The organism is Phosphitispora fastidiosa, from assembly GCF_019008365.1.
GTDB lineage: Bacteria > Bacillota > Thermincolia > Thermincolales > UBA2595 > Phosphitispora > Phosphitispora fastidiosa.
Window position 1 is genome coordinate 57,672 of sequence record NZ_JAHHUL010000004.1, and the last position, 57,671, is coordinate 115,342.

At 45.7% G+C, this 57,671-nt stretch carries 51 protein-coding genes, 1 other RNA gene, 1 pseudogene and 1 riboswitch (2 of these 54 cut by a window edge); of the genes and pseudogenes, 9 read left to right on the forward strand and 44 right to left on the reverse strand.

Going from position 1 to position 57,671, the window contains the following annotated elements; genetic code table 11:
* Nucleotides 1-859 carry the 3' portion of a hydroxylamine reductase gene (hcp, locus tag Ga0451573_RS05615; protein ID WP_231683098.1) on the forward strand. It extends 434 nt beyond the left edge of the window, so only the last 859 of its 1,293 coding nucleotides appear in the window; its start codon lies beyond the left edge, outside the window; it ends in the stop codon at nt 857-859.
* A gap of 93 nt (nt 860-952) precedes the next feature.
* Here hcp (Ga0451573_RS05615) and Ga0451573_RS05620 read toward each other — a convergent pair whose 3' ends face one another.
* Nucleotides 953-1,774, reverse strand: coding sequence for a ZIP family metal transporter (locus Ga0451573_RS05620; RefSeq protein ID WP_231682911.1), 822 nt, complete (start codon nt 1,772-1,774; stop codon nt 953-955).
* 229 nt (nt 1,775-2,003) lie between these two features.
* Complete coding sequence (locus Ga0451573_RS05625; RefSeq protein ID WP_231682912.1) at nt 2,004-2,207, reverse strand: DUF378 domain-containing protein; 204 nt, start codon at nt 2,205-2,207, stop codon at nt 2,004-2,006.
* A gap of 221 nt (nt 2,208-2,428) precedes the next feature.
* Here Ga0451573_RS05625 and Ga0451573_RS05630 point away from each other — a divergent pair, with 221 nt between their 5' ends.
* A complete protein-coding gene (locus Ga0451573_RS05630; protein WP_231682913.1) occupies nt 2,429-2,998 on the forward strand; it encodes a cache domain-containing protein in 570 nt (189 codons plus the stop codon).
* 576 nt (nt 2,999-3,574) lie between these two features.
* Here the strand turns inward: Ga0451573_RS05630 and Ga0451573_RS05635 are convergent.
* Both Ga0451573_RS05635 and Ga0451573_RS05640 read right to left on the reverse strand, forming a co-directional pair.
* Nucleotides 3,575-3,979, reverse strand: a pseudogene (locus tag Ga0451573_RS05635) (ATP-binding cassette domain-containing protein); the annotation flags it as partial.
* Nucleotides 3,980-4,024: 45 nt separating this feature from the next.
* A complete protein-coding gene (locus tag Ga0451573_RS05640) occupies nt 4,025-5,002 on the reverse strand; it encodes a zinc-dependent alcohol dehydrogenase family protein (protein WP_231683099.1) in 978 nt (325 codons plus the stop codon).
* 145 nt (nt 5,003-5,147) lie between these two features.
* On the opposite strand from Ga0451573_RS05640, the gene Ga0451573_RS05645 reads away from it, so the two are divergent.
* Nucleotides 5,148-5,669 carry a peptidylprolyl isomerase gene (locus Ga0451573_RS05645; protein ID WP_337833073.1) on the forward strand — a complete coding sequence of 174 codons (522 nt, stop codon included), beginning with the start codon at nt 5,148-5,150 and terminating at the stop codon, nt 5,667-5,669.
* Nucleotides 5,670-5,928: 259 nt separating this feature from the next.
* Here the strand turns inward: Ga0451573_RS05645 and aguB are convergent, their stop codons facing one another.
* Both aguB and Ga0451573_RS05655 read right to left on the reverse strand, forming a co-directional pair.
* Entirely contained in the window at nt 5,929-6,804 is an 876-nt protein-coding gene (gene aguB, locus Ga0451573_RS05650; protein WP_231682915.1) for an N-carbamoylputrescine amidase, read from the reverse strand.
* Between the two features lie 28 nt (nt 6,805-6,832).
* A complete protein-coding gene (locus tag Ga0451573_RS05655; RefSeq protein ID WP_231682916.1) occupies nt 6,833-7,900 on the reverse strand; it encodes an agmatine deiminase family protein in 1,068 nt (355 codons plus the stop codon).
* 182 nt (nt 7,901-8,082) lie between these two features.
* On the opposite strand from Ga0451573_RS05655, the gene Ga0451573_RS05660 reads away from it, so the two are divergent.
* Nucleotides 8,083-9,441: a YheC/YheD family endospore coat-associated protein gene (locus tag Ga0451573_RS05660; RefSeq protein ID WP_231682917.1), complete on the forward strand. Its 1,359-nt coding sequence runs from the start codon at nt 8,083-8,085 to the stop codon at nt 9,439-9,441.
* A gap of 66 nt (nt 9,442-9,507) precedes the next feature.
* Here Ga0451573_RS05660 and Ga0451573_RS05665 read toward each other — a convergent pair whose 3' ends face one another.
* On the reverse strand, nt 9,508-9,708 hold the full coding sequence (locus Ga0451573_RS05665) for a cold-shock protein (protein WP_231682918.1): 201 nt from the start codon (nt 9,706-9,708) through the stop codon (nt 9,508-9,510).
* A 216-nt stretch (nt 9,709-9,924) separates the two neighbouring features.
* Here Ga0451573_RS05665 and Ga0451573_RS05670 point away from each other — a divergent pair, with 216 nt between their 5' ends.
* Nucleotides 9,925-10,506, forward strand: a complete 582-nt coding sequence (locus Ga0451573_RS05670; RefSeq protein WP_231682919.1) for a hypothetical protein — start codon at nt 9,925-9,927, stop codon at nt 10,504-10,506.
* A gap of 78 nt (nt 10,507-10,584) precedes the next feature.
* On the opposite strand, the gene hcp (Ga0451573_RS05675) is transcribed toward Ga0451573_RS05670, so the two are convergent.
* The 8 genes from hcp (Ga0451573_RS05675) to Ga0451573_RS05715 form a co-directional block, all read right to left on the reverse strand.
* The gene (gene hcp, locus Ga0451573_RS05675) at nt 10,585-11,883 is read right to left on the reverse strand and encodes a hydroxylamine reductase (protein WP_231683100.1); all 1,299 of its coding nucleotides are present in this window, start codon (nt 11,881-11,883) and stop codon (nt 10,585-10,587) included.
* 150 nt (nt 11,884-12,033) lie between these two features.
* Nucleotides 12,034-13,185, reverse strand: a complete 1,152-nt coding sequence (locus Ga0451573_RS05680) for an ABC transporter substrate-binding protein (RefSeq protein WP_231682920.1) — start codon at nt 13,183-13,185, stop codon at nt 12,034-12,036.
* A gap of 173 nt (nt 13,186-13,358) precedes the next feature.
* A complete protein-coding gene (locus Ga0451573_RS05685) occupies nt 13,359-14,486 on the reverse strand; it encodes an IS630 family transposase (protein WP_231682921.1) in 1,128 nt (375 codons plus the stop codon).
* 208 nt (nt 14,487-14,694) lie between these two features.
* Nucleotides 14,695-15,192 carry a metallophosphoesterase gene (locus tag Ga0451573_RS05695; RefSeq protein ID WP_331459383.1) on the reverse strand — a complete coding sequence of 166 codons (498 nt, stop codon included), beginning with the start codon at nt 15,190-15,192 and terminating at the stop codon, nt 14,695-14,697.
* Nucleotides 15,179-15,823: an HD-GYP domain-containing protein gene (locus Ga0451573_RS05700; RefSeq protein ID WP_231682922.1), complete on the reverse strand. Its 645-nt coding sequence runs from the start codon at nt 15,821-15,823 to the stop codon at nt 15,179-15,181. Before Ga0451573_RS05700 ends, Ga0451573_RS05695 begins: the two co-directional genes overlap by 14 nt.
* Before the next feature lie 86 nt (nt 15,824-15,909).
* Complete coding sequence (locus tag Ga0451573_RS05705) at nt 15,910-18,159, reverse strand: MEDS domain-containing protein (protein WP_231682923.1); 2,250 nt, start codon at nt 18,157-18,159, stop codon at nt 15,910-15,912.
* Nucleotides 18,160-18,298: 139 nt separating this feature from the next.
* Nucleotides 18,299-18,883, reverse strand: coding sequence for a 3'-5' exonuclease (locus Ga0451573_RS05710; RefSeq protein WP_231682924.1), 585 nt, complete (start codon nt 18,881-18,883; stop codon nt 18,299-18,301).
* Entirely contained in the window at nt 18,813-21,209 is a 2,397-nt protein-coding gene (locus Ga0451573_RS05715; protein ID WP_231682925.1) for a RecQ family ATP-dependent DNA helicase, read from the reverse strand. The genes Ga0451573_RS05710 and Ga0451573_RS05715 overlap by 71 nt, the downstream gene beginning before the upstream one ends.
* A 281-nt stretch (nt 21,210-21,490) precedes the next feature.
* Between Ga0451573_RS05715 and Ga0451573_RS05720 the strand changes: the two genes are divergently transcribed.
* The 3 genes from Ga0451573_RS05720 (at nt 21,491) to Ga0451573_RS05730 (ending at nt 24,361) form a co-directional block, all read left to right on the forward strand.
* Nucleotides 21,491-22,909, forward strand: coding sequence for an AAA family ATPase (locus Ga0451573_RS05720; RefSeq protein WP_231682926.1), 1,419 nt, complete (start codon nt 21,491-21,493; stop codon nt 22,907-22,909).
* Complete coding sequence (locus tag Ga0451573_RS05725; protein WP_231682927.1) at nt 22,899-23,348, forward strand: hypothetical protein; 450 nt, start codon at nt 22,899-22,901, stop codon at nt 23,346-23,348. Before Ga0451573_RS05720 ends, Ga0451573_RS05725 begins: the two co-directional genes overlap by 11 nt.
* Nucleotides 23,349-23,458: 110 nt before the next feature.
* A complete protein-coding gene (locus tag Ga0451573_RS05730; RefSeq protein WP_231682928.1) occupies nt 23,459-24,361 on the forward strand; it encodes an RluA family pseudouridine synthase in 903 nt (300 codons plus the stop codon).
* 31 nt (nt 24,362-24,392) lie between these two features.
* Here the strand turns inward: Ga0451573_RS05730 and Ga0451573_RS05735 are convergent, their stop codons facing one another.
* Nucleotides 24,393-24,728, reverse strand: coding sequence for a YggT family protein (locus Ga0451573_RS05735; RefSeq protein WP_231682929.1), 336 nt, complete (start codon nt 24,726-24,728; stop codon nt 24,393-24,395).
* 131 nt (nt 24,729-24,859) lie between these two features.
* Between Ga0451573_RS05735 and Ga0451573_RS05740 the strand changes: the two genes are divergently transcribed.
* Nucleotides 24,860-25,936, forward strand: a complete 1,077-nt coding sequence (locus tag Ga0451573_RS05740) for an NAD(P)/FAD-dependent oxidoreductase (protein WP_231682930.1) — start codon at nt 24,860-24,862, stop codon at nt 25,934-25,936.
* Between the two features lie 25 nt (nt 25,937-25,961).
* Here the strand turns inward: Ga0451573_RS05740 and ssrA are convergent.
* The 28 genes from ssrA to Ga0451573_RS05880 all read right to left on the reverse strand — a co-directional run.
* Nucleotides 25,962-26,312: a transfer-messenger RNA gene (gene ssrA / locus Ga0451573_RS05745) on the reverse strand.
* A 118-nt stretch (nt 26,313-26,430) separates the two neighbouring features.
* On the reverse strand, nt 26,431-26,895 hold the full coding sequence (smpB, locus tag Ga0451573_RS05750; RefSeq protein ID WP_269438132.1) for an SsrA-binding protein SmpB: 465 nt from the start codon (nt 26,893-26,895) through the stop codon (nt 26,431-26,433).
* Between the two features lie 183 nt (nt 26,896-27,078).
* Nucleotides 27,079-29,304, reverse strand: a complete 2,226-nt coding sequence (gene rnr / locus Ga0451573_RS05755) for a ribonuclease R (protein WP_231682931.1) — start codon at nt 29,302-29,304, stop codon at nt 27,079-27,081.
* Between the two features lie 182 nt (nt 29,305-29,486).
* Nucleotides 29,487-30,038, reverse strand: a complete 552-nt coding sequence (locus tag Ga0451573_RS05760) for an HDIG domain-containing metalloprotein (RefSeq protein ID WP_231682932.1) — start codon at nt 30,036-30,038, stop codon at nt 29,487-29,489.
* Nucleotides 30,039-30,076: 38 nt separating this feature from the next.
* A complete protein-coding gene (locus tag Ga0451573_RS05765) occupies nt 30,077-31,591 on the reverse strand; it encodes a long-chain-fatty-acid--CoA ligase (protein ID WP_231682933.1) in 1,515 nt (504 codons plus the stop codon).
* A 188-nt stretch (nt 31,592-31,779) separates the two neighbouring features.
* The gene (gene secG / locus Ga0451573_RS05770) at nt 31,780-32,013 is read right to left on the reverse strand and encodes a preprotein translocase subunit SecG (RefSeq protein ID WP_231683103.1); all 234 of its coding nucleotides are present in this window, start codon (nt 32,011-32,013) and stop codon (nt 31,780-31,782) included.
* Nucleotides 32,014-32,133: 120 nt separating this feature from the next.
* Nucleotides 32,134-34,248 carry a sodium-translocating pyrophosphatase gene (locus Ga0451573_RS05775; RefSeq protein ID WP_231682934.1) on the reverse strand — a complete coding sequence of 705 codons (2,115 nt, stop codon included), beginning with the start codon at nt 34,246-34,248 and terminating at the stop codon, nt 32,134-32,136.
* A 316-nt stretch (nt 34,249-34,564) separates the two neighbouring features.
* Nucleotides 34,565-35,851 carry a phosphopyruvate hydratase gene (gene eno / locus Ga0451573_RS05780; protein ID WP_231682935.1) on the reverse strand — a complete coding sequence of 429 codons (1,287 nt, stop codon included), beginning with the start codon at nt 35,849-35,851 and terminating at the stop codon, nt 34,565-34,567.
* 52 nt (nt 35,852-35,903) lie between these two features.
* Nucleotides 35,904-37,451, reverse strand: coding sequence for a 2,3-bisphosphoglycerate-independent phosphoglycerate mutase (gpmI, locus tag Ga0451573_RS05785; RefSeq protein WP_231682936.1), 1,548 nt, complete (start codon nt 37,449-37,451; stop codon nt 35,904-35,906).
* A gap of 62 nt (nt 37,452-37,513) precedes the next feature.
* Entirely contained in the window at nt 37,514-38,269 is a 756-nt protein-coding gene (tpiA, locus tag Ga0451573_RS05790; protein WP_231682937.1) for a triose-phosphate isomerase, read from the reverse strand.
* A gap of 24 nt (nt 38,270-38,293) precedes the next feature.
* Nucleotides 38,294-39,487 carry a phosphoglycerate kinase gene (locus tag Ga0451573_RS05795; RefSeq protein ID WP_231682938.1) on the reverse strand — a complete coding sequence of 398 codons (1,194 nt, stop codon included), beginning with the start codon at nt 39,485-39,487 and terminating at the stop codon, nt 38,294-38,296.
* 62 nt (nt 39,488-39,549) lie between these two features.
* Entirely contained in the window at nt 39,550-40,557 is a 1,008-nt protein-coding gene (locus Ga0451573_RS05800; protein ID WP_231682939.1) for an ArsJ-associated glyceraldehyde-3-phosphate dehydrogenase, read from the reverse strand.
* Between the two features lie 39 nt (nt 40,558-40,596).
* Nucleotides 40,597-41,655 carry a sugar-binding transcriptional regulator gene (locus Ga0451573_RS05805; RefSeq protein ID WP_231682940.1) on the reverse strand — a complete coding sequence of 353 codons (1,059 nt, stop codon included), beginning with the start codon at nt 41,653-41,655 and terminating at the stop codon, nt 40,597-40,599.
* 216 nt (nt 41,656-41,871) lie between these two features.
* Nucleotides 41,872-43,308 carry an RNA polymerase factor sigma-54 gene (gene rpoN, locus Ga0451573_RS05810; protein WP_231682941.1) on the reverse strand — a complete coding sequence of 479 codons (1,437 nt, stop codon included), beginning with the start codon at nt 43,306-43,308 and terminating at the stop codon, nt 41,872-41,874.
* A gap of 100 nt (nt 43,309-43,408) precedes the next feature.
* The gene (gene whiA / locus Ga0451573_RS05815) at nt 43,409-44,359 is read right to left on the reverse strand and encodes a DNA-binding protein WhiA (RefSeq protein WP_231682942.1); all 951 of its coding nucleotides are present in this window, start codon (nt 44,357-44,359) and stop codon (nt 43,409-43,411) included.
* A gap of 116 nt (nt 44,360-44,475) precedes the next feature.
* On the reverse strand, nt 44,476-44,973 hold the full coding sequence (locus Ga0451573_RS05820; protein ID WP_231682943.1) for a YhcN/YlaJ family sporulation lipoprotein: 498 nt from the start codon (nt 44,971-44,973) through the stop codon (nt 44,476-44,478).
* Nucleotides 44,974-45,057: 84 nt separating this feature from the next.
* A complete protein-coding gene (locus tag Ga0451573_RS05825; RefSeq protein ID WP_231682944.1) occupies nt 45,058-45,399 on the reverse strand; it encodes a Na-translocating system protein MpsC family protein in 342 nt (113 codons plus the stop codon).
* A gap of 237 nt (nt 45,400-45,636) precedes the next feature.
* Complete coding sequence (locus tag Ga0451573_RS05830; RefSeq protein ID WP_231682945.1) at nt 45,637-46,122, reverse strand: chemotaxis protein CheW; 486 nt, start codon at nt 46,120-46,122, stop codon at nt 45,637-45,639.
* Nucleotides 46,123-46,172: 50 nt separating this feature from the next.
* Nucleotides 46,173-48,026 carry a methyl-accepting chemotaxis protein gene (locus Ga0451573_RS05835; protein WP_231682946.1) on the reverse strand — a complete coding sequence of 618 codons (1,854 nt, stop codon included), beginning with the start codon at nt 48,024-48,026 and terminating at the stop codon, nt 46,173-46,175.
* Nucleotides 48,027-48,566: 540 nt separating this feature from the next.
* Nucleotides 48,567-49,016, reverse strand: coding sequence for a chemotaxis protein CheW (locus tag Ga0451573_RS05840; RefSeq protein ID WP_231682947.1), 450 nt, complete (start codon nt 49,014-49,016; stop codon nt 48,567-48,569).
* 24 nt (nt 49,017-49,040) lie between these two features.
* Nucleotides 49,041-51,164, reverse strand: a complete 2,124-nt coding sequence (locus Ga0451573_RS05845; protein ID WP_231682948.1) for a methyl-accepting chemotaxis protein — start codon at nt 51,162-51,164, stop codon at nt 49,041-49,043.
* Nucleotides 51,157-51,243: riboswitch (cyclic di-GMP riboswitch) on the reverse strand. It overlaps the preceding gene by 8 nt.
* Before the next feature lie 13 nt (nt 51,244-51,256).
* Nucleotides 51,257-51,616, reverse strand: a complete 360-nt coding sequence (locus Ga0451573_RS05850) for a Na-translocating system protein MpsC family protein (protein ID WP_231682949.1) — start codon at nt 51,614-51,616, stop codon at nt 51,257-51,259.
* A gap of 244 nt (nt 51,617-51,860) precedes the next feature.
* Entirely contained in the window at nt 51,861-53,159 is a 1,299-nt protein-coding gene (locus Ga0451573_RS05855) for a gluconeogenesis factor YvcK family protein (RefSeq protein WP_231682950.1), read from the reverse strand.
* A 3-nt stretch (nt 53,160-53,162) separates the two neighbouring features.
* Entirely contained in the window at nt 53,163-54,041 is an 879-nt protein-coding gene (gene rapZ, locus Ga0451573_RS05860; protein ID WP_231682951.1) for an RNase adapter RapZ, read from the reverse strand.
* A gap of 56 nt (nt 54,042-54,097) precedes the next feature.
* Nucleotides 54,098-54,829 carry a PHP domain-containing protein gene (locus Ga0451573_RS05865; RefSeq protein ID WP_231682952.1) on the reverse strand — a complete coding sequence of 244 codons (732 nt, stop codon included), beginning with the start codon at nt 54,827-54,829 and terminating at the stop codon, nt 54,098-54,100.
* 102 nt (nt 54,830-54,931) lie between these two features.
* Nucleotides 54,932-55,897 (reverse strand): ROK family protein, encoded by a 966-nt coding sequence (locus Ga0451573_RS05870; protein WP_231682953.1) that lies wholly within the window; start codon nt 55,895-55,897, stop codon nt 54,932-54,934.
* Complete coding sequence (locus Ga0451573_RS05875) at nt 55,890-56,630, reverse strand: phosphatase (protein WP_231683104.1); 741 nt, start codon at nt 56,628-56,630, stop codon at nt 55,890-55,892. The genes Ga0451573_RS05870 and Ga0451573_RS05875 overlap by 8 nt, the downstream gene beginning before the upstream one ends.
* Before the next feature lie 24 nt (nt 56,631-56,654).
* Nucleotides 56,655-57,671, reverse strand: the 3' portion of a protein-coding gene (locus Ga0451573_RS05880; RefSeq protein WP_231682954.1) for a bifunctional phosphoglucose/phosphomannose isomerase. The gene runs 57 nt beyond the window's last position; only the last 1,017 of its 1,074 coding nucleotides appear in the window; its start codon lies beyond the right edge, outside the window — the gene reads right to left on this strand; its stop codon occupies nt 56,655-56,657.

A 57,671-nucleotide genomic window follows, 5' to 3' on the forward strand; every position in this document is an offset into this window, starting at 1 on the left:
AAATATTTATACCCACTCAGAAATGCTCCCGGCCCATGGTTATCCGGAACTGAAAAAATACGCTCACCTGAAGGGCAATGTCGGTAAAGCCTGGTATGACCAGCGGACACTTTTTGAAGACTTCCCCGGAGTTATGCTGGTTACCACCAACTGTGTCATGCCGGTAAGGAACAAAACTTATGCTGACCGGATGTGGACCTATGGAGTCACAGGGGTCCAGGAATCCCAAAAAATTGTCAATGACGACTTTACACCACTTATTGAAAAAGCCCTGTCACTGCCGCCGGCAAATATCCAGTCAGACAAGACACTGACCACAGGTTTCCATCATGAAAACGTACTGCCCCTGGCGCCGGCTATCATAGATGCGGTCAAATCCGGAAAAATCAAGAGGTTCTTCTGTATTGCAGGCTGTGATGCCCCCACCAAGGGACGTGAATATTATCGCGAACTGGCATCTGCCGTTCCCAAAGACTGTGTAATCCTGACAACCTCCTGCGGCAAATTCAGGTTCAATGATATTGACTTCGGTGTCATCGAAGGAACAGGGATACCCCGCTTCATAGACCTCGGCCAGTGCAACAACTCTGTTTCAGCAGTTGTCATCGCTCAGGCGCTTGCAGACGCATTTAACTGTACTGTAAACGATCTGCCTCTGACAATTGTGCTCTCCTGGTTTGAGCAGAAGGCAGTCGCCATCCTGCTTGGCCTGTTCAGCATCGGGGTAAAAAACATGTGGGTCGGGCCAAGCGCCCCCGAATTCCTTACCCCGAACGTTGTTGATGTGCTCGTGAAAAACTTCAACCTTCAGCTCTCCACCGGTGATGCCAAGGCTGACCTGACCAAAATGATGGGTTAAGAGCTCTGTTAGTTATTCTAATATAACGGACTCCAAACTAATATAAAGGGGGCAGTCATTCCCTGTGTGAAAACACGAGAATGGCTGTCCCCTTTACCCGAGACTGACATCCAGAATCATCATGACAACAAAACCAACCATAGTACACATGGTTGCCCAATCGGCATTATTGCTTCTTTGGGACTCAGGTATAATTTCCTCAACTATAACAAACAGCATCGCACCGGCGGCAAACCCGAGGGCATATGGCATGACAGCCTGGGAAGCGGATACAATCAAAGCCCCGATTACCCCGGCAATAGGCTCAACAAGTCCTGAAAACTGACCATAGGCAAAACTTTTAAAACGCGATAACCCTTCCCGGCGCAGCGACAGGGAGACTGCCAAGCCTTCCGGGATATTCTGAATCCCCACGCCAATAGCCAGGGCGACCGCTCCACTTAAGCCGGCTGAACCAAAATCAGAACTGACGGAACCAAATGCGATTCCCACAGCAAGCCCCTCGGGGATATGGTGCAGGGTAATAGCAAGAATCAACAGGGTACTGCGGCGCCATGATGTCTTTATTCCTTCAGCTTTGTTTACCGGCATACCCAGGTGCAGGTGTGGCAGAATCTTGTCAATACCGAGGAGAAATAACCCTCCGGCAAGAAAGCCTGCCGAAACAGGGAACCAGTCCGGAACCTCCAGGTCTAGTGACATCTCTATGGCAGGAGCCAGCAGAGACCAATAGCTGGCCGCAATCATGACTCCGGCTGCGAATCCCAGCATTCCGTCAAGTACCTTTCTACTGATGTCTTTAGCCACAAACACAGCAGCTGCTCCCAGCATTACCATAGCCCAGGTAAAACAAGTTGCAGCCAGCGCCTGAAACACCGGATTAAGGCCCTGAATAAATTCTAATATATCTGCCATTATGACCCCCATAGCAGCCTCACGGCTGATAACCATTCTCATAATTGTCATCTAACAATATATAACATTATCACGACTGCGCTAAATTTTCAACAATTTATGTGAAAAATAGCCGGTAAAATAGAAGAACAGGATAAGCTTTTCCAGAGTATCCGGTACTCAATGGAACTCACCTATCCCGTCTTATTACCAGCATTAGCCTTGTCGGTCTCTACAATGCTTCGCCATTTTACTTTGTCTTTTCCCGAGGTCTGACCAGCAGGCTGATGCACCAAATTCCGGCCAAACCAACAAGAACATAGATGATTCTGCTTATTAGAGAGTCCGTTCCGCCGAAAAGGCCGGCCACCAGATCATACCGAAACAACCCGACAAGCAGCCAGTTTAAAGCTCCGATGATTACCAGTACAAGTGATATCCTGTCCAATGCCATTAATAAAACACCTCACCTTTATAGATTATTTCGAGGCTTATTATATCCCGTTTTTCGAAAATTCATCCTTAAAATGAAGGAGACTTCTTCACCGTTTTCCTTAAATTGGAGTGGCATTCCGGTCAATTAACGCTGGCTGAAGGTTCGGGACTGCGTTATAATAAATAGGGTATCCCGGGCTCATCGTGAGATTTAAATAACAGCAGGAGAAGGAGGAACTTATGAAAAAACTTTTAATTGCAATCATTGCAGGCTTACTCGTAATTACAGCTCTGGGCTGCTCAGGTAATGAAAGTCAGACTCCCGAAACCGGGACATCTCAGACAGAACTGCCTCCAGGCCACCCGTCTTTGGATGAAACAGATAACGGTCAACAACCTGCCGGTCAGGTAACCGTTGATGCAGATGAAGTTATGAACAAGATCAATACAGCCCTCGATAAAAAGTTCCCTGGGGAATGGAAGGCTGAGGACACTACCCTGCAAAAAGGGTCTTATACCGAAAACGGCAGTTACGGCATAGTAGATGAAGTAACCAACATATATCCGGGAAGCATGGTCTCACTGTTTGTAGGCCAGGAAAGAATTTCAGGAACAATCAAAGGCGAGGACGGTAAACGGGTACTGGAGGGCTACCCAACTCCCGAAGCAGTCGGCCAAACCATGGAATCAGGAAAGGCTGTGGTAATTTCCGCCGGCAGCATTGGTTCAACCAGTTACCAAAAGGTTTACATGCCTCTTAAGTCAGGCGAAAAAACAGTTGCCGTATTAACAGTTTCAATTGCACAATAGTATTGCTCTTGATACTAAATTTTGATACTGCGCTTTTTGATAAGGGGACTGGTCCGGACAGGGCAGTCCCCTTTACTGTAGCACCGAACTGCCGCCTGAAACATGTAGTGTTAAAAATACAAACTTTTTATGTAAAGGTGGTAGTTATGCACGATCGATACAAAATTATCCGCAAAGGGCATCAGGAAAACATCTGGCTGCTCCCGGAAGATTTAATGAATAATTTCAAACTAAAGGAAAACTCCAAGGTAGAAGGAATATCCCCTGTGGCCTGTCCAGCTTTATAAATATCCGGTGGATTACGCCACTCACCTGGCTGGGTTCTAGCTCCCTCTCAATCGCTATAGCATGTTGGCCAAGTCGGCGAAGGCTGCATTATTTTCGACCTTTAATGCTGCACTATTTTCAACCTTTGATATTGTTGTTAAAATAGGGGTGGATGTGTTCCGCAAGGCGGTGACTGTCGTCCGCCCGGCCGGCAACCCGCGCAGCGGGAGCCGATGCCGGCGGAGACGTTGCCCGCCGGAGGAATACATCTACCCCTATTCAAAAAATAATAATGCAGCCTTCACTCATCTATGCCAACAACATTTTATCATTTACCAGGTGCTTGCCGCTGGCTTTGCCGAACATTTCCAAAAGGCCTTCAATACTCATCCCGGCACGCTCATCTCCGCTGATATCCAGGATAATCCGGCCTTCATGCATCATTATGGTCCGGTTCCCTATATTCAGGGCATGCTCCAGGTTATGTGTGACCATGAAAGTAGTCAGGTGTGATGCCTCAGCCACACTGCGGGTCAGTTCCAGAACCTTATCTGCTGTTTTGGGGTCAAGAGCCGCAGTATGTTCATCCAACAGCAGCAGCTTCGGTGTCTGCAGTGTAGCCATTAGCAGAGTCAGCGCCTGCCTCTGGCCTCCTGACAGCAGACTGACACGGTTTGTCAACCGTGCTTCCAGTCCCAGACCAAGCTTTTTTAAGGTTATTCATCAAAACTGTCAACCTGCAAAATAAGGACATTATCCCTAGTCTGCCACCAATACAGCCGCACCCCTGATTTTGCCGTTTCTTAAGGCCTCCAGGGCCTCATTTGCTGCACTCAGGGGGTAAGGTTGAATTTCTGTCCGGATTGGAATCCTGGGGGCTATTGCCAAAAACTCTTCCCCATCGCGGCGGGTCAAATTGGCTACAGACTTGATAACTCGTTCGCCCCACATTAGTTCATATGGAAATGATGGAATATCACTCATATGAATACCGCCACAGACCACCATACCTCCTTTTCCGACAGCCCGCAAAGCCGCCGGCAGACAGGAGCCGTCAGGAGCAAAAATTATTGCGGCATCAAGTTCTTCAGGAGGAGCCTCACCTGTTTCGCCTGCCCAGACAGCCCCCATGTCAAAGGCAAACTGCTGAGCCTCAAGGTCACCGGAACGGGTAAAGGCATAAACTCTGCGCCCCTGGTAATGGGCCACCTGGGCTACTATATGGGCAGCTGCCCCAAAACCGTAGATGCCAATTTTCTCGGCATCACCAGCCATTGCCAGGGACCGGTAGCCTATCAACCCGGCACATAAGAGCGGGGCGGCCTGCAAATCCGGATAACCGTTCGGAACCGTGAAACAAAACCGGTAATCTGCTGCCGTATATTCTGCAAAACCTCCATTAAGCTGGTAACCGGTGAACCTGGCATCATCACAGAGGTTTTCACGCCCTGAACGGCAGTAGCGACACTGATTGCAGCTTGAGCCAAGCCACGGTATTCCCACGCGCTGGCCTTTCTTAAGAGTTCCTGCATTTTTGCCGGTCTCCACAACAGTTCCTATAATTTGGTGGCCGGGGATAAGAGGCAGCACAGGCTGTTTCAGCTCACCGTCAACTATATGCAGATCAGTTCTGCATATCCCGCAGGCATGAACCCTGATAAGCGCCTGATCCGGGCCCGGCACAGGAACTTCAACCTCCGCAGCCCGTAAAGGCCTGCCCGGAGCATCAAGAATCATCGCAAACACTTGTCATCCTCCAAACATTATTTTGCATCCATACTCTAGCTTTCTACATCAATATATTAATTCCTGTTTGTCTTGCATATGAATGCCGAATTTTGGTAAAATAGTGATATCTGATAGTTTAGAGGAGGTGTTAATGATGGCAGCAAACCCAGTAGTGTCCCTTGAAACAGCAAATGATAAAACAATAAAAATAGAGCTGTTTCCGGAAATAGCCCCTAACACGGTAAAAAACTTTGTTTCACTGGTGAAAAAAGGATTTTATGACGGGCTTTCGTTCCATCGGGTTATTCCCGGTTTCATGGTTCAAGGCGGCTGTCCCCAGGGAACCGGAGGGGGCGGTCCCGGTTATTCTATCAAAGGGGAATTTAACTCCAATAAACATGTTAATAATTTAATTCATGAAAGAGGGGTAATTTCCATGGCCAGGACCATGGACCCAAACTCTGCAGGTTCACAATTTTTTATCATGGTCCAGGACTCTCCACACCTGGACGGAGAATATGCCGCTTTTGGCAAAGTCACTGAAGGAATGGATGAAGTTGACAGGGTTGTCAACGCTGATAGGGATTTCCGGGATAAGCCCGTTGCCGACCAACTGATTAAAAAAGCAACTGTGGATACCTTTGGCGTGGATTACGGAGAACCGGAAAAGGCATAACAAAAGTGGCAGGAACATACCTGCCACTCAGGTTATTGACAAACCCTATATTTTTTGATTATTAAAATGTAACATGGACAGGGGTAGATGAATTCCTCGGGCGGGCTACATCTCCGCCGGCATCCGCTCCCGCTTTGCGGTCGCGGGCCGGACGGACGACAGACTCCGCCCTCCGGAACACATCTACCCCTGTCTACAACATTTTTATAGTTCAAAATTTTTGACTTTGTCGTGGCAGGAACATACCTGCCACCTTTTTTTAACAGGAAGGATCGCCGTCAAAAGTAGTAAGCCGCTTATACAGCTCCGGCCTGCGGTCCCGGAAGACACCCCATTCTGTTCTTTCCGCCTCTAGCCGGTCAAGGTCAAATTCCACTGTTAATACCGTCTCCTCTTCCCGTCCTGCCTCTGCCAGCTTCTGTCCCTGGGGCCCGGCTATAAATGAAGACCCGTAAAAGGTTATTTCAGAATCCTCCATAATCTCTATCCCCACCCGGTTTGCCGCAGCTACCGGAATCAGGTTGGCTGCCGCGTGACCCAACATACAGGCCTGCCAATGGTCCTTTGAATCTATGGACCGGTCCATAGGTTCCGAACCAATGGCCGTGGGGTACAACAGGATCTCCGCACCCATAAGAGCCATAACCCGAGCCGCTTCCGGAAACCACTGGTCCCAGCATATGCCCACACCTATTCGGCCATAGCGGGTCTGCCATACCCGGAAACCGGTATCTCCCGGGCTAAAGTAAAATTTCTCCTGATAGCCTGGTCCGTCAGGAATATGGCTTTTCCGGTAAATGCACAGGACTGTGCCGTCAGCATCAATTACCGCAACTGAGTTGAACAGGGCAGTATGCTTCTTTTCATAGAAACTGACCGGTATCACTGCGCCCAGTTCCCGGGCAACCTCCCGAAACCTTTGCACCGCCTGGTTTTTTTCAGGTTCTGCAGCAAATTTATAGTACTCCGGCTTTTGTTTTTGGCAAAAATAAGGTGTTTCCAACAGCTCGGGCAGCAGGATAATCTGAGCTCCCCGGGCTGCCCCCTCCCTGGCTAGCTGCTCTGCCCTGGCGATATTTTCCCCGGGATTTTCATTACATCTCATCTGTACAGCGGCTACTTTAACATGGCGCATTTCTATCCCCTCCAATCAGGATATCCCTTCAGGATGTCGCAGTCGGCTGCCCAGCCGGGCTTCTGGCCAGACTTCCCGCCAGGGGCATCTGCTGGGTAATACAATGGATATTTCCGCCCTCTTTCACCAACGGCATACCATCTATAGTGACAAGCTTCCGGCCCGGGAATAAGTCTTTAAAGGTCTGTCGGGCAATTTCATCAGTCTCCCGGGATTGCCCGCCAAACAGTGGTAAAATAATCCCACCATTGACAAAATAAAAATTAATATAACTCAAGGTCAGCCGTTTTCCCATATAATATTCCGGAAACGGTTGGGGTATCTGAACTATTTCAAGCTTTCGCCCCCGGGCATCAACAGCCTTTTGCATAATCCCGAGGTTTTCCCTTGTTATCTCATAATTGGGGTCATTAGGGTCATTACACACCTGTAAGAGCACCACCCCGGGCCGCACAAAGCAGGCGGCATTATCTATATGGCCGTCAGTCTCATCACCGTCAAGACCCCTATTCAGCCATATAACGGTTTCAATACCCATGTACTGTTTAAGTACATCAGTAATCTCCTCCCTGGTCATTCCCGGGTTCCTGTTAGGGTTTAAGAGACACTCCTGCGTAGTCAGCAGGGAACCTTCCCCATCAACATGAACCGAACCCCCTTCAAGGACAATAGGTGCATTAAAAGTCTGGATTTGCTCCCTCTCCAGAAGTCTGGGCGGCACAGCGTCATCCATGTCACAGGGCAGATACCTGCCCCCCCAGGCATTGAATCTCCAATTAATACCGGCAATCTGCCCACTGTTGCTGATTACAAAAGTCGGACCGTTATCCCTTGCCCAGGAATCATTGTGAGGGATTTCAGCCAGTTCTACCTCTGGCCCGCAAAGCCGTGCAGCCTGGTTCAGATCTTCCGGGTTTACCAGCATGGTAACCGGCTCAAACCGGGCAACAGCCCTGGCAGCGTGGGCATATCCCCGACATAATTCATCATAATTATCGGGCCAACACATTGAGGCCCTAACAGGCCATTCTATAAAAGTTCGACTATGCGCAGCCCACTCCGGAGGCATCCTGAATTGCATTTTTGCCGGGTACATTTTACACCTCATTTAATTATTTTGACATTGTTATGTTACCCCCTTGTACAGCCTGTGTCAAGTATGGCAAAAGAGGCAAAAGAGCCCGGGATAGAACGTCCCATTTTTACACACCCCAACAAATACCGTCATATAGTATTATTGAAAAATATTGCAGCACGTTCTGTGTAAAGGTGGTTCATATGGATACAAAATATAAACTGTTCCGAACAGTGGGAACTGAAAAAGTCCTCTACCTGCCCTCAAAATTAATAGCTCTTTACAGGCTCATTGAAGGTGATACTATAACACTGCGATGCGGTTCCGCATCTGTAACGGCTAAAGCCAGTGTCCTGGACTCCCCGAAGTCATCAGAAGTCTCGGAAATCGGACTGTCAGATGCGGTTCTGAGAGCGCTGAATATCCCACACGGCATTTTCATAACTGTTCAGTCTGACGGATCCCACGAACTGCGGCTAGGTCCCCTTATTGGGGTTCTTACCTTTACCCAACATATACCCTCGCGCCTGGACTATTACTTTAAATATGTCTTTGCTAAAAAGAATAAAGGGCTGATTTACGTGTTTTCCGGTCAGGATATTGATGTGAGCCGCAGCGCCATCAGAGGTTGTTATTACGACTTCTCTGCAAAAGCATGGCAACAACGGCTATTCCCATTTCCTGATGCAGTAATGGACCGCTGTTACCCAAGTTCGAAAAAAACCCATGACCTCCTGGCTGCAGTTATGGGCCCCGGCAAAATATTTAATAATACAACCCGAATCAGTAAAATTAATTTTTTCAAAACCGTCAATAATGACATTTTCCTTAAAAAATATCTGCCGGCAACTCAATTATTAAGATATCCCTCAGACCTGAATATTTTCCTTTTAAAATATGGCAGTATTTTCCTGAAACCGGTTGACTCTATGAAGGGTAAAGGAATTGTGGTGGCAACGCAGCACAAGAATGGCATTGAGTGCAGGTTTAACTCAGCCGGAACAGATACCATCCGAACCGTAGCCTCTTTTGCGGATATCCCGGAAATACTTCTGACTGCCGCCGGACGCAAAAGAAAGTATATCATGCAGCAGGCTGTAAAATGTATGGAATACGGTGGCGGCCCGTTTTCCTTCCGCACCTGTCCCATGAAGGATGAAAGTAACAGATGGCTTCTGCCGGGAATGGTTGTCATAGGAACAATGGGGAACGGCCATGTAACCAATTATGCCTCAGGTGGGCGGCGCATCCCTCTTAAGGATCTTTTCAAAATCATCCTGCCCCAGCTTCCCAACTCTAAAGATGAGTTTCTTCAACTGTTGGAAGACATAACCCTGAAAACCGCATCACTGCTTGACGATAAATTCGGCCCTTTCGGTGAATTGGGGGTGGATATAATCCTTGACAAACAAGGGCAGCCATGGCTTCTGGAAGCAAACGCCAATCCTGCCCGAACCCCAGCATTTATCCAGACGGAATACCCTTTATGGCGGAAGCAGGTATATGAATATATCGTGGGTTATGCCAATCACCTGGCCGGTTTTGGCTCCCGTGACATGTAAACCGGAATACAAACAAAATCAGGGGCATTTGCACACTAATGCAAATGCCCCTGCTGATTTTTGGCATTATCTTACGAGGACAACATTGGCTGCCTGGGGACCGCGGTTGCCTTCGACAATATCAAATTCAACATCCTGCCCCTCTTCCAGTGTTTTAAAACCTTCGGTCTGGATAGCAGAGAAGTGAACGAAAACGTCTCCTCCTTCGTTGCTCTCAATAAAACCAAACCCTTTCTCCGGATTGAACCACTTTACTTTTCCTTGCATTAATACAGGCCTCCCTTTACCTTTCAGTTTTTCCTATGCTTATAACTGCTTATAACATCATATAGTATTAACCTAAATGCGCTGAATAATTCTATTTTTTTCTGAAGAAATAAAACTTCTTCAATGAAGTTTTATTTATTAATATTACGGCATCCAGGGAATTAATATTATAAAAGGGTGCGCAATACAAATTAATGGTTTAACGGAGGTTGTCATATGATTAAGGACAAAGTAATCCGAGGGATTCTGGTGGGTCTATTGGCAGATACGGTCAAGCTGGCAGTCAATTATAGTTTATACCTTTTTGGTTTTACCTCAGTTATCTTTTGGCAAATTACCGCTGCACGTTTCCTGGTGAAAGAAGATCTGTTTACCCCGTGGGCATATTTGATCGGCGGTGCTGCTGACATCACTGTTTCAGCCGGACTGGGCATAGTGTTTATTTATATCATCCATTTACTGGGAAACAAGTTCCTGTTCATAAAAGGTATCGGCTTTGGCCTGGCAGTTTGGGTGAGCCTTTTTGGAACACTGCTGGGACAGTCGGTACAGGGCAAAATTCCGCACAATGCCTCAGCTATCATGGTAACAATGGTTGCCCACTTCTTCTTTGGTCTGGCTCTGGCGGTTTTCACTCGCCTGTTGGGTTACTCCAAAGAGATAGCCACAGAAAACAGAGAGATGAAAAACAGGGATAACCCAGAACTAAGACGCGGCCTAAATTTCCGGCTGGCTTCACTACCGGCAAAGAAACTCCAAAAGAACAGCAGAAAGCTGCGTAAACCGGACAAACCGTAGCAAAATAAAAAAACGGCGGTATTATCTGACATTTCAGCAGATACCGCCGTTCTTTGCAGAATAGTTTAAACTCTGCTTTTATTTGTCACCCAGCATCCGGGCCAGATCAGCTTTGGCATCACCACTGATCAACTGCAGCCCAAAAGTTTTCTGAAGAACTTCAACTACTCCCGGTGATAAAAACTCAGGGGCTTTAGGCCCGATAGTAATGTTTTGGACATTCAAACTCAGAAGGCCAAGCAGAATAGCTACAGCCTTTTGTTCAAACCATGAAAGTACAATACTTAAGGGCAAGTCATTTACCGTACAGTCAAAGGCTTCTGCCAGAGCCAAAGCAATCTTGGTGGCTGACCCGGAATTATTACACTGGCCCAGGTCTATATAACGGGGGATTTCTGTCCCTTCAATGTTACCATAGTCAATATCATTAAACCTGAACTTGCCGCAGGAGGTGGTTATAATTATACAATCTTTGGGAATTGATAAAGCCAGTTCCCGGAAGTAATCCCTGCCTTTGGTAGGCGCATCACATCCGGCAACCACAAAAAATCTTCTGATTTTACCGGCCTTAACCGCATCAATAATAAGCGGGGCCATGGGCAGGACACTTTGGTGATGGAATCCCGTAATCAGAGTCTCCTTAGAATCAATACTTGCCTCAGGAAGTGACAATGCCTTTTCAATCAGCGGGGAAAAATCACGGTCTTTGATCTTCTGAACACCCTCAACCCCGGCAACCAGGTAAGTAAACATGCGCTCCCCATAGGTCTTATTCTTGACCGGCATCACACAATTAGTGGTTACCAGAATCGCTCCCGGAAAATTCTCAAAAACTTCTCTCTGGTCATACCAGGCCTTGCCCACATTACCCTTTAAATGTTTATATCTGTTAAGTTCCGGGTAGCCATGAGCCGGAAGCATTTCTGAGTGGGTATAAATATTTATCCCTTTGCCTTCAGTCTGCTGCAGCAGTTCTTTTAGTGCCAGCAGGTCATGTCCCGTAACCAGGATACAGTGTCCTTCAACCTTATTATTGGTCACCTTAACCGGGTTAGGTATACCCAGTTCAGTGGTGTGGGCTTTATCTAAAAGGTCCAGAACTTTAACCGCAGCCGTACCCACCTTAAGACTCATCTCTATATGCTCCTGGAGGTTAAAGTTAGCATTTGTCAGTGTTAAAAACAGCGCTTCATGAGTTATCGCATTGACATCAGGGTCGTCATACCCCAGTTCCCTGGCATGGACAGCATATGCCGCCACTCCCTTGAGACCAAAGATTATGGTGTCCTGCAAACTCGCCAGGTCAGGGTCTTTCCCACATACCCCTAACTGGGTACACCCACCTACAGGAGTATATTCGCACTGGTGACAATGCATTTTCTTTGCTGGGGCTTCCGGTTTGCGCTGGGCTTTTTCGTCACCGAAAATTTTTTCAAAAAATCCTGCCACGATAATTACACCATCCCTTGCTTTTTTGTTTTATTATTTTCAAATAACCCAGCAGTTATTATTACAGCCCAGCAGTTATTATTGGATTTTTTTCCGTCCCATATCTTCAAGAACCTCGTTTAAAAACTGTACTTGAACGAAATCATCTAATGACTTGCCTTTAACAACATCTTTTTTCTCCATGAACCCAAATACCCCAGTGATGAAATCCATATTAGGGTCATATGTAATTTCGGCTTCCTGCCACTTCTTCTCATAGAATTCCGGGGTATGTATCTTCAGAATGTCTGTCATGTCCGCATTTAGGCGCTCAAAATATTTCAGGAAAACCTCACGGTTTACCGCAGGGATTTTGGCAAGCCCTTCTTGGGCTTTATCTGTAGCCATAATATGAGTTTTTAATACTTCCTTTACCAGTTCCGGCTCATTTTTCATAATATCCTTTTTGGCCACCAGCCAGCTGCGCGGCTGCTTCTCGCCAAACATCCCGTCAGGGTTCAGAGACATCATGATTTTACTGCCCGGAACTTTACTTAAAGCGTTCTCAAAGTTCATTGGATCATAAATGATTATGGCATCATATACTCCGGCGCCAAAGTTCTCCAATTCTTTCATAACAATGTCATCATAAACGACCTCCACACTGCCCCCTGCAGTTTTGGTAGCCAAACCGGCAGTGGAAAGTATTTCATTAAACTGGTATTCATCAGAGTATCTCTGGTTGGCCAGACCAACCTTTTTGCCATCCAGATCCTCAAGTGATTTTATCTCCGGCCTGGTAATTAATACTGTTGTATTGGTATTAATACTCCCGGCAATGATAGTATACTTGTTGCTCCCGCCAAACCTGGAGGTTTCCGTAATATACGTTGCAAAATTAGCGCTGGGAATATACACAAAATCGGGATCGTCCTTATCTCCATCCATCATTGGCCAGATCTTGTCCAAACTCCTTGTGGAAACAAACTCCACCTCTTTGCCCAGTTTTTCAAGCTGATTTTCAAATATTTTTTCTTCACGGTTAATTAAAGCCTGGGGCGCAGCCTGAGGCATCACTATGTAAGCAAATTTTATCGTAGCTTTTTCAACATAAGTCTGATCGGTTCCGGGTTCTCCATTTCCTGAGTCAGCCGGATTACTTGCACCAACATCCTTTCCGCCTCCACATCCTGAATTCAGAAACAGTATAATTGCGAGTACAACCATAGATGCCAAGGATCTTTTCAACATCTGATTTTCAACTCCCCAAAACAAAATTAGTGCCATCAGAGTAGGGTGCTTATTAGACTCTAACGACACTCATTAGTATTTCTATTTAATTCCTCAAATTCCTGCTTTCCTAATATAATGACATGTGAAGGTTCCATAACTAGTACATCGTTTTTTAAATGAATGTGCAAATTTCAAATCACTATATCGTCCATCTTGTATTTCCAGCGATATACTACTGGCTGAGCATTGACTTCATCCATATACTGATAAATTCGTTGAACTAATTCATCCTTTGATTTGACCCGAATTCCCTTTAAACAGGCGCGTGCAAACTTGCCAAAAAAGCTTTCAATTATATTGAGCCATGATCCATGCTTAGGCGTGAAAACGAATTCAAAGCGACCGGGATGCTGTTCCAAATATTTGCGTGTTTCCTTCGAGGTATGTGCACTATGGTTATCCAGAACAATCTTGATTTTCTTAGCCTTATCGTATTTCTCATCAAGGATCTTTAGAAAATCAACGAAGTCGGCGCTCTTGTGCGTATCCCTAACAAGCGGAATAATCTCCCCAGTCATCAGGTCCATTCCTGCCAATAGGGAGACAGTGCCAAATCGCTTGTATTCGCTGTCACGACCAACAAATCCATGCTTCATTGTTGGAGGAAGATCATCTGCAACATTTCCGATGGCTTGGATTCCCGGCTTCTCATCATAGGATATCGTGATAGTATTGGTTTCTTCATTGGTTTCAAATTGCATTTCGATTTGCTTGTAGACAATTAACACGTCGTCCATTTTCTTCTCAAACTCAGGATCTCTTTTTTCGAGATAGTACCTAATCTTATGCGGTTTGATGTCTGCATCATTCAAAATCTTGTTGACCGTAGACGGCACAATCGACAAGAGAGACGGATAACCGGCTTCAATACATGTCCTCCTGATGTGATTTTGCAGACTGCGAACAGTCCAGAGTTCCTGGGCATATCCCAATTCGGACGGTTTTTGGCAGGCCAAGTTGCGTACATAAGTCTTGTCTTCATCGCTTAGGACAGCTTTTCGTCCCCTGCCAGCATCGTCACGCAATGCGGACTCCATACCGGATGAAGTGTACTTTCTAAGGCAAAGTTCAACTGAATTGCGATGTATGTCAAGTTTTTTCGCTATCTTGACGTTGCTCATACCAGCTGAACTAAGAAGTAAAATTTTGGCCCGCTGCACTCTCTGAGCCTCTTCGGTTCGTGTATTGGTTATGTTTGTTAGATATTTGACCTCTTGATCAGTTAATTCAAACCTGCCATATTTCTTTGGTCGCGCCATAAGAATCTACCTCCATGTTGATGATAGATTCATTATATTACATCTTGATAGATTTGCATAGTTATTTTAAATACATTGTACTAGTACATCGTTTTTTAAATGAATGTGCAAATCTCAAATCACTATATCGTCCATCTTGTATTTCCAGCGATATACTACTGGCTGAGCATTGACTTCATCCATATACTGATAAATTCGTTGAACTAATTCATCCTTTGATTTGACCCGAATTCCCTTTAAACAGGCGCGTTGGAGGCCCCCACGTACCATAGCCGGAGGAAACTACCAAATGATAAGCGCCTTTTTTAAGCAAACCCCAATCCAATTCATATATTTTTCCTGTTATCAACTGACTGGGAAAAACCTGCCCCCTGTGGGTATGACCGGATAATTGAAGGTCAATATTACTTTTCTGGGCTGCCTCCAAATCAATGGGCTGGTGGTCTAATAAGATTATTGGATACGAGGAATCAATCCCGCTCATCAGCTCACTTATCTCTTTACGTTCACGGCTCCCGTGTCCCGGGTCATCTCGGCCAATCACATAAAAAGCGTTCGCAAGCTTAATATAATTATCTCTGAGTACAGTTATCCCTGCCTCTTCAAAATAACGCAGCACCTCGCCGCTATTTCGCAAGGCACGGTCATGGTTTCCGGGGACAGCTGCCATTCCGTATCTGACACCCATCTGTTTAAGTACACCCATAAGGCTGTACAGTTGTCATCTGTATTCGGTTTCTCAAAATCGAACTAATTGAACCGGAAACAGAGTCAAGCCAAAAAAACTCTTTACCTGCCAGGCTTTTGAAGGCTTCAATTATTTCGGGGTTAAACATTCTTTGGGATTGAGCTTCAATCTGTTTTCTAATATTATTAACCTTACTTAATACCTGGCGCTCCTTGTCAATCAAAACTGATATCCTGTCTGCAAGATGCAGAATGTGGCTTTCAATCGGTACTGCCTGCCCCCTGAATTGTCTTCCCTCTCCCCAATTCCACCAAACGTGATGAAATCGCACGAATTCCGCTATTTTGGAGAAAGGAGGAAATCCTTTTAGCAGTTGATAAGCGGTTTCTGCATGCTGATGAGCGTGCTCTACTTCAAAATCCAAAGCCTCCAGCCGTTCTGTAATGGATAAACCGCCTATGTCATGTAAAGCGCCCGCTAACACTGTCTGACTGATATTTTCAATGGTTAATCCGAGTTCCGTACCCAGGCACAAGGAGAAATATGCCACCATCTTATGATGATTCACTAATGCCGGACTCACCAGGTCCACAGCGTCCGATAAACCGGTTACGAGCTCAAACAAAGAAGTTGCAGGTTCATTTTTCAAAGCAGTTCCACCTTTTCAGCATTTATCGGCTATTAATAATTCTTCTCTTCTACAATGCAGTAATTTTTTCCTGCTTATCGAAAAGCTCAGGCTGTTTCAGCCTGAGCTAATCTAATCCTGGTTATCTGCTTTTGTAATTCATAGAGAGTAAAAGGCTTATATAGTACTGCGTCCGCAATCTGCAAATTTTTCAAACTTACAGTGTCCTCGAACCAACCTGTCATTAAAACCACCGGAAGTTCGGGATTTCGTTGTTTAATCTTTTTTGTAAGATCTACACCGTTTATCCCAGGCATCCCTATATCAGTAATTATAATATCAGCAGAAATACCTTGATTAATTTGGTTTAACAAATCGGTTCCTTTCGAATACACAACTATCTTGTGCCCTAAAGATTCCAGCTGGCTACCTAAAGTATTAAGCACTTGCTCATCGTCATCAACAACCCAAATATTGCATGAACCGACATAGGGCAGCGTTTCGCTGTGCCTGTCAATATATGTGTCATAAACTTGAGGAAGTTCGATACTAAACATAGATCCCTTACCTTTTTCAGATGTTACCCTGATTTTACCATCATAGGACTTTATTATACTATCGCTTATCGATAACCCGAGTCCTGTCCCGCGCTCAAATTTTGTGCTGAAAAACGGTTCAAATATCATGTCCATTTCTGTTTTAGTCATTCCTGCCCCTGTATCAGTAACAGTAATAATCACCTTATCTTGAATATCTTCGGAAGTAATACTAATTATACCTCCATTAGGCATGGCATCAATAGAATTCAAAATAAGATTTATCAGAACTTCTCTTAATTCGGTTTCATTACAACACACCCATTTTTGAGATGCAAGTCTCGTTCGTACCTTTATTATTCCCAGCCCATTAATAATTGCTTCATTATCCCACTTGGTCCGGGTAAATTCTAAAGCAGATGTGATCACAGCATTAACTTGCAGGTTTTGCCGGTTATGTTCAGCCTGCGGGCGAGAAAAATTTTGTATCCTGCGAACTATTTGAGCAGCATCTCCAGCTGCGGTTACGACCTCAGTAATAAACTTTGTAGAATCGGTATCCCGCAGCTTTAACTCTAAAAGCTGGCAGTTGCCTAAAATTACCGCTAAAATGTTGTTAAACTCGTGAGCTATACCACCGGCTAAAACCCCCAACGCTTTTAACTTATCTGCATCTTTCTTCTTTTCGAATGTTTTTTCCTGAAGACTATAAAGATCCAAGGTTAAATTAATCATATCCAATAAATAACTCAGCAGTTCCAGGTTACATCCATAAGCTTCGTGCTTAAAACGCCACCCCAGAAAAGTCAGTCCGACAATAGAACGCCCGTTTGTTATTGGTATAATACCAATATACCGAACATTATGCTGATTCCATAGGTCATGTAATACACATTCCCATTCAGATATATCAATTATCTTAGGAAGCATTTGTAATGCCTGCTCATAGAGACTGATTTCTGCCAGACCCTCTACCATACTGCTGGCTTTTTCACAATCCAGCTGATAACAGCAAACAGATCTTGTCTTCTTAGTATCTCTATCAAAAATTACCAGTAAAGCCGCTTCAACCTCATACTCGCGGGCAAGATACTTAATCGCGTATTCCGCTGCATTCTGCAGCCCTTTGTGACATAGCATGTGTGAAGTCAAATTGTTGATAAAGGACAGATTATTTAAAGTCTGATTCAATCTGACCCTGTCTCTGATGGACTCATGGAGAAATCTCACCATACCATCAGAGCAGAGTATTTCCGGAGTTTTTAACAGGTTTACTTCCCTTCCATTGTCCCAAAATACATACCGGTGTGAATGTAATATCCATTTAATCATTTCGTCAGTGCATTTATCTACTTGATAATAACAAATGCCCGTTAAATCAGTCCCCGAAAGATTCTTATTGAAATTTTCCTCATATTCCATAAAATCTTTGAATGTTTTTTCATCATGAATCCACCCGGTCTCTCCGATTAGCCTTACCCCGGTATATCCCTCATTTTTGGCATCTTCCAGGAGCTTTAGCCATTTATTGATTACCGCTTTTTGAAAAAATATCCCATTCTCCAGATAGAATTCTGCCGCGGGAGAAATAACAAGTTTTCCGCTTTTAGTACACCCGCTCACATCAATACAGTATCTTTCCAGGTTATCGATAATTTCATCTAGTGAAGTATCTTCAAACCAATATACACATTTTTCGTTTCTCTCTATGCCAACAGCGATAAAAGCGGCAAAATAATCCAATTTTTTAGGTGTACCATAATTTATATACGTTAAGTGCTCCCCGCTTTTTATATCACGCATCAACTTTAATGAATTCACTAAGACCACCTCCTGTCTTTTTATATCAGAAAACGGTAATTCTTTTATCTTACCTCATTCTCCTTCCGATATTTTAGGAAATAATGTACTATTCTGTCGTTTGCAAAGCAAAACTCAGGCCACAACAGCCTGAGTCAATTCACACATTGTTTCTTTCAAAATGCAATTCAGGGAGAACAATTCTTATCTCCTGTTCCTCTGCTTCCTTTCGCCAAAAAACAATGAAATTAACTTTGGCAAATTTAGGCTCATAACCATTATCCTGAACTCGCTCCAATAGCTCTGAACATTTTTTAGAAGTCCTGAAAACACTCTGCCCTCTGTCTGTAAGCCAATCTCCATCCTTATATCGCAGGATATCGCCACTTTGTAAAGACTCAACCAAATATTGCCGTCCGATGAAATAATCCAGCCATACATCCCGATGACTTAGCTGCATAGCAAGCTTCCCCGGCAATTGGTACTGACCCCTGTCTTCCAATCTTGTCATATCTTCCGTCTTGATATGATTCAGGTAACGCCTGTTTAAATGTATTACTAAATTATTTTTTGCCCGAGTCATTGCCACATACAACTGGCGCTTCTGTTCCGCTGTAGCTATCTCAAAGTTTTCAAGCAAAAGGAAAACATTATCAAATTCCTTGCCTTTTGCTTTATGAAGCAAGATATTTTTCAATACTGCTAAAGGACTCAAAAATCTGCAAAGAACGATTTGTTTTTTCACCTCTTTTAATATAAGCCGTGAGGTCTTTGGCATCTGCCAGAATCCCTTCTTCACGCAGCAGATTGAGTACACCGATGACTTTTTCTTTTTCAATCCCCAGATGGTCAGAGATATAGTCCACCCGTGACTCTGCAACCTGATCCTGAGCCTGGCTTCGGCTCCTGCTGGAAATAAGTTTTTTTATGATTCGTGTGGCGTTTTCCTTTTCTTTATCATCTAAAAGCTCTGATGCATTGATTCTTTCAATGGCTTCCTGGGCATTTTTGCATAGTATACTGTCTGCAAACACCCTTGGCATGTTCTGGCCCCGCTGGATATACCCCGACTCCTCCAAGGCGGCAACAGCAGTTTTTACCCGCATTTCTATTTCACTAAACCTTTCATCCCAACCTGCCTTTCTGGCAATTTCCAGGGCGGATTGGGAAACGGTCATCCGAAAACGGGTAATATCTTTGATGGCCTTCCAGATTTGCTGGATTTCCTTAATATTGATTTTAGTCTGATTCAATAATGCAAAGTGTTTATTTAAATCGTCCTCGCAATATAAGATATAGCAGTCCGCCGTAATTTGCTCATCCCGCCCGGCTCTGCCTGCCTCCTGGATGTAATTCTCCAGGGAATCGGATATTTCGAAGTGGATGACCATACCTACATCCTTCTTATCCACGCCCATGCCAAAAGCAGAGGTGGCCACCATGATGGGCACTTCCCCCGCAATAAAGGCATCCTGGTTTTCTGATTTCTCTTTCTTGTCCATTTTGCCATGATATGGCTTGGCCAGATATCCATCCTTGGTCAGCCTCTCGGCCAGCTCATAGGCTCTCCTTGTTCTGGAAACATAAATAATGGTGGGACATTCCTTTTGTTGTATTAGGTTCCTCAGAGTACGGTACTTTTCTTCCTGACTTGCTTTTTCAATAACCTTGTATTTCAAGTTAGTCCGGGTGGCGCCGGAGCTGAAAATCTCCAAATCTATCGCCAGCTTATGCTTAAAGTACGCCTGAATATCTTCAATCACCTTTTGCTTGGCTGTGGCAGTAAAGCAGGATACCGGAATACCTTCGGCAAGGTTCTTCTTCTCCTGTATTGTTTTAATAAAATCACCAATATACAGATAATCCACGCGGAAATCCTGGCCCCATGCTGAAAAACAGTGGGCCTCATCAATGACAAAACGAACAATCTTTCTGCCCAGCAATAAATGTTCAATGGTTCTGGAACGTAAAGACTCCGGAGATATATACAAAATAGAAGCTGAGCCGTCCTCGACTCTTTCAAAAGACTTTGCCCGTTCAATGGGATCTAATAAACCATTGATTGTTACCGCATCCATAATCCCTGCTTTTTCCAGGTTGTCAACCTGATCTTTCATTAAAGACTGTAGTGGGGATATGACAACCGTGAGTCCTTTGACATTTTCCCCGCTCATTAAAGCAGGTACCTGGAAAGTAATCGACTTCCCGCCTCCGGTAGGAAAGACAGCCAAAAGAGATTTATTGTCAATGGCTGCTTTCACAGCGTCTTCCTGAAGCGGTTCTCCTCCAAAGGTTCTATAAGAATCAAATCCAAAAAACCATTTCAACCCCCGGCGTGCATCCAGGGTGCGCTCACAATAAGAACAGCCGCCAAGGCAGGGCCTGTTTCGCAAAAGATCCATTATCCGTTCCACTTCCGGATAATTCTTTAAAATCCAGGGTGGCGTAACGGAAAAACGATCCCTGACATTGATTACTGCGAGGGAATAAGCCAAGGCCACAGGATCTTCTTTAATAAATTCCCCAAGATCTGCATTTTCACAGATTTCTGAAGCAAAATGTTTTTTGATGAGCAGTACCGGTTCTTCTGCTGCTGTCCCGTAGTTTATATATTGGAAAAACGCCCGGAACTCTTTTTGATCCTGCAAAAGCGAAAAAAAGATCTGCTTTAATGGAACTTCTAAATTACGGAACGCAAACACTTCGTCTAAAAAGAGATCTTTGACTTTAATAGCATCATTTACAGGATTATTCAGTTCATCTGTCTGAAGCTTTTCATCTTTTACAAGGGCATGGTAAGGCTTCCGGGGAAACAGCAAGGCTGACAGATACAGTGTATCGATCACGTTTTCAGAAGCTATCCCAGGGTTCTCTAAAGCCTGCCGGATGTATTTCAAGTCATGCTTAATAATGTTATGGCCACATAAATAGTCGGTATCTTTAATGAAAGTGACAAAGTCAGCTATGGATTTGGAATGAAACACATGTCCGGCATTTTTGATTCCGCCAATATCCAATATGGTTCCTTTACGTGGTTGAACTTCCAGATCAATAAAGGCGATGGATTTCATTCCCTGATAGCTCCTTTGCACTAATATAATAAGATTCTTGAGAATTTATGTTCTGCATAACTGGATGTAAATCCTCTCTTCACAGAAATTCAAAAGACTACCTGCAAATATTCGCTGTCAATTATTATTTCGGTAATTGTACTATCATCTTCGTATGTCATTTTAATAAACAGCCAAATTCAGCATGGCAATAATAAAACAGATACTTTTTGTACCGTTTTCCGTTTTTCATGTATACTTTTTAAAGATAATGGGTTATAATAGCTACTGGAGGGATGGAAATGGGAAAAATGGTTATAAGAATACTGAGAGCCGAAATCAATAATTTTCAAAATGTAGAACATGGAGCTCTGAGATTTGCTTGCAATCTTAAAGATGACATTTTTGAATCATCCTCTGATATTTTAGGAATTTATGGGCAGAATGGTTCTGGCAAAACAACCTTTATTCATGCACTCAGCGTACTGGATGCACTTCTTTCCGGAAGAAAACTGCCAAAAGAAACCGTAAATTTTATTACCAAAGATAAAGATACTTCTCATTTTTCGTTTGAATTTGGTCTGAATGATGTAAAAAACTTCTATAGAGTGATTTATGATTTCAGTATAACTAAAAGAGAGAGAGATACATGGGAAGAAGATGATGAAGCTAACACCATTAATCCTGTTATAGTTTCATATGAAAAAATTCGATATTCTTACTTAGAAAATGGCATTTGGAGTAAACTTCGTACCCTTATTGATTGCAACCTAATTGAGGAAAAGGTTTTTAGACCGGATGCAAGATTGCAAGACTTAACGGGTGGAAGTTCAAAGATAGTTGACGAATTGCGAGTTGCTAAAAAGCTTGCTATCAAACAATCAACATCCTTTGTTTTTTCAAAAGAAACTCAAAAACAGATTGTACAAAATTGTACCGTTCAGTCGTATAAACAGATTCTTCGTGCTCTTTACCTTTTCGGACGTTTCGACTTGTATATCATCGGAAATAGAGATTCTGGTTTAATTTCCTTGAACATGGCAATACCTTTTAGTTTTAGGATGGAAAGAGACAACTCTCTTTCCATGGGCAGTATTTTTATTCGCCTTGATAAACCATCAGTTATACCTGAAGAAATTTATATTCTTGTTGGTAAAGTAATTGAGGTAATGAATACTGTTTTATGTGAAATAATACCTGGCTTACAGGTCGGACTGCTCAACATGGGCAAACAAATCATGCAGGATGGAACAGAAGGCATAAGTGTTGAAATGGTTTCCATAAGAAATGAACGTAAAATTCCGTTACGATATGAGTCCGAAGGCATAAAGAAAATAATTTCTATTCTGCATATGTTAATTGCGATGCATAATAATCCATCAATGACTTTAGCAATTGATGAGCTTGATTCAGGAATATTTGAATATTTGTTAGGTGAACTCTTAAAAGTAGTGAGAGATTCTGGAAAAGGGCAACTTATTTTTACTTCCCACAATTTAAGACCTTTAGAAATGCTTCATAAAAGCTCTATTCTTTTCACTACTACTAATCCAAACAATCGCTACATTCGATTAACTAATGTAAAAACTAATAACAATTTGAGAGATTTATATTACCATGATCTCATTCTTGGGGGCCAAAAAGAGAGCATTTATGAGGCAACCAATAGTTTCGCCATTGCCCGTGCCTTAAGAATGGCAGGTGCAAACATTGAAAAATAAGAAAATCCTTCTTTTCATAGTGGAAGGTATTACAGATCAAACCTGTCTCGGTTTTGTATTAAGCAAAATTTTGAATAGTAATAAAGTAGAATTTGCACTTATCTATGGCGACATTACCAGTAAAACCGGCATTGATTCAAACAATATTGCTACAGAGATAGGGGAAATTGTAAAACAATTTAGCGGGAAGATATTTAAGGCTAGCGACTTTATTGAAATTGTACATTTAGTTGACATGGATGGAGCCTATATTAAATTTCAAATTTTTGTTGATAATGTTGAAGCAATACTACATAGAAACAAGCAAAAATCAGATAAATTCGTTTGTGCAGAACATTTTGAAAATAGCTATGGCTGCTCACCCAAACGATTTTTAGATTTTTTAAACACCCCGGAAATTGCAGTTCAAAAACGAGCGATTAGGGCGATAAACCCCTAATCATTCGTATTTATTTTACAGCAACATCGTAACAACAAAGCCGCCGTTAAGATAATAGGTGCTCTTGTAATACTCTTTTGGTGGAGGTGAGGGGAATCAGTGAGGAAAAATTGAACAATACACAGCTAACATACACAGCAGGTGCTCTGGATCAGGATACTTTTCTGCGGGACATACTATCCGTTAAACTTTTATTGTCCCATTCTCTGGTAGTACGGCTTAAGCAACAGAGCAAAATAAAGGTGAACGGGTATCCGTCCTATACCAACTACCGCATCAACGCGGGGGATATTATCACCATTGATATAAATTTCACCGAGGAGAGCAAAATTATACCGGAGTCGATTCCTCTGGACATAGTTTACGAAGACATGGACTTCCTGGTGGTGAATAAGCCCGCGGGTATGTCCACTCACCCATCCCGCCCAGGAGGTACCGGTACCCTGGCTAACGCGGTAACTTATTACTGGCAGAGGTCGGGAAGAAGCACTCTTTTTCGCCCGATAAACCGCCTGGATAAAGATACTTCAGGGTTGATCCTGATAGGGAATAGCCAGTTTGCACACCAGGGCATATTCAACCAGGTAAAGGGCCGCATCATTGAGCGGAGGTATATTGCTTTGGTAGAGGGAACAATGGCAAAAGACAGCGGTCGTATCGACCAACCAATCGCCCGGGAAGATGATAAAGGTCGCCGGAGAATAGTCCGTTCAGATGGTTATCCGGCAGTCACCCATTATAAGGTACTTGATATATATCCGGGGTACACCCTGCTATCATTAAGACTGGAGACCGGTCGCACCCACCAGATAAGGGTGCATCTGAGCTCTCTTGGCCATCCGGTATGCGGTGACCTCCTGTACGGGTATGATTCACCATTAATAAATCGACAAGCTCTACATGCCAACAAGCTACGCTTCACCCACCCCCGCAGCGGAAAAGAAGTAATTCTGGATGTTCCATTGGCGGCGGACATCCAGGCCGCTGTTGACAAGTTAAGCCAGCTCTGTTAAATGACCTCTTCTAAAATCATACAGTACTATTTCAGTTATTTTTTGGGGCTCTGATAATTTCAATTAATTTTACAATTCCCCAAGCTAAGATTGCATACACAATCATGCCAATAACTGTAGCAAGTTCTAAAACTGCCTGAGTCATATTCCCTCTCGTTACACCTGGCCTGAAAATATTGATAAATGGGGCTAAAAACACCTGTGATACTGAATATATAAATGCTACAAATCCACTCCAGGGATTGGCTCCTAAAAGTTTGAATATAAGACGAAAGGCAAACAAGACTTCCAGAACGCCTAAAATATAATAAACTATTTTTTTAGCTTTGATATTTCCTTTCACTGTTTTAACGACATCTTGTTCCATTTACCATCCCTCACTTAACTTTATTCCGTATTATCTTTCCTTTATTAACGTCACATAATACACCTGTAAGTCCTCAGTAAAGGCTAAATAAAAAATTAATTACACCAACAATATTTGAAAATCGGAACTAGGTGGGAGACCGGTTTATCAATGGTGAAGCCCTTATCCCTATATTGGATAGGCCAATAAATGACAGCTACAGTTATCTTGCGGAGAAATATGGTATCTTCTTACAACCTTTAAGCAACATTAAAAGTATTACTTTTTACTCGGAAAACAAAGTGGCTACCTTGAGTGGTTATTTAGGTTTTCTTAACTCAAGGGGAAGACATTCTCAATCTTTTGAAAACCAACTTTCAAAACAAGTCAAATCAGATATCATCTTTAACTCAAATGTTACATATGAACAATTATTAAAAGATTTTACCCATGTAATATTGGCCACAGGTGACGCTGCTTATGCCTCCAAAATCCAGGACTTTAAAGTAGACTTAACAGTGACACTCAAAGGCGCTACTGTGGAAGGTAAATTCGACCGTTTTAGCGCGGCAATTTGGTTGGACAATAACCTTGCCCCGAAAGGATACGGGTATTTAATGCCCTTTTCAGAACGGGAAGCTTCAATCACTATTGGTTATCCAGATTATCCCGAGAACCGGTCAAAAGACATTAACGCTATTTGGGGTAACTTTTATGATAGAGTATGTACTAACTTAAATCAAAACCTTAAGGTCACCGACAACTTTGAAATTACCAGGTACATAATTGGTCAATGTCAATCCCCGCGTTTAGGAAACACCTTTTTCGTGGGCAATTGTTTCGGTGCCATTATGCCAGCCTTTGGGTTTGGGCAGTTGCCTGCAATGTTGACAGGGGTCTATGCGGCTTTTGACTTGGTTTGTAAAGGGAATTACGCTGAGCTGGTCAAACATTTACAAGAAAGCTATAATAATTCGCTGGTTATTCGTCGCTCCATGGAACAATTAGATAACCGCAAGTTAGATATATTGGTCTCCCTCTTTAATACAAAATTAGCTAACTATATATTTAATAATCAAAAGATAAACCCGTTTAAAACGGCAAGTTATCTCTTAAAACCACAAGTTAAAATCAGAGCCGCACTGAATAAAAACTCCAGAATGGTACGTAAGAGGATTAATTCACCCCCGTCGAACCCCTCCTCAAAGAAAAACAAAAACTCAGGCTAAGTTAACCTGAGTTAATTTATATATTTGGTGGAGGTGAGGGGAATCGAACCCCTGTCCAGAAGAGAACCCACATAAGCTTCTCCGAGCGCAGTCAGGTAATTTAAATTTCGCTCACTGACCGCCTACCGACAAGCTGTCAGGTCACTATCTCGATAAATCTCGCCTCACCCCTCCGAGAATTGAGGATTGGCCAGCTCTGTTAAATGACCTCATCTACCTCACACAGAGCACAGAAGTAGAGAGGTTGGGCAGCAATTAAGCTGCTAAAGCGTAATCGTTATTAGCGTTTAAATGTTTTCCACCGTGTTAACGGGCTTGTGGGACCCCGGCTCGCTGCCTATGCTTATTCTTCCCCCGTCGAAACCAGTACACCCCCATGACGGATGTTTTCAAACATCCTTTATAAAAAACTCATTACTACCTTACAAGGATTTCATTACTACCCCAAATTATCGCTAAACGGGAATGAGTTAACTCCAATTCCCCTAGCAGCCCTAGTACTTCTGCCGCTCCCGGAACGCCTTTTCCATTTCCCGCTTAGCATCACGGGCGGCCATATCGTCACGCTTATCATACAGCTTCTTGCCTTTAGCCAGGGCCAGCTGCACCTTGGCCTTCCCATTTTTGAAATACATCTTTAACGGAACCAGCGTCAGTCCTTTCTCCTGGACGCTGCCAATCAGCTTGCGAATCTCATGCTTATGCATTAGCAGCTTCCGCGTCCGCAGCGGTTCATGGTTAAACCTGTTACCCTGCTCATATGGGCTGATATGGGCATTATACAAAAATATCTCCCCATTATCAACCCGGGCAAAGCTGTCTTTGAGGTTGGCCCGCCCTGCCCTGAGGGACTTGACTTCAGTACCGGCTAATACAATTCCGGCCTCATAGGTCTCCTCTATGTGAAAATCATGGCGGGCTTTGCGGTTATCAGTTATTATTTTGACATTTTCGGCCATCACTGCCACCTCAATATAAGTCAATCGTGATAAAGCAACCCTCTTGGACAGAGCAGCTATTGCCACAGCAAGAGGGTAAAGGTTGCCTTAACTGTTTGCTTTTACGTGTAACGCGTTCTTGCGTATAACGCATATATCATTATAACATATTAAACTTCACTGTCAAGGGATATCCGCCCACTGTCACTGGGTCAGCTTCTCTGCCAGTTCAAAGTCTAGCTGTCTCTCATCCACATTAACTTTTTCCAGCCTCACCCGCACGGGATCTCCTATACGAAACTGCTTGCCTGTATGAACACCCGTAAGAGCCAGCCTGGTCTCATCATATTCATAAAAATCATTGACAAGGTTAGTCACATGGACCAGACCCTCCACCAGATTATCCAGCTCAACGAAGAAGCCAAAAGAAGTGACACTGGAAATTGCAGCATCAAACTCCTCTCCCACCTTATCTTTCATAAACTCAACCTTTTTCAGATCAACGCTTTCCCGCTCAGCTTCGGTGGCAATCCGCTCCCTCTCTGAGGATTGGATAGCCGCATCGGCCACGAAAGAAGCCAGCTTGGTTTTTCTCTTTTCAGTAAGCCTGCCCTTTGCCAGGTTTTCCTTAATAATCCGGTGAATCACCAGGTCCGGATAACGTCTGATTGGTGACGTAAAGTGGGAGTAATACTCGGCCGCCAGCCCAAAATGCCCAACATTCTCATCACTGTACTTGGCAAGCTTCATAGTCCTTAGCATTACTGTACCGATAACCCGTTCCTCAGGCCTGCCCTGCACCTTGTTAAGTACTTCCTGAAAGGCGCCGGAATGAATTTTGTTAAACCCCTTTATGCTAAGGCCAAAGGTAAATAAAAACCGGTTCAGATTGGACAGCTTCTCTCCGTCAGGTGTTTCATGAATGCGGTATACAAAAGGCACCTTGGCATTGTAAAAATGTTCCGCCACAGTTTCATTGGTGATCAGCATGAACTCTTCAATAATCTGGTCAGCTACAGACCGGTCATATTTGTTTATTTCCACCGGACGGCCCATATTGTCCAGCTTGACTTTAACCTCCGGGAAGTCAAAATCAATAGTACCCCTGCGAAGCCTGCGCGCCCTCAGAATAAGGCACAGTTTTTCCATTTCTGTAAACATCTCAACGAGATAATCATATTTCCTGATTAATTCTGCATCTCTGTCAACCACAATCTTTTTGACGTCCCCATAGGTCATCCGCTCATTAATATTAATTACTGATTCGGTAATTTCATGATTAAGTACCCTGCCCTGGCTGTCTATTTCCATAAATACGGTCATGGCAAGCCTGTCAACCCTTGGATTAAGACTGCATATGCCGTTGGATAGTTCCGTCGGCAGCATAGGTATGACCCTGTCAACCAGATAGACACTGGTTCCCCTTTTATATGCTTCCCTATCCAGGGCGCTCCCCGGAATGACATAAGCCCCCACATCAGCAATGTGTACGCCTAGCCAAAAATTGCTATTTGGCAGTACCTCAAGAGAAACAGCATCATCCAGGTCTTTGGCATCAGCCCCATCGATAGTTACCATCTGCAAATCTCTTAAATTACGTCTGCCGCGTGTCTGCTCCTCTGTTACCTGCATAGAAAGCTTCCCGACTTCATTCAGGACAGGCTTGGGAAACTGTTGGGGAAGACCATACTTCCAGACAATTGACTCAATATCTGTACCAGGGTCGCCTTTATGCCCGATAATCCCAATAATTTTCCCCTCTGGATTCCTGCGCTTTTCCGGCCACTTTGTCACTTCCACAACAACCTTATCACCGGTGACCGCGCCTTGCTCGTGCCCATTGGCAATAAATACATCCATACTTAACCTTTTTTCATCAGTTGTTACAAAACCATACCTTTTACCCTTTTCAAAGGTCCCCACAACCTGTGTGTTGGCTCTCTCAAGAATCCTGATTATTTCGCCTTCCTGCCTGGGCCCTTCCCAATTATGTCCCAGCAGCCGGGCCACAACCCGGTCATTATGCATGGCGCTGTTCATATTTTCAGCGCTGATGTATACGTCCGGTACTCCAGGTGTATCCTGTAGCACGAAGCCGAACCCATTCTGATGCCCCTGGAGTTTCCCTACCGCGAGGTTCATCTTTTCCGGAACACCGTATTTCATTTTGCGGGTACAAATTACCTTGCCTTGCTTCTCCATCTCCATAAGGGACTTCATAAATTCATCCATATCACGGAATTCCATGGCCCTGTACAGTTCATCTGCGGCCAGCGGACGGTAAGCCGCCTCTCTCATAAAATTAAGAATCCGCTGTTTCATTTCCTCTGAAACGTCTTTCAAACTATCTGACTCCTCATCAAATTCCGCCAATTCCGGTTTTCCCTCTATTGTCGCAATTCGTTCTTTTGTCGCTATTCGTTCTTTCATTTTAGTCACCTGCCTTTTCTTTATTCGCAATCCTTCCCTCACTACTTTCATTTAACCATATTTTATCCAATTGTACATGTTTACAAACAGCAAGCCGAAGTTCAGTAAACTCCGGCTGTCTGCCAAGGTAAACTCCACCCAACTATGCTGCCAATTGGGAGCTTTATGTACTTTGGTAAGCTTTAGAGCCCCAATTCCCCGCTGCTATCCTGCATGGCCTGAAGCGAAATACTCAGGAACTCCTCCAATTCCATCCCCAACTCCGCACAGCATGCTATTTGCTCCCGATTTGCCCCCCTGGCAAAAGACTTTTCGTTGAACCGATTTACCAAAAAGGGGACATCAACTGCTGCCAGCTTCTTCTGAGGCCTGATTAAAGCCCCGGCAACTATCAGTCCGGTAACCGGGTCAGTTGCATACAGAGCCTTATCCATCAAACTCTCCCTGGGCAGGCCGTGGGCGCTGTTATGCACTTTAACCGCATATACAATATCTTCCGGCAGCCCCAGCTTTAGCAGCATTTCGGCACCGACCTTGCTGTGGCGCAGCGGGTCGTCTTTGGTCTCATCATAATCAATATCGTGAAGCAGCCCCGCCAACCCCCACTTATCAGCATCTTCGCCAAAGTGACCGGCCAGCATCCGCATCACTGCTTCACATGCATACATATGCTTCAACAGGTTCTTATTCTTAACATGCTTTTTTAATTCAACCAAGGCCTCTTCTCTTTCCAAAACATTGTCCTCCTTTTACACTGACTCTTAGGGTTACCCTAACTCTTTAGAGCCCTTTTCAGGATTTTACCTGTACTTGTTTTCGGCAGGCCTGCCACAAATTCCACATCCTTGGGCAGCTTATAGTTTGCCAGCCTATCCTGGCAGAATTTTTTTATTTCCCGTTCAGAAGCAGTTTCACCTTCCCGGAGAGTGATAAATGCCTTTACCATCTCTCCCCGGAGTTCATCATTAACCCCGATTACCGCAGCCTCTGCAATCTTAGGGTGGCTGTAAAGAACCTCTTCAACTTCACGGGGGTATACATTTAATCCGCCGACAATAATCAGGTCCTTTTTCCTGTCAACAATAAAAATATATCCTTCATCATCCATGTAACCGATGTCTCCGGTATACATCCAGCCATCCCGCAAGGCCTCTGCTGTAGCTTCCGGAAGGTTGTAATAACCTCTCATAACATTTCTGCCCTTAAAAAGCAGCTCGCCCGGCGTATTACGGGGAACGTCCCTACCGGTCTCATCAATAATTCTGCATTCCACTCCCGGCAGAACAATGCCGATAGAGCCAGGTTTGCGGACACCCCGCCATGGATTAACCGTACAAACAGGACTGCATTCAGACAGGCCATAACCCTCCAAAACCCTTATACTGTACTTGGTCTCTATTTTTTTCAAAACTTCAACCGGGAGCGCCGCTCCCCCTGAGTATGCCACGCGAATCTTTTTATAATCCTCCGGATTGACTTCCGGCACCTGCAGCAAGACACTGTACATAGTCGGCACTGCAGCGATAATGGTAATGTTCTCTTCTACAATTGTCCTCAGAAATGCCTGAGGAACAAAGCCCTCATGGATTATTATTTTCCCGCCGCACATAAGAGGAAGGGTCACACAGGTAGTCCAGGCAAAAGAGTGAAACATTGGCAATACACAGAGGGTAATATCATCTTCCGTGGAATCTGTGGCAATTCTGGTCTGGTCAGCATTAGCCACCAGACAGTCATGAGTCAGCATGGCGCCCTTGGGATTTCCTGTGGTTCCTGAGGTATAGAGAAACACAGCTATATCATCAACTGTTACTGTATAATCAAGGCTTAGGCTATCTTCTTCCTCTTCCAGAATCGCTTTCAGGGAAACAGTGCCTGCATAACTATTCTCCTGGTCAATGTCCTGAACAATCACATTATTAACTGTTTCCATTCTATCTCGGATTTGTGACACCAATGGCATAAACATGGGAGCGGTAATCAATGCTGCTGCATTAGAATCATTCATCTGGTAAACAACCTCTCCCCCCTTGAACATGACATTGAGAGGTACCACTGTAGCGCCCAGCTTTACTATCCCAAAATAGCATATCATAAAATAAGGACTGTTCAGCATCAGGAGCCCAACCTTGTCTCCCCTGCCAATGCCAAGTTTTTTAAGGCCATTGGCAGCCCTGTTAGTCTGAATCTCAAAGTCCTTATAAGTCCATTCCCTGTCCTTAAATTTGAAAGCAACGTTTTCCGGATAGTCCCGGCACCCCTTAACAAGAATATCTCCCAGTGTCATGCAACATCCTCCTTTTACTTTACAATTAATCAACTCAAGGGTATTATATCACAGACATTTAATTCCTGTCCCCATTTTCACTGGGCAAAGCCGATAGAATTCTATTCTGTAAAAGAATAAAGAGCCGGCATCTAAGACCCGCTCTGTATATCCCCATATGTGCGTGAATTTTTTGTTGGAGTTTCCTGCTAATCCACCAGACTTGTACTTAACAATAGTGATGTAAGCAAAAACCCTACAGCAAAACCGGTAGACAGTTTACTCAGGAAAGCATCCATACCCTTTTTCTTGCCAAAAAACGTTTCGGCACCACCGGCAATGGCTCCTGATAGACCAGCGCTCTTACCGGACTGCAGCAGTATGGTAGCTATAACTCCAATAGCAAGTGCAATATGGACTATGGAAATAAAAATTTTCACTATCGACACCTCCTGAAAACTAACATATAAATTTTAGCATATTTTGTCCCCCAAAGCAACAAAAAATACGCAAACAAAAAGGGTGCCGGACGCTCCGACACCCAACTCATCAATTATAGATTCTTAGAACAGGCCTCCGAAAACGTTGTATTGAGCTACAACAGGAGCCAGGATAAGGGAAATAGTACCCATAACCTTGATCAGCGGGTTCATAGCAGGACCTGCAGTGTCCTTGAAGGGGTCACCCACAGTATCACCAACAACGGCAGCCTTGTGAGCATCACTGCCTTTTCCACCGAGTTTTCCTGTTTCGATATACTTCTTGGCATTATCCCATGCGCCTCCGGCATTGGCCATAAACAGAGCCATCAGAACACCTGACGCCGTGCCGCCTGCCAGTACTGCACCGAGAGCAAGCGGGCCAAGAAGGAAGCCAACTACTACCGGAGTGCCAATAGCTACAAAACCGGGAGCAACCATCTGCTTGATAGCGGCACGTGTACTGATATCCACACAAGCTGCATAATCAGGCTTGCCTGTACCTTCCATAATCCCGGGGATTTCACGGAACTGGCGGCGCACTTCTTCAATCATTTCAAAAGCGGCTTTACCGACAGCTTCCATAGCGAAGGAAGCAACCAGGAAGGGCACGGTCGCCCCAAGGAATAAGCCTATGATAACAATCGGGTTAAGAATATCAATACCCGTTTCAGCCAGACCCGCAGACTCCGCATAAGCGGTAAACAAGGCCAGCGCTGTCAGGGCAGCGGAACCGATTGCAAAGCCTTTGGCAACAGCAGCAGTGGTGTTACCTACGGCATCAAGCTTATCAGTATTTCTCCGTACTTCAGGACCAAGCTCTGCCATTTCTGCAATACCACCGGCGTTGTCAGCAACAGGGCCGAACGAGTCAATAGCAACAACCATACCGGCTGTTGACAACATACCCATGGCAGCCATGGCAATACCGTAGATACCAAGACCTTCCAGGCCGGCTTCAGCGAAGAAGTATGAGACCCAAATGGCAACACAAATTACAAGAATAGGATAAACAGTTGACTTCAGGCCAACAGCCAAACCCTTAATCAGGTTTGTAGCAGCGCCGGTCTCAGATGCTTCCGCAATCTCCTGTGCCGGGCGCTTATGATAAGAGGTATAAAGCTCGGTAATATAACCGATAGCAACGTTTGTTAAAAGACCGGCAATAATACCAACAAAGATTCCTATCGCAAGATCTTCAAACATAACCTGGGCAAGGAAGAAACCTGCTACGGCAGTAATAATATTAGTACCCCAAAGGCCCATGTTAAGGGCTGTCTGCGGGTTGGAATCCTCACTGCTCATTCTAACAAATGTAGTGGCGATAATAGAAGCAATAATACCGATGGCACCAATCATCAGCGGGAATAAAATCCCCTGCATCGCCAGTCCGGCATCTTTAAGCACACTGCCTCCGATAACCATTGCTGCAATACTTGTGGCAGCATATGATTCGAAAAGGTCAGCGCCCATTCCTGCGGTATCACCAACGTTGTCACCAACGTTGTCAGCGATAACGGCAGGGTTCCGCGGGTCATCTTCCGGAATCCCGGCTTCAACTTTACCAACCAGGTCAGCTCCTACGTCGGCAGCCTTGGTGTAAATACCGCCGCCGATCCGGGCAAAGAGCGCAACAGCACTGGCGCCAAAGGCGAAGCTGTTAATAACTGCAGGAACTTTGAAAGCCAGGTACAGTCCGGAAACACCGGCCAGACCTAGACCGGCAACAGACAGACCCATAACGGCTCCGGCGCGGAAGGCAATGGTCAGCGCCTTACGGATACCGGTTCTGGCAGCATTTGTGGTTCTGGCATTTGATTTGGTTGTACTTACCATACCGGCATACCCGGCAAAAGCGGAAGCCACCGCACCAACCAGGAAGGATACCGGCAGGGCCAGTTTACCGGACAGTCCCTGCACCTGTGCAGCAGCTGCGGGATCACCATGAGTAAACAGTTCAACAGGAACAAAGAATAGTACAATAAAGATAATAACAACAATCGGCGCCAGAGTTTTGTACTGGCGGTTCAGGAATGCCATGGCGCCTTCAAAAATAGCGTCAGACAGTTCCTTCATCCTTGGGGTTCCCATGTCCTCCTTCAGCACGTTTCCCAGGAACAGAAACGCAACTATCAGGGAAATGATACCTGCTCCAAAAGACAGCCATGCCAAAGTAATATCAGGATTACTAAAACTCATTGGACACTCTCACTCTCCTCTTCCCAAATTTTTTGGTTTTCTTGGCGGGATCTCTCTCTCTATCACCCAACACCACAAAGGTTCCTGGTCAGCAACCGGAACCAGAATATGTAGTTCCATCACCCCCCAACCAGGTAACCCATGATGGTCAATTATACCATATGATGGACAAAAATACAATAATAATCAGGGGTAATATAGTGAAGATTCAAAACCTTTTGACATGTACAAGTCCGCTTTTTATTATTGTATGGAGACATACCGGCAATATGACAAATTCGCTCAAAAAGCCGGTTAATCCGAGCAAAAATTCATCTTAATCTTTGATATTATAGAACGCCTTCCTGCCGCCATAACCGGCAATGTCAGCCAGTTCTTCCTCAATTCTCAGGAGTTGGTTGTATTTGGCCACCCGGTCGGTCCTGGACGGCGCCCCTGTCTTGATCTGACCCGTATTGGCAGCAACTGCGATATCTGCAATAGTGGCATCCTCGGTCTCCCCGGAACGATGTGAAACAACCGCTGTATACCCGGCACGCTTGGCCATTTCAATAGCATCAAAGGTCTCGGTGAGAGTGCCTATCTGGTTTACTTTAACAAGAATTGAGTTGGCTGTACTTGTCTCAATCCCCCTTGCCAGGCGTTCAGTGTTGGTCACAAAAAGGTCGTCACCAACCAGCTGAACCTTTTTCCCCAACCGGGTGGTCAGCTTCTGCCAGCCTTCCCAGTCATCTTCAGAAAGCCCGTCTTCGATAGATATAATTGGATACTTGCCGGAAAGCTCCTCGTAAAAGTCAATCATTTCATCTGCTGTCTTGACCTTACCCTCTCCCTCAAGATGGTATTTTCCGTCCTTATACAGCTCTGTTGCCGCAACATCCAGGGCCAGCATGATATCTTCCCCAGGTTTGTACCCCGCCTTGGTAACCGCATCCATAATCACTTGAAGCGCCTCTTCATTAGACTTGAGGTTTGGCGCAAAACCGCCTTCATCTCCTACCGCCGTATTTAGCCCTTTGCTTTTAAGTACACTTCTCAGGTTGTGGAAAATCTCGGCACACATCCTCAGGGCTTCTGCAAAGTCAGGCGCTCCCACGGGCATAACCATAAACTCCTGAATATCAACATTATTGTCTGCATGCTTGCCACCATTGAGGATATTCATCATGGGGACCGGCAGCATCTTGGCATTAATGCCTCCCAGGTACTTATAAAGGGGCATTTCAAGACTTTTAGCTGCGGCTTTGGCAACCGCCATAGATACTCCCAGAATGGCATTAGCTCCCAAATTTCCTTTGTTTGGAGTTCCATCCAGGTCAATCATGGTCCGGTCAATCTCAACCTGATCCAGGGCATCCAGCCCGATAAGTTCGGGGGCGATAGCAGTATTCACATTTTCGACAGCCTTCAAGACTCCCTTGCCCAGATAGCGTTCCTTGTCGCCATCCCTGAGTTCAACCGCCTCGTATGCCCCGGTTGAAGCCCCTGACGGCACAGCTGCCCTGCCCATGGTGCCGTCTTCCAGAAATACTTCCACTTCCACTGTGGGGTTGCCGCGGGAGTCCAGAATTTCCCGGGCACAAACATCAGCAATAATCGTCATTCTCAAAACCTCCATTTCAATAGTGCCTGCTAACTGATTTCAATAGTGCCTGCTAACTGATTAACGGTTTTCCCGTCATTTCCGCGGGTTTCTCTATGCTAAGCAGCCGTAAAAGTGTCGGGGCCACATCCTCAAGCCTGCCCGCCTCCATCACAGCATTTGGACTGCCATTGTCAACATAAATTAGAGGAACCCTGTTTATGGTATGGGCCGTATGCGGCTGGTCTGAGTCCGCAGCACTCATTTGTTCTACGTTCCCGTGGTCTGCTGTAATAAGGACAATTCCGTTTTTCTTTTTTACTCTTTCAACTATTCTGGACATGCAGTCATCTATTACCTCAACTGCCTTTACTGCAGCATCCATAACACCTGTATGGCCAACCATATCGGGGTTGGCAAAATTAAGTATGATAACATCATGTTTGTCAGCGTCAATTTCTTTGAGGACCGCCTCAGTAACCTCATAAGCGCTCATTTCCGGCTTGAGGTCATAAGTCGGCACCTTGGGCGAAGGAATTAAAATCCTCTCTTCCCCCGGGTTTGGCGGCTCAACTCCACCGTTAAAAAAGAATGTAACATGAGCATACTTTTCGGTCTCCGCGATTCTGAGCTGCCTGATTCCTTTTTTGCCCAGGTATTCACCCAGTGTATTTTCCAGGACCTGAGGCTTAAAAGCAACCGGAGCATTTATTGTCTTGTCATACTGAGTCAAACACACATAATGCACCTTCGGGTAATCCTGTTTCCTTGCGAAGCCTGAAAAATCGTCGTCAACAAATGCCCGTGTAATCTCCCTGGCCCTATCGGGCCGAAAATTATAGAAGACAACCGAATCACCGTCTCTTATAGTGGCAACCGGTTCCCCAGTCTGCTTGATAATCACCACCGGAACTACGAATTCATCTGTTTCGCCTTTTTCATAAGACTGGGCAACTGCCCCCGATGGCAGGGTTGCCATTATACCCTCTCCATAAACCATCGCATAATATGCCTTCTCAACCCTTTCCCACCTCTTGTCCCTGTCCATGGCATAATAACGTCCCATTACAGTGGCAATGGCGCCCAGGCCGAGTTCGGCAAACTTATTTTGCAGGGCATCGATATACTCCCTGGCGTTTGCCGGGGGAACATCCCGTCCATCAAGAACGGCATGGACATAAACCCTCTGCAGCCCGTGCTGTTTTGCCAGTTCCAGAAGGGCATAAAGGTGTTTAATATGACTGTGAACCCCTCCGTCAGAAAGTAAGCCCACCAGATGCAGGGCATTGTCATTGTCCCTGACTCTATTGACAGCCTCCTGGAGCACCTCATTGGTAAAAAAGTCTCCTTCACGAATGGCCTTCGAAATGCGAGTAAAATCCTGGTATACTACCCGCCCGGCCCCTATATTCAGGTGTCCCACTTCGGAGTTGCCCATCTGTCCGTCAGGCAGCCCCACATCTTCACCGCTTGCTCCCAACAGAGTATGGGGATATGTATTGAGCAGCCCATCATAATAAGGAGTATTGGCATGTGTGACAGCATTTCCCTTTTCTTTCTCACTTATTCCCCATCCGTCCAAAATCATTAACATCAGTGGTTTCCCAACAGCCGGCACCATACCACCTCCTTCTTAGTCACAGCCTTCTTAGTCACTGTTTCCAATACCTGCAGCAGTCGTCTTTACTTCTGAAAGTTTACTATCGACGCAAAAACTTTTGCATCAAGGCTGGCTCCGCCAACCAATGCGCCGTCAATATCAGGCTGCTGCATCAGGCCGGATATGTTTTCCGGCTTAACACTGCCTCCATACAGGATGCGTACCCTATCGGCGGCATCTTTCCCATACATTCCGGTGAGTACCTGCCTGATAAATTGGATTACCTTTTGGGCATCCTCATCTGAAGCAGTTTTTCCGGTACCGATAGCCCAGACAGGCTCATAAGCAACAACCAGGCCTGCCGCCTGTTCCTTATCAAGTCCAGACAGACCGGTTTCAACCTGTTTGCGAATAACCTCTTCTGTTGTTCCTTTTTCCCGGTCCTCCAGTTTTTCCCCTACACAAACTATGGGTATAAGGTCAAACCTAAGTGCAGCCCGGAGCTTTTTGCTGACCGACTCATCTGTTTCTCCGAAATACTCCCGGCGTTCCGAATGACCGATGATAACATAACTGCAGCCCATATCCTGCAGCATTGCCGGAGACACCTCACCGGTAAAGGCTCCCTCTTCTTCCCAGTACATGTTCTGGGCGCCGAAAGAAATTTTAGACCCTGCACCGGCTTCTATCACCGCATCCAGCGCTATAAAGGGCGGACATACTACCACCTCTGTGTCTGTCACCTCGTCAGCCAGCATTCCCAATTCACTGACCAGTAAAATCGCCTCTTCAACGGTTTTATTCATTTTCCAGTTACCGGCCATGATAGGTTTACGCAAACCTGCCACCTCCTTAATCTCTGTTTACATAACTGCCACTTTTTCCAGGGCCTTGATCCCCGGCAGTTCCTTGCCTTCCAAAAACTCCAGTGATGCCCCGCCGCCTGTTGATATATGGCTGATTTTTTCAGCTACCCCCATCTTCCTGACTGCGGCAACCGAGTCCCCGCCGCCGACTATTGACGTGCCGGCAGATTCGCCGACTGCCTTGGCCACAGCTTCTGTGCCTCTGGCAAAGGACGCCATCTCAAAGACTCCCATAGGCCCGTTCCAGACAATGGTACCGGCCTCTCTTGCGGCACCAGCAAATATCCTGGCCGTCTCAGGTCCAATATCCACTGCAGCCCAATCACCCGGAACCCCGTCTTTGCTTACAACCTTGTGGGGTGAATCCGGTGAAACGCTTTCCGCCGCTACCAGGTCAACCGGAAGCAGCAGCTTAATATTTTTTGCTCCAGCCTTTTCTATGGTCTCCCTGGCCAGGGCAACCTTGTCTTCCTCTACCAGGGAATTCCCCATGTCATAGCCTTGGGCTTTCAAAAAGGTATTAGCCATACCCCCTCCGATTATCAGGGTGTCCACCTTATCAAGGAGATTCTCAATAACACCAATCTTGTCCGATACCTTTGCCCCTCCAATGATGGCAGTAAATGGCCTGACCGGATTCCGCACAGCCTGGCCCAGGTACTCCACTTCCTTTTCCATCAGGAAGCCCGCACCCGCAGGAAGCAGCCCTGCAATGCCTGCAGTTGAAGCATGAGCCCTGTGAGCTGTCCCAAAAGCGTCATTTACGAATATATCAGCCAACGCTGCCAGCTCCCTGACAAACTCAGGGTCATTTTTCTCCTCACCGGCATGAAACCTAAGATTCTCCAGAAGCACGACATCCCCGTTATTCATTTTGGCGACAGCCTTTTGCGGTTCTTCACCGATACAGTCCCGGGTAAAAACTACCTTTTGGCCCAGGATTTCTTCAAGTCTCTTGGCTGCAGGGGCCAGAGAATACTTCTCTGTTACCTGGCCCTTTGGCCGTCCCAGGTGAGAAGCCAGGATAACCTTGGCTCCATGCTCTGTAAGATATTTTATAGTAGGGACAGCAGCTCTTATCCTGGTATCGTCTGTGATAGCCCTGGCTTCATCGAGAGGTACGTTAAAGTCTACTCTGACAAATACTCTCTTCCCTTTTACATTCATTTCCCTGATGGTATTAACCTGCATAAAACATCCCGCCTCCCTGCTCCCGACTAAATTTTCCCAGCATAGCAACCCTTTTAAATCCTTTACAAACCTTTGCCGGTAATGAAACCAATAAGGTCTACTACCCTGTTGGAGTAACCCCATTCGTTATCATACCAGGACAGCACCTTCACCATATTACCCTCTATTACCATTGTAGAAAGGGCATCAACAATTGAAGAATGCGGGTTACCGTTAAAATCTTTGGATACCAAAGGCTCTTCACAATATTGAAGTATTCCTTTAAGTTCATTTTCGGATGCAGCTTTAAAAGCCGCATTAACTTCTTCTGCACTGGTTGGCTTGGCAACCTCGGCAACCAGATCTACACATGAAACATTGGGGGTTGGCACCCTGATGGCAAAGCCGTTCAGCTTACCTTTTAATTCCGGCAGGACCAGAGCCACTGCCTTGGCAGCTCCTGTGGTAGTAGGAATCATCGACATTCCGGCTGCCCTTGCCCTGCGGAGGTCTTTATGCGGAAGGTCCAGAATCTGCTGGTCATTTGTATAAGCATGGATAGTTGTCATCAAGCCCTTGACAATCCCAAATTTCTCGTGCAGAACCTTGGCAAAAGGTGCCAGGCAGTTGGTAGTACAGGAGGCATTCGAAATGATATGATGATTTGCCGGATCATACTTTTCATCATTAACACCCATCACTATGGTGATATCCTCTTCTTTTCCCGGTGCCGAAATTACAACTTTGGCAGCTCCTGCCTCAAGATGCTTGGCTGCATCGGCACGCTTGGTGAATCTCCCTGTTGATTCTACAACAACCTGAACCCCAAATTTCTTCCAGGGCAGCTGGGCAGGGTCTTTCTCAGCTGTAACCTTGATTTCCCTGCCATTGACAATAATCGCCCCATCCCCGGCTTTGACCTCGGCTTGAAATATCCCGTGTACTGAATCATATTTCAGCAGATGAGCAAGAGTTTTGGCATCTGTAAGGTCATTTACAGCAATGATATCAATTTCGGGGTTGTTAAATGCCGCTCGGAAAACCAGCCTCCCTATACGTCCAAATCCGTTAATCCCTACTTTTACACTCATATAATCTCCTCCTTTAATTTTAGCTTGTCTCCCGGAAATTTACTTTCCTTTATTTTTAAAGCTATTGCCCTTGCCATTTAATTGTTCCAGCATAGCCCTTCCGGCGCCTTCATCAGTTACCAGAACGGTTTCACTGCCGCTGGAAAAAACCGCCAGGATTGCCGCCGCCTTTTTACTGCCTCCGGCAACGCCAATCACATGGTCAATCCTTTTAAGGTCATGAATACGTATACCCAGGCTGTGTATTGTCCAAATTATGGTCCCGTTTCTGGCAAAGTAATGTCCAAAAGCCTCGCCAACCGCTCCTGATTCCAGCAGCCATTTAGTCTCTTCGGCAGAATCGTCCCGGCTGACCGAGATTTCCCTGGCATTACCGATGCCATGTACAAGGATGTTTGCAGATTTAATAGTTTTGATAATTTCCTTTATATGAGGATCTTTAATTAGTGAATTCATGGCATCTTCAGTAATATTGTCCGGAACATGCAACAGTCGGTACGAAGCCTTTAACCTTTTGGCAATTTTAGCTGCGATAGAATTAGCCTGTATCTCCACTTCCTCCCCTAAGCCTCCCCGGGCAGGAACGACCAACAGGTCTCTGGGACTGTATGATACCTGTACTGCATTGGCCACTTCTCCCACTGTGGTTCCACCTGTTACTGCAATGATACTGCCTTCTTCCATTACACTAAGCAAATGCCGCGCCGCTGCCCTCCCCAGTTCCTTTTTTACGAGTTCATCCTCATCGGAATCCCCAGGAACAACAACTACCTGCTTAAGGCCCAAGCTCTCCCTCAAGCTGGTTTCAATATTCACAAGCCCCCTCAGGTCTTTGATAAAGTCCGAAAGGTCGTGAATCAGCAGTTCACCGTTATCAGTAAGTTTTACACCTGACAGATCACCTTCCAGGAGGCCCTGGCGCTTAAGAAAATCGAGTTCGGAACGGACCATTCGCTCACCCAGCCTAAGGTCATTGGCCAAAACGCGCCTGCCCACGGGCTGAGAATGAGATACATGTCGCAGTATAGTATATCTTCTTTCGATAAGTTCTATTAATTCGGGAGCTATCTTTTGCTGCAGGGTTATAATATCTGTCATAGGTTCTCCAGCCTCCAGAAGTGGGCCATTTAATGTCCCGCTACATAATTATATGTCCCGGCAAACAAAAAAAGAAGATTATTTTTTGCCCAACCGGGAATATTATTCTACATTTTAATGCAAAATCCCTTTTGCCAGCCAAAAATTCTTCCATATTTTTCTTTGCCGCTGAATTCGGGTGTCAATATTATTATTTCAATATATTCCGGACCTATTCTATTTACGATACCTTCTCCTTTTGGATGTGGGCAGAATCCCAATTTCATCCCGGTATTTAGCCACGGTACGTCTGGAAATATTGACTCCCTTGGCCTGAAGATCTTCTGCAAGCTTCTGATCACTAAGAGGCTTATGCGAATCTTCTGCTTCCACCAGTTCCCTGATTATTTTTTTTACAGCCTCTGCAGAGGTTGATGTGCCGTGAACGTTGGAAACACCGCTGGAAAAGAAAAACTTCATTTCAAACAATCCCCGAGGTGTTTGCATGTACTTGCCGGCAGCAGCCCTGCTTACGGTTGATTCATGTACCCCCAGGGTTTCAGCTACATTTCTCAGGTTCATACTTTTCAGGTGCTTTATTCCCCTGTCAAAAAAGTCCTTCTGAAAATCAACTATGCAGCGGGAAACCTTATAAAGAGTCTCCCGGCGCTGTTCAATACTCTTCATCAGCCACACGGCAGAGTTAAGCTTATCCTCTATATACTTGCGGCTTTCCTGGTCCGCATTGCTTCCCTTGACAAATTTTTTATAGGCATTACTAACTGTAAGCCGCGGTGTGGACACGTCATTAACAAGGATAATATATTCATGCTCCACCTTTTCCACAACAACATCAGGAATGATGTACCGGGTACTGTCCGTAGGTGAAAATGTCCTCCCCGGCTTTGGCTCAAGCAATTTCAGAAGATCCATCGCCTCCTGCATCTCATACAGCTGAACACCCAGCCTTTTGGCGACCTTCATGATTTTTCCGGCGGCAACTTCCTGCAGGTAATCACAGATAATCTGTTTCAATAAATCGTTTTTAAGTTCAAGCTGTGTATACTGTATCAGCAGGCACTCCTTAAGGTCCCTGGCTCCTACCCCGGGAGGTTCCATACCTTGAATAATCTGCAGAACATTTTCTGCAGTATCTGAAGGAACATTGCACTTGACCGCAGTCTCATCTGTGGAACAGTGCAGATAACCGTTATCATCAATGTTTCCGATAAAGAATTCTCCCACTGATTTTTCTTCCGCATCCAAAGGAGCGAGAGCCAGTTGAAACATCAAATACTCCTGAAGGGTGGGAACTTCTGCGATAAAATTTTCATAACGCGGAGTTTCTTCCTGACGGTTAAGAGTACACTCATTCCGGTAGCTGGTACCATCATCAAAATACTGGTCCCAGTCAATATCCACTTTTTCCATTTCATCTTTAGAATCCTGTTCGCCGGGGGTCTCGGGTTCGATATCACCCGGGGAATCAGTGGAATCAGTCGTATCCGCAGCAGTTTCGGCAATTTCCAGCAGTGGGTTCTCCACTAGTTCATTTTCGATATATTCTGTAAGTTCAACGGTTGAAAACTGGAGAATTTTTATTGCCAGTCTTAGTTCAGGGGTCATCATAAGTTTTTGTGTTTGCTCCTGGTGGAGCCCGAACCCCATACGCATAAAAGCCACTCCCTAATTTAGTATAAGTATTGTTTCTGTGAATCCCCGTTGTTTTCCTGCTTTTACGATTAATATAATACTATGCAGGCAACATATGTCCTTATTCGGCTTTCATGCTTTCCCTAATCTTTTCCGCAATTCTTTGTACTCTTCTCATCCGGTGGTTCACCCCGGATTTGCCTATTTTGGGTTTCACCGTCTCCCCCAATTCCTTGAGACTGATATCGGGATAAGTGAGGCGGTTTTCAGCTATTATCCTGAGATTGTCAGGAAGCTTGGTCAGGCCTATGACTCTGTCAATCAGCCTGATATCCTCAACCTGCCTGACAGCGGCATTGACAGTTTTGTTCAGATTTGCCGTTTCACAATTCACCAGCCGGTTAACCTGATTTCTGACATCTTTATAAATCCTGACATTTTCGAAATTTAACAAGGCCCCGTGAGCGCCCATGAGGTTAAGCAGCTTGATGATATCTTCACTGCCCTTAAGATAAACCACATCCCAGTTCTTCCTTCTATTAATTCCTGCCGCCAGGTGATACCGTTTCAGAAGTTTACATAATTCCCGACTGAAGTCTTCATCATTGACCAGAATCTCAAGATGGTAATCCCCCTCAGGATCACTCACTGAACCACCGCCGAGGAAAATTCCGCGGAGATAAGACCTCCGGCAGCATTCCTTTTTTAACAGGTCAGGTTTAATGTCATCCAAAAGCCGGCCTAAGTCATTAATCATTCCAAGGGAGCGAAGCACTGTAGACACGTCATCCTGTGTCACCAGCCTGACCAAATAGACATTGTTTTTTTTCAGTTTGTTTTTCTTTTTAATAAGAATATCAGTATGGGCCCCATAGAGACTTTTTAAATAGGTAATCAATTTGCGGGCTACCGCAGCGCTTTCAGTTATCAAATGCAGAGAAATCCGGTGCCGGCCGCTAATTTGGATTAGGCCGTCCATCTTAACCAGAGCAGCTAGTTCAGCCGTCTGACAGCATGGTTTTTGAGCCATCACCCGGGCCAGTTCATTTTTGGTATCAGTGGAAAAAGACATTTTCCGCCCCTCCGATTTATTCATAACCTATAAATAATTATAGCACACTGTTACAACATGGGACAGGCAGGGCCCAACTGCAGAGTTTTCCACAGTCAGGCCCTAAATTATCCTCACTAATCAGTTTGGGGCGTCAAACGCTGAATTATTTCCCCGATTTCATCCAGGTACTCGGTTACGGGCCTGCCATTCCTAATGTTGTCTGCCAGTTCCCTTATCCTTGCAGTAGTGTCAGGATCAGATGAAACATAAGCTCTGACAATTCGCGAATCCGCCTCTGCCTTTTCAGCAACCCTGTTCTTAATTTTGCTGATCCCCTGTTCCTGTTGGTCCTTATCAATATCAAGCCCAATCAGAACCGCATTCCCAATCACCACGGAATAAGACCTCGCCACCCCGGGGACAGACTCGGCAATCCTATTAATATCTGCAGCTATATCCCTATCCTCGGCAGGACTTCTATCCGGAGCGGGTTTAACCTCCATTTCGGGAACCCTGTCAGGTGCATCCGGTTCAGGCGGAAGCGGTTTTCTCTGGACCGCGCAGCCGCCGAATACGATTAACACCAACATCAAAGTCAAGGCCAAAAACAATTTGCCTCTTATTTTTGCCAACTAGTCTCACCTCCTCCGTGTCAGTACTAGTCTGCCTCCGGAGGGGGTTTTTATGCTTTTAGCCGGCAATGAAGGGCGCCGGCTTTATTCGAAAAACCACACCGTTATGGAACAGTCCGTTTCCGGGTTGACGTCATAATAAAATTCTTTTATTATCCTTCCTATGAGGGCTGACATTTTTTCCATCAGCGCTTCTATGTTAGTATGAACCCACCTGGCCCGGTTAAATTTGACATCAAAATATCCCTGTCCGGCTCGACTTAGTTCTTTCTCATAAGGAAGCAGGTATCCTGATACTTTAACCAGCAGGTAATGGTTATGTAAAAAAACCTCGGTATTTGCGGGCCCTTTCCCGGTACGGGTTTTTATCTCCCCGGCAATCATTGAAGCTATTGAATTCTCCAGTGTTTGTTCCCCGTTTTTCATACCATTCTGCCCCTTTAAAAACTTATTAATAACTTATAATTTTGTGACACTATTTTCGACATTCCATGGTTTATCCCCTTTATGCTCAAATTTGCCGGTTTTGATTTCCAGAAAAAAGGCCCTATGATTTCACGGGGACTTCACCCGCAGAACCATTAGGCCTTCATATATACCTTAATATTCCTTACAGCAGAAGGGCCGCTTTTTCCTATACAGGTCGCTTTGCCCCGGTATCTGTTAAACAGATACCGCACCGGGGTTGATTACCTTCTCCAGGTCCAGGATGATTACCAGCCTGTCTTCCAGTTTGGCAATCCCGGTAATGTAGTCGTCATCTACATCTGATGTTACCATTGAAGAAGGTTCCTCAATACTGTCTCCTGATATCAGGAGTACCTCGGCAACTGCATCAACCACTATTCCTACTGTACTGTCATGCACCTCAACAACAACGATGCGTGTATTACGGTCATTTTCAGCCTCATAAAAACCAAATTTCTTTCTCAGGCAGAAAACAGGGATTACTGTTCCCCTAAGATTAATCACACCTTCGGTCAGATGCCCCGTCCCGGGCAATTGGGTTGTTTCCCGATAGGTGATTATCTCCTTAATTTTATTTATGTCCACTCCGAATACCTCTGCCCCCAGTTGAAACACTACATATTGCTGCTCATCATTAATTTTCCCGCCAGTACCTGTCCTTTGAATCGCCGTATCTGTCATCAATTCAACCTCCTGTTTATGCAGTTGGGGTGTTACTGCACCAACTGCGTCTATAACGTGAAATGGGCAACCATCTGCTGAAGTTCCTGAGCCATTTTGGCCAGTTGTTCAGAAGATGCCGAAATCTCTTCCACAGATGCGTTAAGCTCTTCTGTCGAAGCTGAGACTTCCTCTGCCGCTGCCGCACTTTCTTCTGAAACGGAGGCAATGTTTTGGATGGATGAATTCACCTGTTGCGCAGATGCAGCCATCTCCTCGGTCGCTGCCGTATTCTCTTCTGTTATTGCCGCAACATTATTAACTGTCTTGGCTACCTCCTGACTTCCTTTAAGAATATCATTGATGATGCCCATTATCTGGTTAACATGTTCACTGGAGGTTTTTACCCCTGCCATAATTTCCTCAAGAGCTTTTCCAGCCTCCTGAGCCAGGATTACTCCTTCTTCAACTTCCCTGGCCCCTATTTCCATAGATTCAACGGCTGCCGTAGTCCCTTTCTGTATCCCTGTAATAAGTTCTGCTATTTCCTTGGTGGCTTTACCTGACCTTTCTGCCAGCTTGCGCACCTCGTCTGCCACCACCGCAAAACCCTTCCCGTGTTCCCCCGCACGGGCTGCCTCTATGGCAGCATTTAAAGCCAGTAAGTTGGTCTGTTCCGCAATATCATCAATCACTTCTATTATCTCACCAATTTTTTGAGACTGTTCTCCCAGTTCCCTTATCTTCAGAGCGGTATCAGAAGATGCGTCTTTAACCTTGTGCATTCCCGCAACAGTTTTCTCAACTGATTCGCCGCCACTCTCGGCAACCGTCTTGCTTTGTTCCGCAACTTTCCTAACCGTTTCCATGCCCCCGGCCATTGTATCGATTTTTTGCACCATTCCATTTACCAGTTCGGTTGAGCTTAACACATTCTTGCTCTGTTCCTGGGCGCCTGAGGCAATCTGCTCAATAGCCTGTGATACCTGTTCAACCACCTTGACTGTTTCAGTAACACTCTTTGACTGCTCACCCGCTCCGGCAGCAATCTGTTCTATGGCCTTAACCACCTGCTCGGTTGCCCTGGTGGCCTCCTCCCCGTTGGAAGACAGTTCCTCACTGGTTGCCGCCACGGACTGGGAGGAAGAACTAATTTGATTAATCATATCTCTCAGGCTTTCCAGCATAGTGTTGAAGGCCATTGTCATCTGTCCGACCTCATCACTGGTAGTTGCCCGGACTTTCTCCACACTAAGGTCCCCGTCGGCAACCCTGGCAAGGGCAGCAGACAATGCCACAACAGGCCTGGATATGCTACGGCTGAGGTACAATCCGGTGCCGATACTTAGCAGTGCTGCCAAGACCGAGACTACTATGCTTATTATTTGGGTCCTTTCAGCCCGTTGGGCCTCAGCGAGAATTCCGTCCTGACTGGCTTGTTCATTGAGCTTAACAAATTCGTCTCCCAATGTCTCCAGTTCGGCAAATATCTTGCCCGCTTCATCTGTATACGGGGTTACTTCATTTTCACGACCGGAATCAATAAGGATTTTAACCTGTGCACAAATATCTTCATATCGTTTCTGCAAATCAACCATCTTGGCCAGTGTTTCGGCACCCTGCTTTGTAGTCATCTCTTTTTTGATATTTTCTTCTGCTAACCCTACCTTTTCCCCATATTCAATGAATTTATCATACCAAGTGCTGTTCTTGGTTATCATATATCCCCTGAAACTGTAACCCTGGCTCGTAATATAGTATCTCATCCTTTCGATATTGGAAGTAAGCTCCAATCGCTTATTAATAAGTGCGGTAAAGCTCTGCTGCCCGCTTTGCATGCCGCTGATACCCAGATATGCAACTACTGTCAGAAGAATTAGCGCCACCAGGTAACCGGCAAGAATCTTGTAGCTAATCTTTTTCATAAGATCGCCTCCTGTTTGTACAACTTAGTGTTAATGGTGAAAAATATTCCGGTAAAGTTGCCAAAATACGATTACACAGCACAATTCTGTCAACATCATGTGAGTTGAATAAGCCCTCCCCCCTTATATCTGATTTAAAAACAAAAACCCAACACTGAATGAAACCACCGTTCCTCTTTTGGAGGCCCACGGACGGCTAAACAGCATCAGGTCTTTTAATCCGGCTTATTTCCGGATTACTTTCACCCTCTATTTGATTTGGTATGACTTTAGACAGACAAGCAAAATATTATAATCACAAATCAAATATGTATATTATTTTATACATATTACGACATAGTTCGATATTTTCCTCCTTTTCAGGCATTATTTGTTAATAAATATTTAAAAAAGTAGCAATTTACCTTCATTTTCCTGCCGCAGGGACTCTTCCCGATAACCTAAAACAGATAACCACCCTAAGGCGGTTATCTGTTCAAAATATCGGAGATAGCGGCTTGATATATTTATGTATACTTAAACCGCGTCCGGTGCTAGACTCTAGTCAATATCAATACTAACGACTTTCTCCAGGTCAAGAACAATAACAAGTCTTTTGTCAATCTTAGCTATTCCGGTAATGAAATTTGCATCGAGTCCTGATGACAGCATGGCCGATGGCTCTTCTATCAAACTTCCGGGTATTGCCAACACCTCTGACACGCTATCCACTACTAACCCTACTGTATTATTATTTGCTTCCACCACTACAATTCGGGTATTTCCAGTCCTATCCTTTTGCGGAAAACCAAACTTTTTTCTTAGGTTAAAGATCGGGATAACATGACCTCTGAGGTTTATCACCCCTTCCACCAATTCACCGGCACCAGGTATATTAGTATATTCCTGGTAAATAATTATCTCCTTTACCCTGTTTATCTCCAAGCCAAAGACTTCCATACTCAGTCTGAACACAACATACTGTTTTCCTTCTGATGTATTGTACTCCATTACCTCACCTCCAAATCCTGCATATTACACTTTAAACTGGGCCACCATATCCTGAAGTTCCTGGGCCATTTTAGCCAGTTGTTCAGATGATGACGAAATCTCTTCCACAGAGGCATTAAGTTCCTCGGTAGAAGCGGATACTTCTTCGGAAGCGGCAGCACTTTCCTCGGAGACAGAAGCAATACTCTGCATTGCAGAATTTACCTGCTCTGCGGATGCAGCCATCTGTTCAGTTGCTGCTGTATTTTCTTCTGTTATTGCAGCGACATTGTTAACAACCTCTGAAACCTCCCGGCTGGAGGAGAGAATCTCCTTGATAAGGCTCATAATACGGTTTACCTGCTCATCTGCGGTTTCTACCCCGTCAACTATTTCTTTCAGGGAACTGCCGGCCTCTTCAGCAAGTGTAACCCCTTCCTCTACTTCCCGGGTACCTACCTGCATGGACTCTACCGCTACCTCAGTACCCTGCTGAATGCTGGTTATCAATTGAGCAATTTCCTTTGTAGCTTTACCTGACCTTTCAGCCAGTTTCCGCACTTCGTCGGCAACTACCGCAAACCCTTTTCCGTGTTCACCGGCCCTGGCAGCTTCAATAGCAGCATTCAAGGCCAGCAGGTTGGTCTGCTCGGCAATATCATCAATTACCTCGATAATTTCCCCTATCTTCTGGGACTGTTCACCTAACTCATTTATTCTTTGGGCAGTCTCAAAAACTGCTCCTTTTACCCCCAGCATACCTTTAACAGTTTTCTCCACAGCATGTCCCCCTGCAGAAGCCACTTCCCCGTTCTGCTTTGAGGAACTTTTTACCTTATCCATTCCCCGTGCCATCTGTTCAATTTTGTCGGTCATCTCATTAACCATAGACGTAGTATTAACCACACTTCTGCTCTGTTCCTGGGCGCCTGATGCTATCTGTTCGATAGCCTGAGATACCTGTTCCACAACCTTAACGGTATCAGTAACGCTTCTGGACTGTTCCCCTGCGCCCATAGCTATCTGCTCAATGGCCTTGGCAACCTGTTGAGTTGCCTTAGTAGCCTCCTCACCGTTGGAAGAAAGTTCCTCACTGGTAGCAGCAACAGATTCACTGGTGGTATTAATCCCCTGTATAAGTTCCCTGAGATTCCTGACCATTTTATTAAATGATTCTGCCAGGTCCCTGATTTCATCTCTGGATTTGACACGCAGTTCCTCTACAGTGAGATCCCCGTCAGCAAGTTTTAGGGCAACCCTGGCCATCTGGGTAACAGGTTTTGATATACTTCTGGCCATGAATACAGCCAGTAACAATCCCACCGCCAGGGCAATAAAAATGGTAATAATGCTGGTATTTCTTCCTATGTCATAAGCGCTTTTATTACTGGATACAAGTGCATCGGTTTCCTGCCTGTTTAATACGGCGAAGTCATCCAATACCTTGTTGCCGGCATCATACCTCGCCCTTGACTCACCCTCCAGAAGGGCCAGTGCCTCAGCGTTCCTACCGACAGTAACAAGTTCCATGAGGCGGGCATCAGTCTCCAGCATCTCCTTCCAGGTTGAATTGATATCAGCAAACACCTTTTTTCCATCTTCTGTTGTCACGAGACCTTCGATCTCAGAAATTTTTGCTTCAAAATCCTGAACACTTTTATCAATTTGCGTTTTATACCCCGCAGTGCTATTAACATCCCCGCGGTAAGCCGAGAAGGCGTATTGGACTATATAAATTCGGTAATCCGCGTTATAGCCGTTTAGCTCACCAACAATCCTGGTCTTGCGCATCCAGTTGTCACTTATTTCGGTGGCATTTCCGTTAATCTGGTCTGCCTGCATTATCCCCACTACCCCGATAAAAGCCGTTAAAAGCAATACAACCAGAAAACTGCCAACAAGTTTGGTACTGATTTTAAGTTTCACTAAGCCTTTTTTCTTCATTCTTCCAACCTCCCTGTAAATTAGTACAGCCTTTTCTGCAGAGTAATCCGTTACTCTGGAACGTCTGCTCACCTCCCGCCAAACTGATTTATACCTATCAAAAATAGCAAAAGACATCCATAGATACCATGCAGTCCGTTTTTCGGACCGATTGGAACCATAGATGTCAACTGAGAATTTCAGCCATTCAGGCTGCGCTTCCCAAAATATAAGCCTTTCCGCCAAGCAGTTATCCTCCAGGAGATGACTGCCTTAGACCCTTGGCTTTGTGCCCCTGCCTTTAGCAGGTTTACCTTTTTCAAGCATTTTATTTACTTTTAAAATGGTTCGTCCAGTATTAACACATTTATCGCGAAATTTGCCGGCACATCTATTTCATATAAATGCCTTATTATTTTACAGCCCAGTACATTCTCCACTCTTTGTTCCACTTCTTCTTTCATACATTCAAATACTGCCTGCCGGTATGCTTTAACAAGACCGGCCTTTTGTGGCTGCTGTCCTATCAGTTGGATTTCGGAAGCTCGCAGGAAACAAAAAAGTTCAATAACTACAACATCACCCGCAATACGCAACCTGACTTTCTCAGGACCCTTTCCAAACAGTTCCTTACAGATCTTTTTGGTTTCACTCAACAGTATATGTCGGGCATAAGTGCAGTCAGGTCGGTTTGACACCAGATCTCCTCCACGTCTTCCGGGGTGGCCGGCGCAGGCAACACCTTCTTAAAAAAAACAAAAGACATCCCTGTACCATACAGTATCGGTACCGGATGGTACTAACAGATGCCGGAACAAGAGATCCTACTCTCAATAGTAGGCGCTCCTACTTAATTATGACTCAAAGCTCGTGTTTGTTTTTTCGACAAAACGCGTCTAATTCCCTTCTTTTTTCAAAAAAAATGTCGTGTTTTAGTAATGTCTACATTCCTTTTACCTTCTGCTTTACCAGGAAAAAGCCCTGCAGCAGGGATTTCTCCTGACCCAGTCCTAACTTACCGACAAGGCCCATCACCGATTCTGCCAGTTTTACCGGGTCATGCCGCACCAAGTCACTCTCAAAAACCAGGTCCTCTTTAACAGGCTTTACTTTCATTTCTTCTATCTGCCGCAGGTCAGCCTTAACCGGCACCGCGCCGTCCCTTTGATATTTTCGCAGCAGCTTCCGGGGAATTTCCTGGACATTGACAATAGCATAATCAATCAATCCTGACCCGGCATGGCGGTGAATCGCCCTAATATGGTCCGCTGCCGTGTAACCTTCAGTTTCACCCGGCTGTGTCATAATATTGCAGGCATAAACCGTCACTGCCGGTGAAGCGGCTATTGCATCAGCCATGCCCCGTATCAAAAGGTTCGGGATAACACTGGTATACAGGCTTCCCGGACCCAGTATGATCAGGTCTGCATCTGCTATGGCCCGGAATGCTTCCGGGACAGGCTCACAGTCGCCAGGCTTAAGAAATACCCGTTTGATCTTTTTGCCTGTACGCGGAATCTTTGATTCACCCTCAATAATACTGCCATCCTCAAGTTCAGCACAGAGGCAGCAGTTCTTCAGGGTAGCAGGTAAAACCTGACCCCTGACAGCCAAGACCTTGCTCATCTCCCTCACTGCTGTCCCAAAATCACCCACAACCTGAGTCATCGCTGTCAGCAGCAGGTTCCCCATGCTGTGACCTGCCAGACCGTAACCATTGGAAAACCGGTGCTGAAACAGGTCTTCCATCAGGGTCTCCTTATCTGCCAGAGCAACCAAGCAATTCCTGATATCTCCCGGAGGAAGTATCCCAAATTCACCCCGGAGTTTCCCGGAGCTGCCTCCGTCATCAGCAACAGTAACAATAGCTGTAATATTGCTGGTATATTTTTTCAGGCCCCGCAGCAGCACCGACAGGCCGGTCCCTCCCCCGACTACAACGACCTTGGGACCCCGCTTAAGGTGATGCTTGCGGTAGATAAGACCGGCAACATCCTCTTCTCTCCCCGGGGCGAGCGCCTTTATTAATGAATTAAGGGTATTCCGTGTCCCTAAACACACCATAAAAGCTCCCACCGCAAGAAGGAGGAGCCCTGTTGCCAGGGGGGAGCCCTGGAGGACATGGTGCAATTTATTTGTCACCAGTATTATCCCGGCCCCAAAACAGACTGCCCCGGCAAAAGCCAGGAACATCCAACGCTTAATGCGCATACCGGGGTAAAGCCACTTCAATCTATCCATACATTACACCCCTGACGTGTTTTTCTCCAGGTCACGGTGTCTCTTGTTAACCAGGTAATTGTTGGTTTTCAGGGATTCAAACAGTTTATTGACAAGTGTAACCGAGCGGTGCTGCCCGCCGGTACAGCCAATTGCTATAACCAGGCTGGTTTTCCCTTCTTTGATGTAATGGGGAATCAGGAATTTAATCAGACCGGAAAATTTCTTCATAAAAGTCCTGCTGACAGGAGAATCGAGCACATAATCCTGAACTTCGCTGTCATTACCGCTCAGCGGTCTCAGTTCCTCAATGTAATGCGGGTTGGGCAGAAACCTGACATCAAAGACCAGGTCGGCATCCATCGGTATGCCATACTTATATCCGAAGGACATCACATTTATGTTCAGATTATGTTCCTCATTATCCCCTCCGTAAAGCAGGGTTATCTGTTCTTTAAGCTGTTTGTTGCTGAGATTGGAGGTATCTATCACTTTGCTGGCCTTGCCCTTCAATTCCTCAAGCTTCAGCCGCTCTTCCCTGATGCCTTCCAGGACCCTGCCGTGGATACCCAGGGGATGGCGTCTTCGTGATTCCTTAAACCTCCTTACCAGAGTCTCGTCAGATGCATCCAGGAATAGAATCTCGCACTTGATTCCCAGTGATTTAAGATTTTCCAGGGAATCATAAACAGCGTCAAAAAATCCCCCGCCTCTGATATCAACTACCAATGCTATCTTATTTATTTTGCCTTCTGATTGTGCACAAAGTTCGGCAAATTTGGGAATCAGGGTCGGGGGCAAGTTGTCCACACAGAAAAACCCAAGATCCTCCAGACACCATATAGCCTGGGTTTTCCCCGCTCCGGAGAGCCCAGTTACAATTACAAATTTGATATCATTCATTTCTCCACCCCATATTATCGGTTACTGACTATTTCGCCGTAAAAATCCTTTTTCCTTCATACAGCATTTAACACTCTTTCCCCTGAAACCGCGAACCTCTCCAAGACAGCGGCTCCCTCCTGCAATTCTCCAACTGACGCGGGAAAATGAGCATCACTGCAGACCACAAAATCAACCCCTGTTTTCACCGCCGCTCTCACTAGAACTTCCTTATCATAGTGGTGACCTGTATTAATTTCGATGGCAGTATCACAGGCGGCACAGGCTGCAGATAATTCGCTGATATCAACCGGCATTTTCAGGTTCGGATGACTGATAAAGTCAACGTCAAATCTGTACACCGCTTCCTTAAGGGCTTTAGTATTGCTTACCCGCGCCCTTTCCCGCCCCCCCCTGCTGATACCTGCCAATTGGTTAATTCCCACCACCGACCAGACTCCTTCCAGGGAAGCAGGCATTACATAGGGGTGCAGGCCCACTATCAGGATATCCAGCCGGTCCCGTACCTCTGAGGGAATATCTATGGATCCGTCACTGCCTGTAATATCCGCTTCTGCACCAACCTTTATGGTGAGTCCGGGATACCTTTCACTGATTGTCCTGACCTCATCAATGATTTCAAAATATGTTTCGCAGCATTTCACTCCAGTACCGATGTTGGCAGGCCCATGATCAGTTATGGCAAGCTCGCTGAGCCCTTTGGCCAGAGCTGCCTCAGCATTTTCCGGAATCGTACCTTTCCCGTCACTGTACTTGGAATGAGTATGCCAGTCTGCAAAAAATTCCATAAAAAACACCTCACTTAATCGGCCGGCATAAAAATTAATTTGCTGGCCCAAGTAAATATACGTGAGGTATTTTGTCCACTTTTCACTTATTAAATTATCATACTAAATTATACATTTTTTAGTATTATCCTGGAGTACCAGTTTTGCGGCCCCTACAAATCCGGCGTCATTACCCAGTTGAGCGGGAACTATTCGGACTATACTGCCTGCACAATCCAAGCAGTTTGCGCGGGCATTCCGGCAGAGGGGTTCAAACAACAGCTCCCCGGCTCTGGAAACACCACCCCCGATGACAATGGTGTCCGGGTTCAGTATGTTGATAATGTTACCCAGCCCGATTCCCAGGTAATATGCCGCCTTTTCGACTATATCCAGGGCCAGCCTGTCTCCGGCCTGGGCAGCCATAATGATATCTCTGGCCTCCAAGTTTTCTTCCTTGGAAAGTTCGGTTTTTACGCCCCTGTCCAGCGCTTCCCGGGCCATCCTGACCATGGCAGTTGCCGAAGTCAGGGTTTCCAGACAGCCCCTGCGGCCACAGCTGCACTGAGGCCCGGCGGGCTCAATAACGGCATGCCCCAGTTCCCCGGCAGCGCCGTTTGACCCTGTATAGAGACGCCCATCAAGGACAATGCCGCCACCTATGCCGGTCCCTATTGTCACCATGACCATATTTGCCGACCCCTGGCCGGCGCCGCGCCACTGTTCCCCCAGGGCAGCTACATTAGCGTCATTTTCCAGAAATACTGGCAGCCCGGTATACCTGCGAAGGTATTTTACCAGGGGAACATTTCTCCAGTAGAGGTTGGGGGCAAAAATGACCTCACCTGTGCTGCGTTCTGGCTGTCCGGGCACCCCGATACCCACACCGGCTACACTTTTACCGGTATCTCTCACCGCGGCCTCAAGTTCTGTTATCATCCCGGCAATTCTTCCGGCGACAGCTTCCGGCCCCGCATTGGCCAGAGTAGGAATCTCCCTTTTTTCGATAATCCCTCCATCCAGGTCAAGCAGGGCGCCTTTTATATTTGTACCCCCAAGGTCAATTCCAATCACAAATTTATCATTCAATGGGATCACCTTTATCAGTTTTCTTCCTGCCCAGGTAATGCAGCACTTTCTCCACAGAGGTATTCAACACCTGTTCCTCCCTGATACCTGCCGCCAGCACTGCCTCTACAGCATAGTCAAAACGGCCCACATCACCGGCAAAGTGAGCATCGCTCCCAATAACCATGGGCCCGCCATAGGCTGCAATCATGCGGGCTATATCGGAGCAGTTGCCGGAACTTCCCCTGCGGCTGCCACAGAAAGAACTGTTGTTGATTTCCAGGGGGATGCCTTTTTCGGCCGCTCTTCTGACTACTGCCTCATAATCCAAGGGGAATTCCGGATTTCCGGGATGGACAATGATATCTATCAGAGGGTTTTCCAGAGCATTGAACAGGGCCCTGGTGCAGTCCTCCATGACTGAAGAACCGAAACACCTGGCATGAAACCCTGCCAGGACGACGTCCAGCCGCTCAAGATAATACCTGTCCAGGTCAAGTTCTCCTTTTTCATTAATGATATTGGCCTCAACACCTTTAAGGATTTTGACCCCACATAATTCAGCAGGCAGTACCCGCAGGTTTCCAAAATGGTAATAATGAGGGCCTCCCGGCATGGCCGGTCCATGATCGGTAATTGCTGCCATCTCCAGGCCCTTGTCCCGCGCTGCAGCAGCTATTTCCCCAATAGTGCTGTAAGCGTGGCCGCTGGCGACAGAATGAATATGTAAGTCCGCTTTAAGTTCAAGTTTAATGGCAGTTCACCTCCCACATCAAGACTAACTTTCAGCCAGTTTTTGTTTCAGGTAGTCAATGTTCCTGACAGGTGTGGGGTCAATCCCGTACAGGGCTGCCAGATAAACACTGACATAATCGCCAATATAGGTCAGGGAAAACAGTCTGGACAATCGCCCTTCACCCTGAGACCGCACTTCAGTAATGCCGCTAACTACACCCTTGATTATTTCTTTGCTGATATCCATGCGTTTCTGAACCCGGGGATGGTCATCAGAGTCCCTGAGGAACACAATTTCCAGCTGTCCCAGCAGGGCGGTAGGTTCTTCGAAACCCACGATCTCATTATGGTTAAGTTCGGGGAAAATATTCCAGTAGGCCGGCGCCTTCCCATTTTCATTAACCTGGCCCTTCCACCTCATGGCAACTACCTCTGTACTGCCCCCAGCCCCCCAAATCACTGGTATTTTCCCGTAAAACCTGGCTGCAATCTGTTTGGCAGTGTTCTGCTCAACCGGGGCTTCAGGCTGCACCTGCTCTCTGAGAGACCTCAGCGTCCGCGTCAATTCTTCCACTTCAACTGCCAGGCCGCTGATCAGGCCCAGCTTTTCCAGCACTGCCAGGGTGGGAATCAAAAGGTAGCCGGTCGCCGCCCGGGGCGATATCCCAGCAGGCACAACTATCACCGGGTAACCGTCACTCTCAGCCAGCTGCCGCAGTTTCCCTCCATTAGTAAGGGCTACTATCCTGGCGCCTTTCTCCTTGGCCTGGGCATATGCGCTGAGGGTTTCCTCGGTATTCCCGGAATAACTTACGGCAAACAGCAAGGTTTTGCTGTTAACAAATGCGGGCAGGGTATAGTCGCGGTTAACAATTACCGGTATGCCGGCCTGATCAGTCACATAAAGGCGCAGGAAATCACCACCGATAGCCGAGCCTCCCAGCCCGGTGACAACTATGTTGGAAACAGAGCCATATTCTGAAGGCATCTCCGTCTTCCTCCCTATTTCCAGGGCTTCCTCACACTGTTCCGGCATCTTCCACAGGGCATCCAGCATTCC

Excerpts from the sequence above, each read along its gene's own strand:
- aguB (WP_231682915.1), bottom strand. The coding sequence starts at position 6,804 with ATGCGCCATGTTAAAGTAGCCGCTGTACAGATGAGATGTAATGAAAAT.
- Ga0451573_RS05830 (WP_231682945.1), bottom strand. The coding sequence starts at position 46,122 with ATGACAGATACGGCGATTCAAAGGACAGGTACTGGCGGGAAAATTAAT.
- Ga0451573_RS05795 (WP_231682938.1), bottom strand. The coding sequence starts at position 39,487 with ATGCAGGTTAATACCATCAGGGAAATGAATGTAAAAGGGAAGAGAGTA.
- Ga0451573_RS05620 (WP_231682911.1), bottom strand. The coding sequence starts at position 1,774 with ATGGCAGATATATTAGAATTTATTCAGGGCCTTAATCCGGTGTTTCAG.
- Ga0451573_RS05695 (WP_331459383.1), bottom strand. The coding sequence starts at position 15,192 with ATGGGTGTACTTAAACAGATGGGTGTCAGATACGGAATGGCAGCTGTC.
- Ga0451573_RS05655 (WP_231682916.1), bottom strand. The coding sequence starts at position 7,900 with ATGTACCCGGCAAAAATGCAATTCAGGATGCCTCCGGAGTGGGCTGCG.
- Ga0451573_RS05825 (WP_231682944.1), bottom strand. The coding sequence starts at position 45,399 with ATGAAAAACGGGGAACAAACACTGGAGAATTCAATAGCTTCAATGATT.
- Ga0451573_RS05680 (WP_231682920.1), bottom strand. The coding sequence starts at position 13,185 with ATGTTGAAAAGATCCTTGGCATCTATGGTTGTACTCGCAATTATACTG.
- Ga0451573_RS05640 (WP_231683099.1), bottom strand. The coding sequence starts at position 5,002 with ATGATTCTTGATGCTCCGGGCAGGCCTTTACGGGCTGCGGAGGTTGAA.
- Ga0451573_RS05805 (WP_231682940.1), bottom strand. The coding sequence starts at position 41,655 with ATGACAGATATTATAACCCTGCAGCAAAAGATAGCTCCCGAATTAATA.
- rnr (WP_231682931.1), bottom strand. The coding sequence starts at position 29,304 with ATGAAAGAACGAATAGCGACAAAAGAACGAATTGCGACAATAGAGGGA.
- Ga0451573_RS05715 (WP_231682925.1), bottom strand. The coding sequence starts at position 21,209 with ATGAAATCCATCGCCTTTATTGATCTGGAAGTTCAACCACGTAAAGGA.
- Ga0451573_RS05800 (WP_231682939.1), bottom strand. The coding sequence starts at position 40,557 with ATGAGTGTAAAAGTAGGGATTAACGGATTTGGACGTATAGGGAGGCTG.
- hcp (WP_231683100.1), bottom strand. The coding sequence starts at position 11,883 with ATGCATTGTCACCAGTGCGAATATACTCCTGTAGGTGGGTGTACCCAG.
- Ga0451573_RS05645 (WP_337833073.1), top strand. The coding sequence starts at position 5,148 with ATGGCAGCAAACCCAGTAGTGTCCCTTGAAACAGCAAATGATAAAACA.
- rapZ (WP_231682951.1), bottom strand. The coding sequence starts at position 54,041 with ATGAATGATATCAAATTTGTAATTGTAACTGGGCTCTCCGGAGCGGGG.
- eno (WP_231682935.1), bottom strand. The coding sequence starts at position 35,851 with ATGACGATTATTGCTGATGTTTGTGCCCGGGAAATTCTGGACTCCCGC.
- whiA (WP_231682942.1), bottom strand. The coding sequence starts at position 44,359 with ATGTCTTTTTCCACTGATACCAAAAATGAACTGGCCCGGGTGATGGCT.
- smpB (WP_269438132.1), bottom strand. The coding sequence starts at position 26,895 with ATGGCCGAAAATGTCAAAATAATAACTGATAACCGCAAAGCCCGCCAT.
- Ga0451573_RS05865 (WP_231682952.1), bottom strand. The coding sequence starts at position 54,829 with ATGGAATTTTTTGCAGACTGGCATACTCATTCCAAGTACAGTGACGGG.
- Ga0451573_RS05665 (WP_231682918.1), bottom strand. The coding sequence starts at position 9,708 with ATGCAAGGAAAAGTAAAGTGGTTCAATCCGGAGAAAGGGTTTGGTTTT.
- Ga0451573_RS05855 (WP_231682950.1), bottom strand. The coding sequence starts at position 53,159 with ATGGATAGATTGAAGTGGCTTTACCCCGGTATGCGCATTAAGCGTTGG.
- Ga0451573_RS05765 (WP_231682933.1), bottom strand. The coding sequence starts at position 31,591 with ATGACACTGGGAGATATTCTTGTTAAGGGGTGCCGGGACTATCCGGAA.
- rpoN (WP_231682941.1), bottom strand. The coding sequence starts at position 43,308 with ATGCGTATGGGGTTCGGGCTCCACCAGGAGCAAACACAAAAACTTATG.
- Ga0451573_RS05775 (WP_231682934.1), bottom strand. The coding sequence starts at position 34,248 with ATGAGTTTTAGTAATCCTGATATTACTTTGGCATGGCTGTCTTTTGGA.
- gpmI (WP_231682936.1), bottom strand. The coding sequence starts at position 37,451 with ATGGTGCCGGCTGTTGGGAAACCACTGATGTTAATGATTTTGGACGGA.
- Ga0451573_RS05840 (WP_231682947.1), bottom strand. The coding sequence starts at position 49,016 with ATGGAGTACAATACATCAGAAGGAAAACAGTATGTTGTGTTCAGACTG.
- Ga0451573_RS05720 (WP_231682926.1), top strand. The coding sequence starts at position 21,491 with ATGGGAAAAATGGTTATAAGAATACTGAGAGCCGAAATCAATAATTTT.
- Ga0451573_RS05670 (WP_231682919.1), top strand. The coding sequence starts at position 9,925 with ATGATTAAGGACAAAGTAATCCGAGGGATTCTGGTGGGTCTATTGGCA.
- Ga0451573_RS05735 (WP_231682929.1), bottom strand. The coding sequence starts at position 24,728 with ATGGAACAAGATGTCGTTAAAACAGTGAAAGGAAATATCAAAGCTAAA.
- Ga0451573_RS05660 (WP_231682917.1), top strand. The coding sequence starts at position 8,083 with ATGGATACAAAATATAAACTGTTCCGAACAGTGGGAACTGAAAAAGTC.
- Ga0451573_RS05630 (WP_231682913.1), top strand. The coding sequence starts at position 2,429 with ATGAAAAAACTTTTAATTGCAATCATTGCAGGCTTACTCGTAATTACA.
- Ga0451573_RS05835 (WP_231682946.1), bottom strand. The coding sequence starts at position 48,026 with ATGAAAAAGATTAGCTACAAGATTCTTGCCGGTTACCTGGTGGCGCTA.
- Ga0451573_RS05625 (WP_231682912.1), bottom strand. The coding sequence starts at position 2,207 with ATGGCATTGGACAGGATATCACTTGTACTGGTAATCATCGGAGCTTTA.
- Ga0451573_RS05685 (WP_231682921.1), bottom strand. The coding sequence starts at position 14,486 with ATGGCGCGACCAAAGAAATATGGCAGGTTTGAATTAACTGATCAAGAG.